Annotated in this window: 46 protein-coding genes (2 of these 46 cut by a window edge); 34 read left to right on the top strand and 12 right to left on the bottom strand. The window is 72.2% G+C overall.

Annotated elements, in window-relative coordinates; genetic code table 11:
* The 3 genes from M4486_RS17260 to M4486_RS17250 all read left to right on the top strand — a co-directional run.
* A protein-coding gene (locus M4486_RS17260; RefSeq protein WP_249478559.1) for an HAD-IIB family hydrolase crosses the window boundary here: on the top strand, positions 1–638 show its 3' portion. 184 nt of this gene lie to the left of the window's left edge; 638 of the gene's 822 nt are visible here — the last part of the coding sequence; its start codon lies off the left edge, out of view; its stop codon occupies positions 636–638.
* A gap of 116 nt (positions 639–754) precedes the next feature.
* A complete protein-coding gene (locus M4486_RS17255; RefSeq protein ID WP_249478558.1) occupies positions 755–1585 on the top strand; it encodes an SDR family NAD(P)-dependent oxidoreductase in 831 nt (276 codons plus the stop codon).
* Positions 1586–1694: 109 nt separating this feature from the next.
* Positions 1695–2891, top strand: coding sequence for a MerR family transcriptional regulator (locus M4486_RS17250; RefSeq protein ID WP_249478557.1), 1197 nt, complete (start codon positions 1695–1697; stop codon positions 2889–2891).
* A gap of 40 nt (positions 2892–2931) precedes the next feature.
* Here M4486_RS17250 and M4486_RS17245 read toward each other — a convergent pair whose 3' ends face one another.
* Positions 2932–4896, bottom strand: coding sequence for a penicillin-binding transpeptidase domain-containing protein (locus tag M4486_RS17245; RefSeq protein ID WP_249478556.1), 1965 nt, complete (start codon positions 4894–4896; stop codon positions 2932–2934).
* 80 nt (positions 4897–4976) lie between these two features.
* Here M4486_RS17245 and M4486_RS17240 point away from each other — a divergent pair, with 80 nt between their 5' ends.
* The 9 genes from M4486_RS17240 to M4486_RS17205 all read left to right on the top strand — a co-directional run bounded on the left by M4486_RS17240 (position 4977) and on the right by M4486_RS17205 (position 17622).
* Positions 4977–5606 carry a hypothetical protein gene (locus tag M4486_RS17240; RefSeq protein ID WP_249478555.1) on the top strand — a complete coding sequence of 210 codons (630 nt, stop codon included), beginning with the start codon at positions 4977–4979 and terminating at the stop codon, positions 5604–5606.
* Positions 5607–5629: 23 nt separating this feature from the next.
* Positions 5630–6541 (top strand): PfkB family carbohydrate kinase, encoded by a 912-nt coding sequence (locus M4486_RS17235; RefSeq protein WP_249478554.1) that lies wholly within the window; start codon positions 5630–5632, stop codon positions 6539–6541.
* Positions 6542–6952: 411 nt separating this feature from the next.
* Positions 6953–7480, top strand: a complete 528-nt coding sequence (locus M4486_RS17230; protein WP_249478553.1) for a glutathione peroxidase — start codon at positions 6953–6955, stop codon at positions 7478–7480.
* A 96-nt stretch (positions 7481–7576) separates the two neighbouring features.
* Positions 7577–8719 (top strand): SPFH domain-containing protein, encoded by a 1143-nt coding sequence (locus M4486_RS17225; protein ID WP_249478552.1) that lies wholly within the window; start codon positions 7577–7579, stop codon positions 8717–8719.
* A 153-nt stretch (positions 8720–8872) separates the two neighbouring features.
* The gene (locus tag M4486_RS19845) at positions 8873–9001 is read left to right on the top strand and encodes a hypothetical protein (RefSeq protein WP_283257943.1); all 129 of its coding nucleotides are present in this window, start codon (positions 8873–8875) and stop codon (positions 8999–9001) included.
* Entirely contained in the window at positions 8998–10530 is a 1533-nt protein-coding gene (locus M4486_RS17220) for an arylsulfatase (protein ID WP_249478551.1), read from the top strand. Before M4486_RS19845 ends, M4486_RS17220 begins: the two co-directional genes overlap by 4 nt.
* Before the next feature lie 123 nt (positions 10531–10653).
* Positions 10654–13569, top strand: a complete 2916-nt coding sequence (locus M4486_RS17215; RefSeq protein WP_249478550.1) for a PD-(D/E)XK nuclease family protein — start codon at positions 10654–10656, stop codon at positions 13567–13569.
* The gene (locus tag M4486_RS17210; protein WP_249478549.1) at positions 13569–16919 is read left to right on the top strand and encodes a UvrD-helicase domain-containing protein; all 3351 of its coding nucleotides are present in this window, start codon (positions 13569–13571) and stop codon (positions 16917–16919) included. Before M4486_RS17215 ends, M4486_RS17210 begins: the two co-directional genes overlap by 1 nt.
* A complete protein-coding gene (locus M4486_RS17205; protein WP_249478548.1) occupies positions 16912–17622 on the top strand; it encodes a nucleoside/nucleotide kinase family protein in 711 nt (236 codons plus the stop codon). Before M4486_RS17210 ends, M4486_RS17205 begins: the two co-directional genes overlap by 8 nt.
* A gap of 59 nt (positions 17623–17681) precedes the next feature.
* Here M4486_RS17205 and M4486_RS17200 read toward each other — a convergent pair whose 3' ends face one another.
* Positions 17682–18584, bottom strand: coding sequence for an aldo/keto reductase (locus M4486_RS17200; protein ID WP_249478547.1), 903 nt, complete (start codon positions 18582–18584; stop codon positions 17682–17684).
* A gap of 628 nt (positions 18585–19212) precedes the next feature.
* Here M4486_RS17200 and M4486_RS17195 point away from each other — a divergent pair.
* From M4486_RS17195 to M4486_RS17170, 6 genes are read left to right on the top strand one after another with little or no spacing between them, the layout of a single operon-like run.
* Positions 19213–19305, top strand: a complete 93-nt coding sequence (locus M4486_RS17195; RefSeq protein ID WP_249478546.1) for a potassium-transporting ATPase subunit F — start codon at positions 19213–19215, stop codon at positions 19303–19305.
* A 5-nt stretch (positions 19306–19310) separates the two neighbouring features.
* Complete coding sequence (kdpA, locus tag M4486_RS17190) at positions 19311–20987, top strand: potassium-transporting ATPase subunit KdpA (protein ID WP_249481167.1); 1677 nt, start codon at positions 19311–19313, stop codon at positions 20985–20987.
* 2 nt (positions 20988–20989) lie between these two features.
* Positions 20990–23149 carry a potassium-transporting ATPase subunit KdpB gene (gene kdpB, locus M4486_RS17185; protein WP_249478545.1) on the top strand — a complete coding sequence of 720 codons (2160 nt, stop codon included), beginning with the start codon at positions 20990–20992 and terminating at the stop codon, positions 23147–23149.
* Positions 23150–23161: 12 nt separating this feature from the next.
* A complete protein-coding gene (gene kdpC / locus M4486_RS17180; protein ID WP_249478544.1) occupies positions 23162–23785 on the top strand; it encodes a potassium-transporting ATPase subunit KdpC in 624 nt (207 codons plus the stop codon).
* Positions 23782–26430, top strand: coding sequence for an ATP-binding protein (locus M4486_RS17175; RefSeq protein ID WP_249478543.1), 2649 nt, complete (start codon positions 23782–23784; stop codon positions 26428–26430). The genes kdpC and M4486_RS17175 overlap by 4 nt, the downstream gene beginning before the upstream one ends.
* Positions 26427–27122, top strand: coding sequence for a response regulator (locus M4486_RS17170; RefSeq protein ID WP_249478542.1), 696 nt, complete (start codon positions 26427–26429; stop codon positions 27120–27122). The genes M4486_RS17175 and M4486_RS17170 overlap by 4 nt, the downstream gene beginning before the upstream one ends.
* Positions 27123–27138: 16 nt before the next feature.
* Here the strand turns inward: M4486_RS17170 and M4486_RS17165 are convergent, their stop codons facing one another.
* The 3 genes from M4486_RS17165 to M4486_RS17155 form a co-directional block, all read right to left on the bottom strand.
* Entirely contained in the window at positions 27139–28185 is a 1047-nt protein-coding gene (locus M4486_RS17165; RefSeq protein WP_249478541.1) for a LacI family DNA-binding transcriptional regulator, read from the bottom strand.
* 43 nt (positions 28186–28228) lie between these two features.
* Positions 28229–29902, bottom strand: coding sequence for a fucose isomerase (locus M4486_RS17160; RefSeq protein WP_249478540.1), 1674 nt, complete (start codon positions 29900–29902; stop codon positions 28229–28231).
* 82 nt (positions 29903–29984) lie between these two features.
* The gene (locus M4486_RS17155; RefSeq protein WP_249478539.1) at positions 29985–31166 is read right to left on the bottom strand and encodes a glycoside hydrolase family 172 protein; all 1182 of its coding nucleotides are present in this window, start codon (positions 31164–31166) and stop codon (positions 29985–29987) included.
* Positions 31167–31622: 456 nt separating this feature from the next.
* On the opposite strand from M4486_RS17155, the gene M4486_RS17150 reads away from it, so the two are divergent.
* The 6 genes from M4486_RS17150 to M4486_RS17125 all read left to right on the top strand — a co-directional run bounded on the left by M4486_RS17150 (position 31623) and on the right by M4486_RS17125 (position 38503).
* Positions 31623–33029 carry an ABC transporter substrate-binding protein gene (locus M4486_RS17150; protein WP_249478538.1) on the top strand — a complete coding sequence of 469 codons (1407 nt, stop codon included), beginning with the start codon at positions 31623–31625 and terminating at the stop codon, positions 33027–33029.
* The gene (locus M4486_RS17145) at positions 33026–34042 is read left to right on the top strand and encodes a carbohydrate ABC transporter permease (RefSeq protein ID WP_249478537.1); all 1017 of its coding nucleotides are present in this window, start codon (positions 33026–33028) and stop codon (positions 34040–34042) included. The genes M4486_RS17150 and M4486_RS17145 overlap by 4 nt, the downstream gene beginning before the upstream one ends.
* A complete protein-coding gene (locus M4486_RS17140) occupies positions 34032–34916 on the top strand; it encodes a carbohydrate ABC transporter permease (RefSeq protein ID WP_249478536.1) in 885 nt (294 codons plus the stop codon). Before M4486_RS17145 ends, M4486_RS17140 begins: the two co-directional genes overlap by 11 nt.
* Positions 34917–35272: 356 nt before the next feature.
* Complete coding sequence (locus M4486_RS17135) at positions 35273–36631, top strand: extracellular solute-binding protein (RefSeq protein ID WP_249478535.1); 1359 nt, start codon at positions 35273–35275, stop codon at positions 36629–36631.
* Between the two features lie 113 nt (positions 36632–36744).
* Positions 36745–37596, top strand: coding sequence for a carbohydrate ABC transporter permease (locus M4486_RS17130; protein WP_249478534.1), 852 nt, complete (start codon positions 36745–36747; stop codon positions 37594–37596).
* A 1-nt stretch (position 37597) separates the two neighbouring features.
* Positions 37598–38503, top strand: coding sequence for a carbohydrate ABC transporter permease (locus M4486_RS17125; protein WP_249478533.1), 906 nt, complete (start codon positions 37598–37600; stop codon positions 38501–38503).
* Here the strand turns inward: M4486_RS17125 and M4486_RS17120 are convergent.
* Together M4486_RS17120 and M4486_RS17115 are read right to left on the bottom strand one after the other, a co-directional pair.
* Positions 38481–39524, bottom strand: coding sequence for a glycoside hydrolase family protein (locus M4486_RS17120; protein WP_249478532.1), 1044 nt, complete (start codon positions 39522–39524; stop codon positions 38481–38483). The two genes, M4486_RS17125 and M4486_RS17120, sit on opposite strands and share 23 nt — an antisense overlap.
* Positions 39514–40701, bottom strand: coding sequence for a glycoside hydrolase family 172 protein (locus M4486_RS17115; protein WP_249478531.1), 1188 nt, complete (start codon positions 40699–40701; stop codon positions 39514–39516). Before M4486_RS17115 ends, M4486_RS17120 begins: the two co-directional genes overlap by 11 nt.
* Before the next feature lie 285 nt (positions 40702–40986).
* On the opposite strand from M4486_RS17115, the gene M4486_RS17110 reads away from it, so the two are divergent.
* Positions 40987–42174: a glycoside hydrolase family 183 protein gene (locus M4486_RS17110; protein WP_249478530.1), complete on the top strand. Its 1188-nt coding sequence runs from the start codon at positions 40987–40989 to the stop codon at positions 42172–42174.
* Positions 42175–42194: 20 nt separating this feature from the next.
* Here M4486_RS17110 and M4486_RS17105 read toward each other — a convergent pair whose 3' ends face one another.
* Positions 42195–42833, bottom strand: a complete 639-nt coding sequence (locus tag M4486_RS17105) for a TetR/AcrR family transcriptional regulator (RefSeq protein WP_249478529.1) — start codon at positions 42831–42833, stop codon at positions 42195–42197.
* Positions 42834–42951: 118 nt separating this feature from the next.
* On the opposite strand from M4486_RS17105, the gene M4486_RS17100 reads away from it, so the two are divergent.
* Positions 42952–44691 (top strand): CocE/NonD family hydrolase, encoded by a 1740-nt coding sequence (locus M4486_RS17100; protein WP_249478528.1) that lies wholly within the window; start codon positions 42952–42954, stop codon positions 44689–44691.
* A 23-nt stretch (positions 44692–44714) separates the two neighbouring features.
* On the opposite strand, the gene M4486_RS17095 is transcribed toward M4486_RS17100, so the two are convergent.
* From M4486_RS17095 to M4486_RS17085, 3 genes are all read right to left on the bottom strand, one after another.
* On the bottom strand, positions 44715–46088 hold the full coding sequence (locus M4486_RS17095) for an alpha/beta fold hydrolase (protein WP_249478527.1): 1374 nt from the start codon (positions 46086–46088) through the stop codon (positions 44715–44717).
* Positions 46089–46166: 78 nt separating this feature from the next.
* Complete coding sequence (locus M4486_RS17090; protein WP_249478526.1) at positions 46167–47225, bottom strand: LacI family DNA-binding transcriptional regulator; 1059 nt, start codon at positions 47223–47225, stop codon at positions 46167–46169.
* Complete coding sequence (locus M4486_RS17085) at positions 47222–48115, bottom strand: DeoR/GlpR family DNA-binding transcription regulator (protein ID WP_249478525.1); 894 nt, start codon at positions 48113–48115, stop codon at positions 47222–47224. Before M4486_RS17085 ends, M4486_RS17090 begins: the two co-directional genes overlap by 4 nt.
* A 327-nt stretch (positions 48116–48442) precedes the next feature.
* Between M4486_RS17085 and M4486_RS17080 the strand changes: the two genes are divergently transcribed.
* The 5 genes from M4486_RS17080 to M4486_RS17060 are packed head-to-tail and all read left to right on the top strand — an operon-like array spanning position 48443 to position 53773.
* Entirely contained in the window at positions 48443–49339 is an 897-nt protein-coding gene (locus M4486_RS17080) for an SIS domain-containing protein (protein ID WP_249478524.1), read from the top strand.
* 20 nt (positions 49340–49359) lie between these two features.
* Positions 49360–50328, top strand: coding sequence for an ROK family protein (locus M4486_RS17075; protein ID WP_249478523.1), 969 nt, complete (start codon positions 49360–49362; stop codon positions 50326–50328).
* The gene (locus M4486_RS17070; protein ID WP_249478522.1) at positions 50325–51347 is read left to right on the top strand and encodes a 1-phosphofructokinase family hexose kinase; all 1023 of its coding nucleotides are present in this window, start codon (positions 50325–50327) and stop codon (positions 51345–51347) included. The genes M4486_RS17075 and M4486_RS17070 overlap by 4 nt, the downstream gene beginning before the upstream one ends.
* Positions 51344–52201 carry a class II fructose-bisphosphate aldolase gene (locus tag M4486_RS17065; protein ID WP_249478521.1) on the top strand — a complete coding sequence of 286 codons (858 nt, stop codon included), beginning with the start codon at positions 51344–51346 and terminating at the stop codon, positions 52199–52201. Before M4486_RS17070 ends, M4486_RS17065 begins: the two co-directional genes overlap by 4 nt.
* A 42-nt stretch (positions 52202–52243) precedes the next feature.
* The gene (locus M4486_RS17060; protein WP_249478520.1) at positions 52244–53773 is read left to right on the top strand and encodes an FAD-dependent monooxygenase; all 1530 of its coding nucleotides are present in this window, start codon (positions 52244–52246) and stop codon (positions 53771–53773) included.
* Positions 53774–53817: 44 nt separating this feature from the next.
* Here M4486_RS17060 and M4486_RS17055 read toward each other — a convergent pair whose 3' ends face one another.
* Positions 53818–54990, bottom strand: a complete 1173-nt coding sequence (locus M4486_RS17055; protein ID WP_249478519.1) for a Gfo/Idh/MocA family protein — start codon at positions 54988–54990, stop codon at positions 53818–53820.
* A gap of 278 nt (positions 54991–55268) precedes the next feature.
* Between M4486_RS17055 and M4486_RS17050 the strand changes: the two genes are divergently transcribed.
* The 3 genes from M4486_RS17050 to M4486_RS17040 form a co-directional block, all read left to right on the top strand.
* Positions 55269–56318: an ABC transporter permease gene (locus M4486_RS17050; protein ID WP_429798307.1), complete on the top strand. Its 1050-nt coding sequence runs from the start codon at positions 55269–55271 to the stop codon at positions 56316–56318.
* Between the two features lie 80 nt (positions 56319–56398).
* Positions 56399–57331: a carbohydrate ABC transporter permease gene (locus tag M4486_RS17045; RefSeq protein ID WP_429798345.1), complete on the top strand. Its 933-nt coding sequence runs from the start codon at positions 56399–56401 to the stop codon at positions 57329–57331.
* Between the two features lie 92 nt (positions 57332–57423).
* Positions 57424–57671: the 5' portion of a type 2 periplasmic-binding domain-containing protein gene (locus tag M4486_RS17040; RefSeq protein ID WP_249478517.1), read on the top strand. It continues 1396 nt past the right edge of the window; the window shows 248 of its 1644 coding nt (coding positions 1–248); it begins with the start codon at positions 57424–57426; the stop codon falls past the right edge of the window.

Raw genomic sequence — 57671 nt, 5'->3', positions numbered from 1 at the left:
ACGGCGCGATCACGGGCGCCGGAGCGGTCGTCGAGATCGGCGGCGAGCGCCTGTGCGATCACCTGGTGCCCGAGGACGTCGGCCGGCGCGCGACCGAGGTGCTGCTGGACCACGGCGTCGGCTTCGCCCTCGAGGCCTCCGACGCGATCTTCACGACCCCGCACACCGCGGAGGTGATGCGGGCGCGGCTCTCCGACGGCGGACGCGCCGAGCGCAACGCCCGCGAGATCCTCGCCTCCGTGCAGACCCCGGACGATCTCACCGCCCACCGCTTCGCGAAGATCTCCGTGTGGGGCAGCCCGGTCCCCATGGAGGTGCTCGCGCGCGAGATCGGGCCCGCCCTGCGGCCGCTGCCGAACTCCGTGGCGACCGACGACTCCCACGCCGGGGAGCTGCAGCTGGTCGACGTCGACAAGGCCGACGGCATGCGGCTGCTCCTCGAGCACCTGGGGGCCGACGTCTCCGCCGCGATCGCCGTGGGCGACGGCATGAACGACCTGGGCATGCTCGATGCCGCCGGCACCGCGGTCGCGATCGACGGCGGCGCGTCGGCCCTGCTCGAGCATGCCGACCTCGTGGTCCCGCCGCCGAGCGGGAACGGCTTCGCCCTCGCCCTGGACCGGCTCGGACTGCTCTGACCGCTCGGGCCCGTCGGCCCCTTCATCTCCTTCACTCCCAGCTCCTCCACTCCCCCGCCCCTTCCTCGTCTCCGACTCCCCTCCTCCTCACCCCGTCCCACCGAAAGGACCGGCCCATGCGCCCGCTGCACCTCGAGAACGCGACCGTGATGGTGACCGGTGCGAGCTCCGGCCTGGGCGTCGAGTTCGCCCACCAGCTGGCCGCCCGCGGCGCCGACCTCGTGCTCGTCGCCCGCCGCGCCGACCGCCTCGCCGAGGTCGCCTCGCAGATCGGCTCCGCGCACGGCGTCACCGTCACGACGCTGACCATGGACCTCGCGCGCGAGGGCGCCGCGGCCGCGCTGCGCCGCGACCTCACCCAGCGCGGCATCACCCTCACCGGGCTCGTGAACAATGCGGGCTTCGGGTACTCCGGCGCCCTGCACCAGGTCGACGACGAGCGCACCCTCGAGATGGTGCGCCTGAACGTCGACGCGCTCGTGGACCTCACCGCGACGTTCCTCCCCGACCTGCGCGCGAGCGGGAACGGGATCCTCGTGAACCTCGCGAGCCTCGCCGCCTTCCAGCCGAACCCCGGCCTCGCCGTCTACGGCGCCTCCAAGGCCTTCGTCCTGAACTTCACCCAGGCGCTGTGGGAGGAGTCGCGCTCCGCCGGTCTGCGTGTGCTCGCCCTCTGCCCCGGCCCCGCGAAGACCGAGTTCTTCGAGGTCGCGGGCGAGGCGGCCGCGGCGGGCCTGCCGCGCATGGAGCCGGACGAGGTCGTCGAGGCCGCCCTCAAGGCGCTCTCGCGGCGCCACCCGCCGTCGACCGTGGTGCCCGGGATGGCGAACACCGCGATGGCGCAGCTGACGCGTCGCGTGCTGCCCACGCGTCTGGTGGCCTCCACGGTGGGCCGGATGATGCGGCGCGGCGAGGTGCTCGGAGAGGCGCACGGCCAGGAGCGTTGACCCTCCCCTCGGGGCAGGGACCAGCGTGCGGGGTGCGGGAGATCCCCGCACCGGAGAATCCGGGGCATCATGCCCGGGCGCACTGCCCGGCACGACGAGGAGCCGCACGATGGGAACCGACGGACAGGACGCTCGCAGACGCATCGCAGCCGAGGACGTCCTCGGCATCGGGGAGCTGGCCCGCCGCAGCGGGCTGAGCCCGAAGGCGCTGCGCCTGTACGACGCCTCCGACCTGCTGCCGCCGCGGCACGTGGACCCGTTCACGGGGTACCGACGCTACGGCGCCGACCAGGTGGGGCGCGCCCTGCTCATCGCCCGTCTGCGCGGACTCGGCATGGGGCTCGAGCGGATCCGCGTGATCTGCGACCTCCCCGAGGACGCCGCCGGCCAGGAGCTGCGCTCCTGGTGGCTGCAGGAGCAGGCCGACGCCCGCACCCGCAGCGCCGAGGTGGCCTCGCTGCTCACGGACCTCCGGACGCTCCCGAAGGAGGAGAGTCCCATGACCACCGACCACACCGAGCGCAGCGCGCTCACCGGGCACACCGCTGATCGCACGAACGCATCCGCCGCCGTCCGCGTCGCGCACGTCCTCGAGCAGGGCGCCGTGCGCGCGACGCAGCAGGACGCCGTGCACATCCAGGACCTGCCCGGCGAGCGCCTCCTGCTCGCGATCGCCGACGGCTTCGGGGCCGACGACGACCTCTCGGGCCGCCTGCTCGACGCCCTCGGCGAGGGCCTGCGCGCGGCACTCAGCGGCGCGGACCCCGTTGACGGCGCCGGCTCGGAGGCGACTTCCGACCCCGACGTCCTCACCGCTCTCGAGTCCGCGTGGGCAGCGCTGCCGGACCTGCTCCCGGCCGACGGCGCCTCCGGCGCAGCCCTCATCGCGGCGGTCATCGACGGCGAGCGCCTCGTGCTCGCCCACCTCGGCGACGGCCGGGCACTGCTGGTGCGCGAAGGGCACGTGGAGCCGCTGACCAGGGATCACACGCAGGTCGCGTCGCTGGTGGCGGCGGGGAGGCTCACCGAGGAGGAGGCCGCGGCGGATCCAGGGCGCGCCGTGCTGAACCGCGCGCTCGCGGCCGGTGCCCCCACCGCGCCGGACCTCATCGTGCGCACCCTCGTCGCGGGCGACCGGCTCGTGCTCATGAGCGACGGGATCCACGCGGTCCTGAGCCCGGAGGTGCTCGGCGAAGTGCTGCTCGCCGGTGCCGCGCCGGAGCGGACGGCCCAGGACCTTGCCCGTCGGACGCTCGAGGCGGGCGCGCCGGACAATCTCGCCGCGATCGTCGCCGACCTCGGCTGAACGGGCGCGGGGCCGGCGCCGGGCGCGCGCGGCCCCGCGCTCACCCCTCGCTCTGGGCGTCCTGCAGGACCTCCTTGGCGATGGGGCCGGCGGTGGTCGCGCCGTAGCCGCCGTCCTCGACGAAGGCCACCACGACCACGTCGCCCTGGGCGACGACGACCCACGAGTGGAGCTTGGCGTCCCCGTTCTCGTCGGTCCACTCGGCGGTGCCGGTCTTGCCGATGATCTGATCGCCCTTGACGTCCCCGAAGGTGCTCTTGAGCGTGCCCTCGGTGACCACGCCGTGGAGCATGTCCTGCAGCTGGGAGGTCTCGTCCTCCGTGAGCGGGTTGTCGGCCTCGGGGGCCTTCGAGTCGTCGTCCGCGAGGATGCGCGGCCGCACCGTCGAGCCGTTCTGGATGCTCGAGAGCACGGTCGCCATGCTCAGCGGCGAGGTGAGCACGCGGCCCTGGCCCATCATGTCCGCGGCATGCTCGACGCCCGAGTCGTCGGGGTCGACCTTCCCCATGAAGGCGCTGCTGAGCCCCTCGGGCGCGTCCTGGCCGATGCCCAGGGTGGTCGCGGCGTCGGCCAGCTTGTCCTGGGAGACCGTGTCGTACTGCAGCAGCATCGCGGTGTTGCAGGAGTGCGCGATCGCGGTGGCCAGGGACATCTTCCCGAACAGGCTCTTGTCCATCGAGTCGGCGTTCTTGAAGGAGCGGCCCTCGACGCTCGCGGTCGCGGGGCACTCGACGGTCGTGTCGGGGGTGTCGCCGGCGCGCAGCAGGGACAGCGCGGTCACTGTCTTGAAGGTCGAGCCGGGCGCGTACTGGCCGACGAGGCCCACCGGGTAGGACTGGCCCGTCGGTCCGAGCGCTGAGGCCAGGACGTCCCCGGTCGAGGGCTGCATGACGACGACGGCGCTCGCGGAGTCCTGGTCCGCGATGGCCTCGGTGGCCTTCTTCTGCAGGTCGGTGTCGAGCGTGGTCTCCACGTCCTTGCCCGCGGTCGCGTCCGTCGCGTGGAGCTTCCGCTCCTTGCCGGTCTTCGGGTCCGCCGCGACGACCTCGACGCCCGGGGTGCCGACGAGGGAGTCGCGCTCGGCCGCGGCGACCCCGCCGCTGCCCACCATGTCGCCCTCGACGATCTTGCCGTCGGACTCATCGATGTCCTCCTTCGTGGCCTCGCGCAGCGAGCCGAGGACGCCCGGGGCGAAGTCCTTGGTGACCGCGAGCGGCTGGGTCTCCTTCTCCTCGTGGTACCCGGGGACGTCGGCCGCCTTCCCCAGCGGGTAGTCGTCCACGGCGCTCTCGCGGATCGTGAGGGCGGGGACGAAGGCCTTCTCCCCCGCGCTCTTCACGGAGGCGGCGAAGGTGTCGGCGTCGATGCCGAGGAGATCGGCGAGCTTCTTCGCGGCGTCCTGCTGCTGGTCGGCGTCGACCTGGGTCTTGTCGATGCCGAGCACACGGACCTCGCGCGGGCCGTAGAGGTCGTCGCCGTCGCGGTCGGTGATCGAGCCGAGGTCGCCCTGGACGGTGCGCAGCGAGACGGTCTCGTCGGCCGTGAGGTCCGGGGCGAGCTCGGAGGGATCCAGGCTCGCGGCCCAGGTGTCCCCGTCCTCGGTGAGGGTCGCGGTGGTGGTGTAGTCCCAGGTCCCGGCGTCGTGCGGGAGGGTCCAGCTCCAGTCGAGGGTCGCCGTGCGCGTCCCGTCGTCCCCCTTCTCGACCTTCGAGACGTCGACGCTGGGCGCCTTCCCGGTGGCGTCCTGGAGGTCGCCGAGGGCCTTCTCCCGCTCCTTCTTCGCGCCGGAGGCATCGGTGCCCGTGAGCGTCACGCCGCTGAAGTCACCGCTCGCGAGGGCTGCGGCCAGCGCCTTCGCCTCCTTCGACCCGTCGCCCGCGCGGTCGCGGACGATGAAGAAGGCGGCGATCAGGGCGAGGACCACCACGGCGGAGATCCCCGCGATGATCGGCCCGCGACGACGGCGGGTGGGTGTGGGCTCGGAGGGGGAGGAAGCAGACGCCATGCGCTCCATCGTCCTGCACCCTGCTGGGATCCGTCCACAGATGCACAGGACCTGCACGGCGCGGCGGATAGGTTGGAGGGGTGAGCGACCCCCAGCCGCCCCTCCGGTCCGCCGCCCTCCGGGCGGCGGCGCCCGTGGCGGCGCGCGCGATCGTCGGGACCCGTCGGCTCGTGCTGGCCGACGCACTGGTCGGGATCGCGCTCACCCTCGTCCTCGCGGTGCCCCTGGCCTCGACCATCTCCATCGGTCTCTGGGGTGATCAGCTCGCCGGCGACCCCACCGGCAATCCCGACGACGGGGTCGGAGTGTTCCTCGCCTGGCTCGGGATGAGCCTGCTGGCCCTGGTCGTCGCTGCGCTCCTGGCGATCGCGGCGCTCGTGCTCGACATCCTGGTGCTGATCCGCTCCCTCGAGCTCACCACCGGGCGCCTCGGGGCGGTGGTGCGCGGAGGTCGCCGGCTGCTGTTCGCGCTGCTCGGCGCCTGCGGGATCGTCACGACCCCCGTCCTCGGCCTGCTCTGCCTGGTGCCCGCGCCGGTGCTCGGTCCCGGGACGGCGACCGACTCCGTGCTGCTCGTCCTGCTGGGGCTCGCGTTCGCCGCGCCGATCATGTGCCGCCTGCTCATGATCGCGTTCTCCCACGAACTGGCGATCATCGGCCTCGCGGCGCCGCCGCGGGCACGGCAGATCACCGCCGGCCCGCACCCGTAGACCCGCACCCCTAGACTCGGGCCATGCCCCGCGTGCTGCACACCGCCCAGGCTCTCGTGGACCTCGTCGTCGAGGTGCCCGCGCTGCCGCCGCGCGGCGGCAACGTGAACGCCGCCGACGCCCGTCGCTTCGCGGGCGGCGCGGTGAACATCCTGGTCGCCGCCGCCCGCGCCGGCGCCGAGGCCGTCCACGGCGGCGCCCACGGCACCGGGCCGAACGGGGACCTTGTGCGCGAGGCCCTCGCGGCCGACGGGGTCGCTCTCGCGACCCCGCCGATCCAGGACGAGGACACCGCCGAGTGCATCGTCCTGGTCGAGCCGAGCGCCGAGCGCACCTTCGTCACCGGCTACGGCGCCGAACGGCGCATCACCGCGGCCTCCCTCGCCCGGCTGGACCCGCAGTCCGGCGATCTGCTGTGCCTCTCGGGCTACAGCTTCTTCCCGCCCACCCGCGACCCGCTCCTGGAGTGGCTCGAGCAGATCCCACGCGGCGTCGAGGTCGTGCTGGACCCCGGCGCGCCCTTCGCCTCCTTCGACGAGGAGCTGCGCGAGCGCGTGCTGCGGCTCGTGACCGTGTGGACCTCGAACGCGGACGAGGCGCTCGCGCTCACCGACCGCGACGGCATCGAGGACACCCCGGAGGCCCTCCACCGGCGGATCCGCCCGGGAGGCGTCGTGATCGTGCGCGACGGCGAGCGCGGCTGCACCGTCTTCCACCACGGCCGCGGCACCGCGCTGCCCGGATTCCCGCAGACCCCCGTGGACACCAACGGCGCGGGCGACACCCACACCGGCGTGCTGCTCGCGGAGCGCGCCCTCGGCGCGGACTGGGAGACCGCGGCGACCCGCGCGAACGCGGCCGCGGCGATCAAGGTGACCCGGCGCGGGCCCGCGACCGCGCCCACGCGCGCCGAGGTCGACGCCTTCCTCGCGTGAGCGGTTGCGCTCCTCGCGTGAGCGGGCGCGCGGGCGGGCCGGCCGCCCGAGCGGGCCGGGCACGTGGGGCGGGACGGGTGCGCGAGTGGGCGGAGCGACCCCGGCTGAGCGCGTCGGCCGATCCGCGGTCCCGCCCGCCGGACGCACTCAGGATCTGTGGAGTGGGACACGTTACGATGGCGTAGCCCGATCGCGAACGCACGCATCGACAGCCCCCACCTTCGACTTCCTCCGCGGTGCCCTCGCGCCGTCGGCCCTCGCGCGCCGACGCGACGTCCGCTGCCGCGGACGCCCCATCGGCCCGCCCACCGCACGAACACCGCACCACGCCCCGCACGCCACCACGCCCCGTCGGTCGCCCCATCACGCGACCACGCCATCACGCCACCACGTCTTCGAGGAGGAGCATCCATGGCGGCCCAGCCCGACCTCCATGCGTCGTCCCCGCGCACCCTCACCCTGCACGACTTCACCGCCACCTCGATCACCGGCGAGGAGGTCCCGCTCGAGCGGTACCGCGGGCAGCTCGTGCTCGTGGTGAACACGGCCTCGCGCTGCCTGTTCACCCCTCAGCTGCGCGACCTCGAGGACCTTCACCGCAGGCACCACGACGAGGGCTTCTCCGTCCTCGGCTTCCCCTCCGACCAGTTCCACCAGGAGCTCGAGGAGGACGAGCAGATCGAGGTGTTCTGCTCCGACAACTTCGACGTCACCTTCCCGATGTTCTCGACGGTGAAGGTCAACGGCCCCGAGGCGCACCCGGTGTTCTCGTGGTTGCAGACGCAGAAGGGCGGTCTCATCGGCGGCCGCATCAGCTGGAACTTCACGAAGTTCCTCGTCTCGCCCGAGGGCCAGGTGCTGCGCCGCTACGCGCCGCCCGTGCCGCCATCGCGCATCGAGCGCCGGATCCGCGAGGAGCTCGGGGCCGGCGGAGCCTGACGCGACCTGGGCCGATCCCCTCCCCACTGGTAGCGTGACCTGAGTCCCATCCCGCGCGATCGCGCCGGATGCACATGCACAACGAGAGGGGATCCCATGGAGGGGGCCATTGCCGTCCTCATCGTGATCGTCGTCCTGGTGGTCGTCCTGGCCATCCTTGCGGCGCTTCTGTTCGGGGGCCTGCGCACCAGCATCATGTTCACGGTGCACACGCAGGAGAACGTGATCGTCGAGCGCTTCGGGAAGTTCAAGCGCGTCGCCACGCCCGGCCTGAACGTCAAGGCGCCGTTCGTCGACTCCACGACCCGGCCGATCTCGCTGCGCATCCAGCAGCTCGAGGTCAACATCGAGTCCAAGACCAAGGACAACGTGTTCGTGACGGTGCCGGTCGCGGTGCAGTACGTCATCAAGGAGGACCAGGTCGTCGACGCCTACTACCGGCTGTCGAACCCTGAGAACCAGATCCGGTCGTACGTCTTCGACACGGTGCGCTCGGCGCTGTCGGGCCTCGAGCTCGACGAGGCGTTCGAGTCGAAGGACGACATCGCCCGCAGCGTCGAGAACACGCTGAGCGAGCGCATGCGCGAGTTCGGCTTCAACATCGTGAACACCCTGGTGCAGGACATCTCGCCCGACCAGCGTGTGCGCGACTCGATGAACTCGATCAACGCCGCCCAGCGCGACCGCGTCGCCGCGCAGTCCCTCGCCGAGGCCGACAAGATCAAGCGCGTCACCCAGGCCGAGGCGGAGGCCGAGTCCAAGCGCCTGCAGGGCGAGGGCGTGGCCGCGCAGCGCAAGGCGATCGCCATGGGCATCGCCGAGCAGTACGAGATGCTGCGCAAGGTGGGCATCGAGTCCAGCGCGGAGCAGCTGCTGCTGATGACGCAGTACTTCGACACCATGCAGGACGTGGCCCGCAACGGCCGCTCCAACGTGCTGTTCCTGCCCTCGAATCCCGGCACCGTCGGGTCGATGGGCGATGAGATCCGCACCGCGATGCTCCAGGCGCAGGCCGCACAGGACGCCTCGGACGCCGGTGAAGGGCACGCGTCCGCGCAGGCCGACGCGGGTCGCCGCGAGCAGGCCGAGGCGGCCCGTCGCGCGGCCGCCTCGCGCGCTGCCGAGGCCAAGGCCGATGCGCAGCGCGCCGCCCAGAACGCCCAGCAGCAGGCCCAGGGCGGGAACGGCGGCAAGGGCGGCCAGCAGCCGCCGTGGGCGCACCCCGGCCAGCAGGGCTGACACCACAGGAGCGGGCCGGCGCCGCCCGCTCCCGCCCCGGTCGCGGATCCGGTATCGCACCGGGGCGAGCATTCGGCGTAGCAGGAGGTCGGGTCACGTGCCGGATGGCGCGCGACCCGACCTCCTGCTGCGTGAAGCGCACACCCCACCGGGATGGAGACCACTTCTCCGCGCAACCTCCCCTTCTACCGCCGACTCGGATACGAGATCGTCCACGAGGCGCCCTTCGCCGGCGGGACGACGACCATGACCCGCCTGGTGCGCGACACAATGGCTCCATGACACCGTCGTCCCCGGAGCCCTCCGCTTCTCCGTCCCGCCCGAACCTCATCCTGGTGTGCGTCGACCAGATGCGCGCCGACGCGCTGGGGATCGCCGGGAACGAGCACATCGACACCCCGTACCTCGATCAGCTCGCGCGCGGAGGCTTCCGCTTCACCAAGGCGTACTCGGCGACCCCCACGTGCGTTCCCGCGCGGGTCGCCCTGCTGACGGGCAAGAGCCAGGAGGCGCACGGCCGTTACGGGTACCGCGAGGGGATCGACTTCCCCGCCGCCTATCCCACGACCCTCCCCTCCACCCTGGGCGACGCGGGCTACCAGACCTTCGGCGTGGGCAAGATGCACGTCTTCCCCGACCGGGCGCGCTGCGGATTCGACGACGTCCTCCTGCACGACGGCTTCCTGCACACCTCGCGGAGGCTCTCGTCCGGCCCGTCGGGCGCGATCGACGACTACGTCGACTGGCTGCGTCGGGAGACCGGCGATCCTCGCGCCGACTACCAGGACACGGGGATCGGCTGCAACGCGATGACCGCGCGGCCGTGGGAGCGCGAGGAGCGGCTGCACCCCACCCGCTGGGTGGCCGACGAGTCCTTCCGCTTCCTCCGGCGCCGCGATCCGACGCGTCCGTTCTTCCTCTACATGGGGTTCCATCGGCCGCACGCGCCCTTCGACCCGCCCGGCTGGCTGTGGGAGAAGTACCGCTCGCGTCCGCAGTCGCGCCGGCCGATGGGCACATGGGTCTCCCGCTTCGACCGCTTCCGCCGCGACCACGAGGTGGAGGCCGAGTTCGGCGCGCGCAAGGAGTCGGTGCACCAGGACGTGCGCGCCGGATACTTCGGGAGCATCGAGTTCATCGACCTGCAGATCAACAGGCTCATGGAGAACCTCAGCGATCTGGGCCTGCTGGAGACCACGGCGATCGCCTTCGTCTCCGATCACGGCGAGATGCTCGGTGACCACGACATGTACCGCAAGTCCGTCGCCTACGAGGGATCCGCGCACATCCCCTTCCTGCTGCACGTGCCCGCCGCTCTGCGCGAGGACGGGGCTGCGCCGCGCGAGGTCGACGAGATCGTCGAGCTGAGGGATCTCATGCCCACGCTGCTCGACCTCGCCGGCGTCGCGATCCCCGAGGGCGTCGACGGGCAGAGCCTGCTGCCGGCGCTGCGTGGCGGGACCGACGCCGACTCCGACGCCGGCGAGACCGTGCGTGATCACCTGCACGGCGAGCACGTGATCGGCTCCCTCGGCCACCACTCCATGCAGTGGATCCGCACCCCGAGGTTCAAGTACATCTGGTTCTCCGGCGACGGCCACGAGCAGCTCTTCGACCTCGAGGCGGACCCTCACGAGCTCACCGACCTCGCGCCCGATCCCGCCCGCGGAGAAGAGCTGTCCCGGCATCGGGAACTGCTGGTCACGGCGCTCACGGGTCGTGAGGAGGGGTACGTCGAAGATGGCCGCCTGGTGCCCGGGCGCACCCCTCGCTCCGAGGCGAGCTGGGTGCGGGAGTTCGCGCGGCTGTGAGGACGCGGGGGCAGTCGCCGGCTCTGCGGACGGGCTCACCGGTCCTCCCCACGTCCCGTCCGTGCACATCGCGGCGCGGGATGTCGTCCTGCTCCCCTACTGTGTGAGCGGAAGGGGGCGCACATGGAGATCGAGTTCGGATGGACGGCAGACGGCGCGGACTGGGCGAGCGCATCCGCGCAACGCGCACGGAGCACGTCGACCGGCGGCCCGGCGGGTGGGGACGACGGCGCACCGGACGCGCGGCTGGGTCCGCGCGGGCTCGTCGCACTGCTGCAGGGTCGCCTCGCGCTCACGCACCCGCCCGTCGAACAGGCCGTGCGCATCGCGCAGACCATGCGCCTGGTCGGCGAGATCATCGCCGAGCGGAAGGGCGCAGGCGCTGGCGGAGACCAGCGCAGCGCCACCCGAGATGACACCGAGGAGTTCTGGCCGGAGCGCTCCTTCGCCGTCGACCCCTGGAGCACCGCCGCCCATCTCCTGCGGCTGCGCGACGCCAGCATCGAGGCCGGATGGAGAGCGCCGGATCCCGTCCACCAACTGCCCGCACGGCTCGCCGCGGTGATGGACCTCGAGCACCGTGCAGTGGTCGGCATGCCCGGGACCAGCGGCGACGGCGGCCGCCCGGCATCCCTCTCCCCCGGACCGGCCGACGATCTGCGGGACGTCATCATCACCCTCACCGAGCTCGACTCCCTGGGCGCCTCGTGGCCGCTCGGGATCGACACCATCACGCTCGCGGAGTACCCGACCGCGCTGCCCGGGCTGTGGCCGCGGCTGTTCGAGCTGCTCGACGCCGCGGGGGTGCGCCTGCGCCACGCGGGCACGGGCCCGCAGCAGGCCCCTGACCTCGAGGTCGTCCAGTGCCTGGACGAGTGGAGCGCGGCGGACGTCGCCGCCCGCTTCCTCTCCGCCTCCGCGGGCCCCGATCCGACCGAGTCCGACCAGGTCCCGCTGAGCGTCCTCGCGACCACCGACACCACCGTGCTGGACCGGGCACTGCACCGTCGGGGCATGCCCGCGCTCGGCGCCGTCGACCCGTCGACCGACCGCGCCCATCACCAGGTGCTCGGACTGTTCCTCGACGTCGCGACCGCCCCTGTCGACGTCCACCAGCTCGCGGCGCTGCTGGACCTGCGGGTGCTTCCGGGGATGCACCGGGACGACGAGCCGATCGGCCTCGTCCCCGCCTCCGTCCGCCGGGAGCTGCTGCGCGCCCTCACCCGTGAGCCCGGCATCGGGCCGGCGTGGCGGGACGCCCTCGCGCGTCTCGAGGAGAAGGCGGCGTCGGCCCCCGCGGAGACCCGCGACCGGGAGCGCCGGGCGCTCGAGGCCGCGCGCGGGATCGACCGCCTGGTGAGCGACCCGCTGCCCGCCGACGGTCTGCTCCCCGGCGCGGTCGCCGATCGCCTCGGACTGCTCACCGAGCGCCTGCGCGCCGTCGCCCGCGGCGAAGGGGACCTGCTCACGAGCCTCGGGCAGGTCACGGCGCTGCGCGAGGTCCTCGGGATGCTCGAGCCGGGCGTCCCGCTGACCCGCCGCACCCTGCAGCAGGTCATCGACGCCTGCGGCGGCGCGGGCCGTTCCCCGCTCGCCCGCGCCGAGGTCGCCCCGTGGGCGGTCACGACCCGGCCCGCGCAGCTGCACGCAGAGGGCGGCACCGTGCTGTGGTGGGGCCCTGCCGAGGACGCCCTGCCCTCCCCGATGCTCTGGGATCCCGACGAGGTGCAGACGCTCGAGGAGTTCGGCGCCCGCCTGCTGCCGCCCGCGCAGGAGTCCGCGCTGCACGTCGGCGCCGCACTGCGGGCGCTCCGCGGAGCGAGCCGCCTGATCGCCGTGCTCCCCGGCCGCCGTCTCGAGACGGCGCCGTCTCCCAGCGGTCTGCTCACCCATCTCGAGGCCGCGGCCGGACGATCGGCGAAGGACCGGCACTCCCCCGCGCAGCTCGTCCACGGGACCACCTGGTCCCTCGCCGGTCGCAGCCTGCCCGTGCGCGCACCCGAGCTGCAGGAGCTGACCACGCAGCAGCTCACGTCCCGCAGCGCCGGGCACCGCCTGGACCACCTCCTGCCGGAGCGCATGTCCTTCACCCAGGCCCAGGCGCTCCTGGAGTGCCCGCACCGTTGGGTGCTCGAGTACGCCCTGGGGATCCGCCCCGCGCAGGTCGCCTCCCTGCCCACCGGTCCCCGGATGATCGGCACCCTCGTCCACGCGGTCGTCGAGACCCTGGTGGACGAGCGCATGGAACCCGGACTCGGCGGCGCCTCCCTCGAACCGCCCGACCCCCGGCGCATCGGCGAGGTGTTCGACGCCCTGGTCCCGCAGCTCGCCTCCGAGCTCGACCTTCCCGGTCGCGCCTTCGAGCGCACCGAGGTCCGCGATCGGGCGGTGCGCAGCCTGCGCGAGCTCTTCGCCGGGCTCGCCGACGCCGGTCTCCGGGTCACGGGCACCGAGTCCGGTTTCTCCCGGCCGCTGACGCTCCAGCTTGCCGGCGGACCCCACGAGGTGGTGTTCGGCGGCAGCCGCGACCTCGACGCGCAGGACGCGGACGGCCACCCCACCGTCATCGACCTCAAGTGGTCCTTCTCCCGCACCCGCTACGGGGACCTCTTCGACACCGGCGAGGCCATCCAGCTCGCCTCCTACGCCTGGTCGCTCGCCGAGGCCCCGGACTCCCCCGCAGGCGCAGATCACCCGGCCGACGTCGGCTACTTCCTGCTGCGCAGCGGTGAGTTCGTCAGCGCGAACCCGTCCCTCGACACCCACCGCCGCGTCCCTATGGACGTGCCCGACGCCTGGCGCCGGCTCGTCGAGGGCGTGCAGATGCGGCTCGACGAGATCGCCGGCGGCACGGTCGCCCTGGGCTGCCGGCAGCTGCTCGAGGCCGCAGACATCCCCGCCGACGCCGAGTACAGGGCGCGGCAGAAGGCCGTGGCCACCCAGCGCGACCTCGCCCGGGCCGAGGGCGGAATCCTCGTCGAGGACCACTGCGCCCGCGGGGACTACGCCCAGCTCTGCCTGCTCACGGGAGGGAACTGATGAGCTTCACCCTGATCAACGCCTCCGCGGGCTCCGGGAAGACCCACACGCTCACCCAGGAGATCGCGGACCGGATGAGCGCGGGCCTCGAGCCCTCCCAGCTCATCGCGACCACCTTCACCGTCAAGGCGGCCGACGAGCTCTCCGATCGTGTGCGCCGCACGCTCCTCGAGCGCGGGCAGACCGAGGCCGCCCGCGGCATCGACAGCGCCCTGATCGGCACCGTCAACGCCGTGGCGGGCGAGCTCGTGCGCGAGTTCGCGCTCGATGCCGGGATCTCGCCCGACGTGCAGGTCCTCGACCAGGACCGAGCCTCCGCGGCCTTCGACGCCGCGATCGACGAGGCCGTCGCCCGCGCGGGCGACCGTGCGAGCGACCTGCTCGCGCGCACGGAGCACGACGGCGAGAAGAGCGCCGCCAACCCCTTCGCCCCCTCCTCGTTCTGGCGCGACCACGTCCAGGTTCTCGCCTCCCGCGCGCGCACCAACGACGTGGGCGCCGACCAGCTGCGCCGAAGCGCCGACGCCTCCTGGGACGACTTCCGCGCCGCGGCGCTGCCCGAGCCCGGCACCGACGACCGCCGCCGCGCCTGGCTCGGCCGCCTCGACACCGTGCTCGACGGACTCCAGGCGGAGGTCGACGGCGCCGCCGGCGGGACCCCGCAGGAGCAGAAGAGCGCCGGCGTCATCGCCAAGAGGCTCGAGACCCTGCGCCAGCTGCGCCGCACCCTCGGGCAGGGCGCGCGCACCCCCTGGTCGGCCTGGGCGAAGCTCGCCCGCGTCGCCGCCGGCAAGGCCGCAGATCCCGAGGGCGGCGGCAAGTACGTCTACAGCAAGGGCGTGGACACGGCCCTGATCGGCCTCGCCCTCGAGATCGCCGAGGAGCTGCCCGCGAACCCCGTGATGCAGCGCGACATCCGCGGGCTCATCGACCTGGTCGTCACCACCGCCGCGGACTCCCTCGAGGCCTACGCGCAGTACAAGAACGAGCTCGCCCTCATGGACTTCATCGACCAGGAGGTGCTCGCTCTGCACCTCCTGCGCACGAGCGAGCGCGCCCGCTACGCGATCGGCGCCCGCTTCCGCCTGCTCGCGGTCGACGAGTTCCAGGACACCTCCCCCATCCAGCTCGCCCTGTTCCTCGAGCTCGGCCGCCAGATCGAGGACCTGATCTGGGTCGGCGACCCCAAGCAGGCCATCTACGGCTTCCGCGACGCCGACCCCGACCTCATGCGCGGCGTGCTCGAGGCGGTGAGCGAGGGCGGCACCGAGCTCGGCGAGGGGACGATCCGCGATCTCGAGCACTCATGGCGCTCCCAGGAGCAGGTCCTCGATCTCGTCAGCGCCGTCTTCCCGCAGGTCTTCCCCGACCTTCCGCGCGAGCGCGTGGTGCTCACGGCCGCCCCAGAGGCGGCGGCCCGCCGGGCCTCGGCGGGTCGCACAGACGGCCGGATCGAGGCCTGGGTCCCCGCGTTCAGCAGCCGGCACAAGAGCGCCCCCGAGCACGCGGCCGCGATCGCCGACGGCGTGGTGCGCATGCTCGCCGAGGACGAGGCCGGCCCCGGCGACATGGCGGTGCTCGTGCGCAGCAACGCGCAGGCCGCCCAGGTGGTCTCCGCCCTGCAGGCGCGGGGCGTCCCCGCCTCCGGCCAGGGCGGCCGGATCCTCGGCACCCGGGAGGGACGACTGGTGCGGGCAGCGCTCGCGGTCACCCTGGACGTCTCCGACTCCCTCGCGCTCACCGAGCTCGTGGACCTGCTGCCCGACCATCCGGCGCACCGCAGCTGGTTCGCCGACCTCACGGCCCCGACGGACCGTGAGGGCCGCCGCGCCGTGCTGCAGTCCTGGTGGGAGGCCGATGTCCTCGCGGGGCTCCGCGCACTGCGCGAGGACTGCATCGCGCTCAGCCCCGTGGAGATGATCGCCGCAGTCATCGACGCCCTCGACCTGCCGGAGCGACTGCGGTCCTGGCCCCTTCCCGAGCAGCGCCTGCGCACCCTGGACGCGCTGCGCCGCCTCGCCTCCGACTACGCGGACCAGGCGCGCTCGGCCTCCGTGCCCATCACCCTCACCGGTCTGCGGGCCGTGCTCGACGAGACCGAGGCCGGCCCCGACCTCACCGGCATCCCCGACACCGTGTGGGTGGGCACCATCCACGGCGCGAAGGGGCTCGAGTGGTCGCGCGTGGTCGTGATGCTCCCGGCGAAGGCGACCGAGCGCGCCCACACCGGCGGCGTGTTCGTGGTCCCCGCTGCGGACCTCGACGCGCTGCGCCCCCTCGATGGCCGCTCCCTGCGCTACTGGCCGCGTGTGCTCGACGGCTACGCACCCCTGCAGGAGCAGCTCGCCGTGGCCGAGCATCCTCGGCGCGCGGCCCGCAAGGAGCGCGAGGAGGCCGGTCGCCTGCAGTACGTGGCGCTCACCCGCGCGGCCGACGTCACCGTGCTCAGCGGCGACGGCACCGGCTCCGCTCTCGACGTCCTCGTCGACGGCGACGCCCCTCTGCTCACCTGGGAGGCCGGGGCCGACACGGTCCACGTCTCCGGTCATGGCGACCTGCCCGCGCGCGTGCGCACCACCGCGATCGACGGAGCCGCCGAGAGCGACGGCGCCTCCTCCCGCAGCGGCCCGCGCAGTCCGCTCGCCGCGACCGACCTGCCCCTCGGCCCGCGCCCCGGGGACGACGGTCGGAACGCGGGCACGCCCGCCCGCTTCCAGGCCTCGGGGGTCAGCTCCGACGAGGCGCTGGGCACCGTGCACCCGCCGCGGAGCATCGGCGCCGCGCTGGTCAGCGGGGGCGGACGCGACTGGAACCGGGTGGGCGAGGCCGTCCACGCCTTCCTCGCCCTCCCGCTCGCGCAGCTCACGCCCGCCCTGCAGGAGCAGGCGGCGCTGCGGCTCGTCGAGCGCTGGGCCGTCTCGCGCGCCGTGGGCGCCGAGACCCTGCTGGCCGCCGGCCGCGCCTGGCAGGAGTTCCTCGCCGCCGAGTTCCCCGGCGCCCGCGTGCTCACCGAGCAGCCGATCGCCTGGTGGAACGAGGAGGAGCAGGTGATGGAGGGCTGGATCGACGCCCTCCTGGCGCTGCCCGACGGCTCCCGCGTGCTCGTGGACCACAAGACCTATCCCGGCTCTGACCCCGTGGGCCACGTGCGCGAGCACTACCTGGGCCAGATGGCGACGTACGCGGCCGCGCTCGAGGCCACGGGAGGCGCCCCGGCGCGCATCCTCATCCACCTGCCCCTGCGCGGCGAGGTGCTCGAGGTGACGCTGCGCGAGCAGTCCTCAAAGGCGGCGCCTGCTCTCGGGGCGGAGCCGGCCGCCGACCCCGCGCAGGGCGGGGCGCATGTCTGAGCCCGCGGCATCCACCGACGCGGCACCCGGCGCCCGAGGGGGACCGGTCCACGAGGCGCCCGTCGTCGTTCCCGAGGCGCAGGCGGTGCAGGCCGCACGCGTGCTGCTCGACGAGGCGCGACGCAGCGGCGGGCGCCGCCTCCTCGGCATCGCGGGTGCGCCCGGTGCCGGCAAGAGCACGCTCACCGCCCTGCTGGCCGAGGAGCTGCCCGCCGGCAGCTGCGTCGTGGTCCCAATGGACGGCTTCCACCTGGCGGACGCGGCCCTGCAGCGCCTGGGAAGGCTGGATCGCAAGGGCGCGCCGGACACCTTCGACGCCGCCGGGTACGTCGCCCTGCTGCAGCGGCTGCGCGCCGCCCGGCCCGAGGATCCGCCCGTGTGGGCGCCGATGTTCGAGCGCGACCTCGAGCAGCCGCTCGCGGGAGCGATCGAGGTTCCCGGCGAGATCCCGCTCGTGATCACCGAGGGCAACTACCTGCTGATGGCCGACGGCCCCTTCGCCCCGGTGGGCGCGATGCTCGACGCCCGCTGGTTCGTCGAGACCGACGAGGACGTGCGCCACGAGCGACTCATCGCCCGCCACGAGACCTTCGGGAAGTCGCCCGAGGCCGCGCGGGCCTGGTCTCTCGGGCCCGACGAGGCCAACGCGCGACTGGTCGCCGGGACGCGACCGCGCGCCGACCTCGTGATCCGCGTGAGCTGACGCGTCCGCCGTCGCCGCAGGGGCGGGCCCCGACCCGAGCCCGCGAGACGGCCCCGTGCTCAGCCCAGGATCGAGTTCAGGTCCTCGACCTCCGCCGTGGTCAGCTGCAGCGACGGCGCCTGCGCCGAGTCGATGACGGAGGCGGGGCGCGCCGCACCGGGGATCGGCACCACGTGCGGGCCCAGGCTCAGCTCCCAGGCGAGCACCACGCGCTGCGGACTCACGTCATGGGCCGCGGCGACGCGGGCGATCTGCGGGAACTTCTCGCCCACGGCCGCCGCGCCTCCGCCCGCACCTCCCAGCGGGCCCCAGGGCACGAACGCGGCGCCGATCTCCCGGCAGCGGCGCAGCTCGCCGAGGCTCGTGTGGAAGAACGTCGGGCTGAACTGGTTCTGCACCGCCGCGAGGTTCCCCTCGCCCAGCACGTCGAGGGCCACGTCGATCTCCTCGACGTTGGCGTTGGAGATGCCGACCTCCGTGATCAGCCCCTCCTGCTGCAGCGTCGCGAGGGCCTCGACGCCCTCCGCATAGCGGATGGAGCGATCGGGACGGTGCCAATAGTAGAGGTCCACGGAATCCTGACCGAGGTTCGCGAGAGTCCTCTCGAGCGCCGAGCGCAGGTAGGCGAGGGAGCCGTCGCGCCCCTTGGACTCCTCCTCGCCGTCCTTCCCCGGGCCGCGCACGATGCCGCCCTTGGAGGCGATGACGATCTTCTGCGCATCGCCGGACCAGGTGCGCACGCCCTCGGCGACGAGCTCCTCGTTGTGGCCCATCGTGTCCCAGCTGGGGGCGTACATGTCGGCGGTGTCGATCAGCGTGATGCCCGCGTCGAGCGCCGCATGGATCGTCGCGATCGCTTCGTCGCGCGAGGGCGGGTTCTGGCGGCCGTAGGACAGGGGCATCGCCCCGTAGCCGATGGCCGAGACGGACAGGGAGCCGATGCGTCGCGTGATCGCAGTCATAGGTCCAGGGTAACGCCGCAGGTGAGAGCGTGGTCGGCGCGTCCACCAGGCGAACTCCGACCACCTCGCAGAACTTTTCGCAACACAGGGCTTGCGAAACCCGAGACGGCCCGGATAACGTGGTGCTCGCACCGAACGGAGCGTGTCGCAGTCGCTCCCCAGGTGCCACGGATGTCGCTGACGCGGTGGGAACCCGCCAGCAGTCGCGACCTTCACGCGCCGCTGATCGGAACATGGGGCGAACAAGTTCCGATCGGCGGCGCGTTCCGTCTCCCGGGGACCTTCGTGCGCGCCGCTCGCAGAGCGCCGGCCGGCCTCTCCTCGTGGACCCGCCGCAAGTCCCCGCGAGTCCTGCTCCTCACATCGTCGTGAGCACTCCGTCAGGATCCGCCCCACCACCGTATGGATTCCGTGAGGATCGGCGCTGACCTGCACGATCGGGTGTTGCATCAGGGATCGCGCCCCGTCGAGGCGCTCGGTCGGCTTCCCGACCGGTCTCCACCGAACGGAGCAGTCCCGTGCCCCTCGCCCCTGCGGTCGGCGCCCTCGTGCCCGACCTCCTCGTCGCCCTCGGCGTGATCGCCGCCTTCGCCGGCATCGGCCTGCTGGGACGGGCGGTGGAGAAGCTGTGATCGTCTTCGAGCTCCTCGCCCTCGTGCTCGCCCTGGCGGCGATCGTGCTCCTCGTCGTCGCGCTCGTCGCACCGGAGCGCTTCCGGTGAGCGCCGTGCTCGCGGCCGCGCAGCACGCCCTGCCCGTGATCGCGGTCCTCGTCGTCCTCGCCCTCGTGCATCGTCCGCTCGGCGACTTCATGGCGCGCGCGTACTCCTCGTCCCGGCACCTTCGCATCGAGCGGGGCATCTATCGGCTGATCGGCGCCGCGCCCGACGCCGAGCAGACCTGGCCCGCCTACCTGCGTTCGGTGCTCATGTTCTCCGGTGCCGGCGTGCTGCTCGTGTATGCGCTCCAGCGAGCCCAGGCCGTGCTGCCCTACTCGCTCGGCCTCGGCGCGCCCTCTCCCGCTCTCTCCCTGAACACCGCCGTCTCCTTCGTGACCAACACGAACTGGCAGTCCTACTCGCCGGAGCTCACGCTGGGCTTCACGGTGCAGGCCCTCGGCCTCGCCGTGCAGAACTTCCTCTCGGCGGCCGTCGGACTCGCCGTGGCCATCGCGCTCGTGCGGGCCTTCGCAGCGCGCGCCACGGGCACGATCGGGAACTTCTGGATCGACCTGGTGCGCGGCACCCTGCGCATCCTGCTGCCGATCGCCCTGCTCGCAGGCCTCGTCCTCGCGATCGGCGGGGTGGTGCAGAACCTCGCTCCGCCCGTGGAGGCGACCACTCTCGCCGGGACCGCGCAGAGCATCCCCGGCGGGCCGGTCGCCTCGCAGGAGGCCATCAAGCTGCTGGGGACCAACGGCGGCGGATTCTTCAATGCGAACTCAGCACATCCCTTCGAGAACCCCAGCGCGTGGACGAGCACCTTCGAGGTGCTGCTGATGCTTCTCATCCCGTTCTCGCTGCCGCGCACCCTCGGTCGGCTGGTGGGCGACGTGCGCGAAGGGCGCACCGTCCTCGCGGTGATGGCGGTGCTGTCCGCCGGGTCGTTCGCCGCCCTCACGGCACTTGAGTCCGCCGGCCTGGGCACGGCGCCGCAGCTGGCGGGGGCCGCGATGGAGGGCAAGGAGCAGCGTTTCGGCGTCCTCGGCTCGACGCTCTTCTCCACCGCCTCGACGGGCACCTCCACGGGCGCGGTCAACGCGATGCACGACTCGTACACGGCGCTCGGCGGCATGGTGCCGATGCTGAACATGATGCTCGGCGAGGTCGCACCCGGAGGCGTCGGCTCGGGGCTGTACGGGATGCTCGTCCTGGCGATCCTCTCCGTGTTCGTGGGCGGGCTGCTCATCGGCCGCACCCCGGAGTACCTGGGCAAGCGCATCGGACCGCGGGAGGTCTCGCTCGCCGTGCTGTGCATCCTCGTCCCGCCATCGCTCGTGCTTGTCGGCACCAGCCTGAGCCTGGCGCTCCCGGGCGTGCGTCAGAACGTGGTCGGCGAGAGCCTGTCGAACCCGGGTTATCACGGCCTGAGCGAGCTGCTCTACGCCTTCACCTCCGCGGCGAACAACAACGGCTCCGCCTTCGGCGGTCTCACCGCAGACACTCCGTGGATGAATCTCGCGCTCGCGAGCGCGATGCTGCTGGGCCGCTTCGTGCCGATCGTGCTCGTCCTCGCCCTCGCCGGTTCGCTCGCCGCCCAGCGCAGGGTCCCGACCGCCCCCGGCACCCTTCCCACCCGCGGACCGCTGTTCGCGACCCTTCTGCTCGCAATCACGGTGCTGGTGACCGCGCTGACCTTCGTCCCCGTACTCGCGCTGGGTCCCCTGGCGGAAGGGCTGATGTGACCATGAGATCCCTCGATGCCGCGACCCTGCGGGCGGCCCTCCCGGGCGCCCTGCGCAAGCTCGACCCGCGCCGGCAGTGGCGCAGCCCCGTGATGCTGCTGGTCTGGGCGGGCGCGGTCCTCACCTCGGCTCTCGCCATCGCCGAGCCGTTCCTGGGCGGTCCGCGACCCTCCGGCGGAGCGCCCGTGCCCGTGGCCTTCACGGGGGCGATCGCGGTCTGGCTGTGGCTGACCGTGCTCTTCGCGAACCTCGCCGAGTCCGTCGCCGAGGGGCGTGGGAAGGCCCAGGCCGCGTCGCTGCGCCGCACCCGCACCCGGACGTCGGCCCGTCGACTCGTCGCCTACGCCCCTGGGGTCGACCCCTCGGCCGAGCACACGGAGATCGAGGAGATCCCTTCGGCAGAGCTCGCCCACGGCGACATCGTTCTCGTCGCCGCGGGCGAGACGATCCCGGGCGACGGGGACGTCGTGCACGGCATCGCGACGGTCGACGAGTCCGCGATCACCGGCGAGTCCGCACCCGTGGTCCGGGAGTCCGGCGGTGATCGCTCCGCCGTCACCGGCGGCACCCGCGTGCTCTCGGACAGGATCCTGGTGCGGATCACCTCGCGCCCCGGGGAGACATTCGTGGACCGCATGATCTCCCTCATCGAAGGCTCCGCACGGCAGCGCACCCCCAACGAGATCGCGCTGGGCATCCTGCTCGCGGGCCTCTCGATCGTGTTCGTGATCGTGGTGCTCACGCTCAATCCGATCGCCGCCCTGACCGCCGCCCCCGTGAGCATCCCGGTGCTCGTCGCGCTGCTGGTGTGCCTGGTCCCGACCACGATCGGGGCTCTGCTCTCCGCAATCGGCATCGCAGGCATGGACCGTCTGGTCCAGCACAACGTGCTGGCCATGTCCGGACGCGCCGTCGAGGCTGCGGGCGACGTCTCCACCCTGCTGCTCGACAAGACCGGCACCATCACCTACGGCGGCCGCCGTGCGACCGCGATCGTCCCCGCACCCGGAGTCTCCGAGCGCGAGCTGCTCGCCGCTGCGGCCCTCTCCTCCGCGGGGGATCCGACGCCGGAGGGCACCTCGATCCTCGATCTCGCGGCGGCGCGGGCAACGGCGCAGGCAGCGGAGCGCCCCGGTGATCCGCACGTGCACGCCGGATCGTCCGCCGCCCTCCCGGTGGACACGACCCTCGTCCCATTCACAGCGGTGACCCGCATGTCCGGGCTGGATCAGGCCGACGGCACGCGGATCCGCAAGGGCGCCGTGGCGACGGTGGTCGCCTGGCTGATCGCGGAGGGCAGCGCCCCGGATCAGTCCGTCCGCGCGGCCGTGGAGGCCGAGGCGGAGACCATCGCCCGCGCCGGCGGCACTCCCCTCGCCGTCGCCGTGCACGGTCCCGCGGGCACGCCCGCGAGCGACTCCGGCCGTCTCCTGGGCGTCGTCCATCTCAAGGACGTCGTCAAGGAGGGACTTCCGGAGAAGTTCGCACAGCTGCGGCAGATGGGCATCCGCACCGTGATGATCACGGGGGACAACCCGCTGACCGCCCGAGCCATCGCGGACGAGGCGGGAGTCGACGACGTGCTCGCCGAGGCGACCCCGGAGGACAAGCTCGCCCGGATCCGCGCCGAGCAGGAGGGAGGGCGCCTGGTCGCCATGACCGGCGACGGGACGAACGACGCTCCCGCCCTCGCCCAGGCCGACGTGGGCATGGCGATGAACTCCGGGACATCGGCCGCGAAGGAGGCGGGCAACATGGTCGACCTCGACTCCGACCCCTCGAAGCTCATCGACGTGGTCCGGATCGGCAAGCAGCTGCTCATGACCCGCGGCGCGCTGACCACGTTCTCGATCGCCAACGACATCGCGAAGTACTTCGCGATCGTGCCGGCCATGTTCCTGGGCGCTGTGCCGCAGCTGCAGGTGCTCAACGTGATGGGGCTGCACTCCCCCGCCTCGGCGGTGCTCTCGGCCATCATCTTCAACGCCCTCGTGATCCTCGCCCTGATCCCGCTCGCCCTGCGGGGCGTGCGCCATCGCCCCTCCAGCCCCTCTCGGGTGCTGGGACGGAACCTGCTGGTCTACGGGCTCGGCGGGGTCCTCACCCCGTTCGCGGGGATCTGGCTGATCGACCACCTCGTCCGGCTCCTGCCCGGCTTCTGAGAGGAACTCTCCATGCGCACCTCCGCCCGCTCCGCCCTCGGCACCCTCCGGGTCGCCCTGCGCACCCTCGCACTGGCGACCCTCGTGCTCGGCGTCGGATACACACTCGTCGTCACCGCACTCGCCCAGGTCCTCGCCCCCGCCAGGGCCGACGGTTCGCTGCTCGAGCGCGATGGCAGGGTCGTCGGCTCTGCACTGCTCGGGCAATCGTTCGCGGACTCCGACGGGAACGCCCTTCCCGGGTACTTCCAGTCGCGACCGTCGGCCGCGGGTGAGGGATATGACGCGGGCGCCTCGGGCGGCTCGAACCTGGGCCCGGAGAATCCTGAGCTCACGGCCCGGATCACCGAACGACGGGTCGAGATCGCGGCACGCGAGGGCGTCGCTCCCTCCGCCGTCCCCGCGGACGCGGTGACCGCCTCGGGGTCGGGGCTGGATCCCGACATCAGCCCTGCCTACGCCGCCCTCCAGGTGGACCGGGTGGCGCGTGAGCGCGGCCTCGCCCCGGAGACCGTGCGCCGGCTGGTCGCGCAGCACACCGACCACCCGGTGCTCGGACCGCCCGGCGTCCAGGTGCTGGCGCTTAATCTTGCCCTGGACGAGGCACGAGGGGCGGAGGGAGGAGCGGCGCGATGACTGCACGAGGGCATCTGCGGGTGCTTCTGGGCGCCGCACCCGGAGTCGGCAAGACCTGCACGATGCTCGCCGAGGGCTCTCGGCTCCTCGACGAGGGATGCGACGTGGTGATCGGCGTCGTCGAGGCGCACGGCCGCGCGGCGACGGCAAGGATGACTCGCGGGATCCCCTCTGTGCCCCTGCGTCGCGTGCGGCATCGCGGCGTCGAGCTGACGGAGTTGGACCTGGAGGGCGTGCTCTCCCGCACACCGCAGGTCGTCCTCGTCGACGAGCTCGCCCACACCCTCGCACGAGCCGACGGGACGGCCGCATCCGCTCCCGGACCGGCGGACGGGCCGCTCGTCGGCACGGGCGGGGGCGCCCGCGCGAGCACGGGCGCCGACACGAGCACGGGCGTCGGCGCGGACCAGGGCCTGACGAAGCGCTGGCAGCAGGTCGACGTGCTCCTGACCGCGGGGATCGACGTGATCACCACGCTGAACATCCAGCACATCGAGTCCCTGCACGACGTGGTCCAGCGCATCACCGGAATCCTGCAGCGTGAGCGGGTCCCGGACACGGTGGTGCGCGCGGCCGATCAGATCGAGGTCGTCGACCTCGCCCCTCAGGCGCTCCAGGGCCGCCTGCGGGACGGTCTCGTCTACCCCGCCGAGCGCATCGACGCCGCCCTCGCGCACTTCTTCCGCCTGGGCAATCTCACCGCGTTGCGCGAGCTCGCGCTGCTGTGGATCGCGGACGAGGTCGACCAGGCGCTCACCCGCTATCGCGACGAGAACGGCATAGAGAGCACGTGGGAGGCGCGCGAGCGCGTGGTGGTCGCCCTCACCGGCGGCGCCGAGGGCGAGACGCTGCTGCGCCGCGGGGCACGGATCGCGGCACGCTCGGCAGGGGGCGAACTGCTGGTCGTGCACGTGAGTGCGCAGGACGGGCTGCGCGCGGCGGACCCCCGTGCGCTCGCCCGCCAGCGCGCACTCACCGAGGATCTCGGAGGCGACTTCACGCAGATCGTCGGGGACGACGTGCCCTCGGCGCTCGTGGAGTTCGCGCGCTCTGTCAACGCCACGCAGCTCGTGCTCGGAGCCAGTCGACGGGGCCGCTGGACGGCCGCGCTCACCGGTCCCGGGATCGGCGCGAGCGTGGTCCGCGATGCGGGCGACATCGACGTGCACATGGTCCCCCACGCGGCCGCCGCTGCCTCTCCCCTGCTGCCGCCGCTGGGCGGCGCGCTGACCATGCGGCGCCGCCTGCTGGGCGCCGCGATCGCGCTGCTCGGCGGGCCGGCGCTCACCGCAGGGCTGAGCGCAGGTGCGAGCCCTGAATCCCTGACCAGCGATGTGCTCGCCTACCAGCTGCTGGTGGTTGTCGTGGCGCTCGCCGGCGGTCTCTGGCCGGCGCTGTTCGCCGCCGTGCTCTCGGGCCTGTCCCTGGACTTCTTCTTCATCGCGCCGCTGCGCACGATCAGCATCGCCGATCCTCTGCACCTGCTCGCCCTCGCTCTCTACGTGGTGATCGCGGTGCTCGTGAGCGTGGTGGTCGACCGGGCCGCGCGTCGGGCACGGGCGGCCCGACGCGCCGCCGCCGAGTCCGAGCTCATCCAGGACGTCGCCGGCAGCGTGCTGCGCGGGGACGATGCCGTGCAGGCTCTGACCTCCCGGGCACGGGACGCCTTCCGCCTGGACTCCGTGGAGCTGGTGGAGGCCGACGGCACGATCCTCGCGAGGGCGGGTGCGAGCGCAGGTGCGATCGCGGATGCCAGCGACGGGGCCCGCGCGCAGCGCGTCACGCGCATCGCCGTGAGCACCGACGCCGAGCTCGTGCTGTCCGGCAGGGACCTCGCGGGCTCCGAGCGCCGGCTCCTGCAGGTCCTCGCCCTCGAGCTCGCGACCGCGCTGGAGCACGGGAGGCTCCGGGAGACCGCGCAGGAGATCGCTCCTCTGGCAGCCTCGGACCGCACCCGCGGCGCCATCCTGTCGGCCCTGGGCCACGATCTGCGCCGACCTCTCGCCGCGGCCACCGCGGCCGTGGGCGGTCTGCGCGCAGCTGGCCCTTCGCTGTCCCCGAGCGGCACCGCCGCCCTGCTGGAGACGGCCGACGAGTCGCTCGGCGCGCTGTCGGCTCTCGTCGAGGACCTGCTGGACGTCAACCGGCTGCAGGCCGGGGCGTTGTCGCTGGCCCGTCGGCCCGTCGATCCGGCGGAGGCGATCGCGCCGGCTCTCGAGGAGCTCGGCCTGGGGCCGCAGGCCGTCTCCCTCGCCCTGGGACACGAGGACGCCGCGGTGCTCGCCGATGCCGTCCCCCTCCAGCGCGTCGTGGTGAACCTGCTGGCCAACGCCCGACGCCACAGCCCGGAGGGCATGAGCGTGCGGGTGGCGACCTCGACCTTCGACGGCAGGGGCGAGATCCGCGTCATCGACCATGGACCCGGCGTCGCTCCCGAGCGGATGGACGAGATCTTTCAGCCCTTCCAGCGCCTGGGCGACACCGACAACACGACCGGCCTGGGTCTCGGCCTCGCCCTCTCCCGCGGCCTGGTCGAGGCCATGGGCGGGGAGCTGACGCCCGAGGCCACCCCGGGCGGCGGACTCACCATGGTGGTGTCCCTGCCGTTGGCCGTCCCCCCACGCCCCCTGGAGGGAGGCGCATGAAGATCCTGATCGCCGACGACGACCCGCAGATCCTGCGCGCCCTGCGCATCACGCTGACGGCGGTCGGCCACGAGGTGACCACGGCGGAGGACGGCGCCTCCGCGATCCGCGCGGCCATCGGCACCCGGCCCGAGCTGCTGCTCGTGGACCTGGGCATGCCAGCGCCCGACGGTCTCGACGTCATCCACGCCGTACGGGGCTGGTCGAGCGCACCGATCCTCGTCGTCTCCGGGCGCGCCGACGCGGCCGACAAGGTCGAGGCGCTGGATGCCGGCGCCGACGACTACGTGACCAAGCCCTTCTCGATCGACGAGCTGATGGCCCGCATCCGCGCCGTGACCAGGAGGATCCCCCGCGCCGAGGAAGCCGGCCCGGTGGTGCGCCTGGGACGGGTGACGATCGACCTCGCGGCCCGCAGCGTCACCCGGGGCCCAGCAGGGTCGGAGCACCGCCAGATCCGGCTCACGCCCACCGAGTGGCAGGTCATCGACCTGCTCGCCCGCCACCCGGGCGCTCTCGTCACCCGTCGCACGCTGCTCGCGGAGATCTGGGGCACCGAGCACGTCGAGGACACGGGCTACCTGCGCCTGTACGTCTCGCAGCTGCGCAAGAAGCTCGAGGAGGACCCGGGCGCCCCGCGCCACCTGATCACCGAGCCGGGCATGGGCTATCGCCTCGAGGTCGACGGCTGAGTCCGGCGACGGGCTCTCAGCCCTCGCGGCGGCGCGTGGACTCCCGTTCGAGGATGCGCGGGTGCAGCAGGATCGTCGAAGGGTCCTCCCCCGGTTCCTGCATGCGCTGGCCGAGCAGTCGCGCGGCCGTGCGGCCTGTCGCGCGGATGGGCTGCTGGACCACCGAGACCGAGGGCGTGACCAGTCGGGTCCAGAGGTCGTCGTCGGTCGCGAGCAGACCCGGGATGCCCGGCCCGTCCGCCCCGTCCGCCGCGCCCGCGCGATCGAGCCCGCGCATCGCCTCGAAGGCCCCGGCCGACATCCGGTTGTTCGTCGCGTAGACGACGTCGGCCCAGCCCTCGGCGAGGACGGCCTGGGTGGCCTCGCGCCCGGAGTCGAGGTGCAGGTCGCCTCGGATCACGCGCGGCGCCTCGAGCGCATCACCACCACTCGCCCCGACCCGCGACCACTCGGCGAGGAAGCCGCGCACGCGGTCCTCCGTCGAGGTCAGCCCCTCGGGACCGGTGAGGACGACGGGTCGGCGGAATCCCTGCTCGGCGAGGTGCTGGGCGCCGCGGCGGCCGGCATCGAGGTTGTCGGTGACCACGAGGTCGACGTCGGCCCCGTGGACGCGGCGGTCCACGAGCACGAGCGGCGTCCCGGCCGCGAGCAGCGGCGTCACGTCCGAGAGGTTCTCGTCGACCACGGTGAGGATGACCCCGGCGATCTGGCGGCTGACCAGCTGCGGGAACACCTCGCGCTCGCGCTCCAGGTCGTCCTCGGTGTGGGCGACCATCACCGAGTAGCCCTGGCCGCGCGCCATCCTCTCGACCTCGCTGATGACCCGCGTGAAGTAGGGGTTCTCGGCGTCGGGCGTGACGACGGCGACCTGGGCGGAGGCGCCGCTGCGCAGGGAGCGTCCCGCGGCGTTGGGCACGTACCCGGTGGAGCGCACGGCCGAGCGCACGCGCCGCGAGAGCTCCTTGTCGACGTTCTGCGCGCCGTTGACGACGCGCGAGACGGTGGCCGTCGAGACCCCGGCCGCGCTCGCGACGTCGAGGATCGTCGGTCGGCGCACGTTCATCGCGGGGCTCATCTCGGTTCGGTCCGGCAGGAGGCGGGGCGGGTCAGCTCTGGAGGACGGTGGCGTCGCCGCAGAGGTGGACCTGCACGCCGAGGCGGTCGAACATGGCGGCCTTCGCGGTCAGCGCCCGGTCCGCCGCAGCGGCGCTGTCAGCGTAGACCAGCTGGGCGTGATTGGCCTTGTGGCGTGCCATGAACTGGTCGCGGGAGACGCCGTCCAGGACCACGCTCGCGATCGGCCACTCCGGGTTCGTGGACTCCTTGCGGCGCGTCACCTCGGCCTCCGGGAGCTCCACGACCCGGCCGCGGCCCACGTCCGCGTGCAGCGCCCCGCCCTCGATGTACACACGGGACCACACGATCTCCCCGGGCCGCGAGACCCCGTTGATCGTGGACCCACCGGCGGGGAAGAACGTCGGCCCCTGCCGCCAGCCCTCCGCGCCCGCATAGCCGCCGGGCAGGTGACTTGGCGGCACGGACCCGGAGATCTCGTAGACCCACACGTACTCGCCCTCGAAGTCCTCGCCCCAGCGCACGTCGTGCAGCGTGGTCGCCGGGTCCATGCCCATCGCCGACCACACCCGGTTGGTGATCAGGGCATCGACCGCGACGCCCTCGTCGACCTCGTTGAAGTTCGGCAGGGCCTTGCCCTCCCACAGCACCCGCTTCCCGTCGCGGCTGGTCACCTCGGGGCGCTCGAGGTTGTTCAGCAGCCCCTCGACCAGGTCCGAGGCCGGGCACACGTCCTTCAGCCCCTGCTGGTACTGGATGCCCACCGCATCCAGCCCGAAGTCGTCGCTGATCCGCAGCGCCGCGATGTACATCTTGTACTGCCAGCGCAGCTGGTTCTCCGTCAGCTCCGTCGCCTCGTCCGTGCCCAGGCGGAACGTCATCCCCGCATCAGTCAGCCAGCGCCCCACCGCATCGGCCTCCACGTCGGAGACCGTCTGCATCTCCGCCCACAGCGCCGACTGGGACAGACGCTCCTTATAGATGCCCAGCGGGTTCAGCAGCTCGTCGTCGATGATCGCGTTGTACATCCCCATGCAGCCCTCGTCGAAGATCCCGATGATGGCCTTGTCCTCGAGCAGCTGCTCCGCGAGCGCCGCCCCGAGCCGCGACTCCGGGGTGTCCGCGAGGGCGGGCAGGTCCTTCACGTGCGAGGCGTCGTGCTCGAGCGTGCCCGTGCGCGCCCACGTCGCGATGCCCTCGCGGAACCAGTCGTCGGTCCCGTCGACGGTCCAGATGCTCGAGTACTCCCGCCCCATCTTCGTGAGCCCGCCGTTGAGGTTCAGCAGCCCCACCAGCCCCGGCCACTCCGGCGCGAAGTTCGCGACCGTGAGGATCGACCCGCGGTGCGTGCGCAGGCCCGCCAGGACGTGGTGGCTGTACTGCCAGTTCGCCGTCGCCACCACCAGCGGCGCATCCGTCGGGATCGACCGGAACACCTCCATGCCCATGCGCTGCGAGCGGATGAACCCGTGCCCGAAGGCCGGATCCGCCTCGAACGCGCGACGCACCCTCACGCCCGCGGCCTCGAAGGCCTCGGTCACCTGCCGTTCGAGCTCCTGCTGCGCGCCCCACGACTCGGTGTTCGCGCTCTCGCGCAGGTCACCGCTCGGGATCAGCCACACCTCCCCCTCGGCGGCCGACGGGCGCTGCGCGCGCTCGGGCAGGGCGTAGGTGCGGGACTCGGTGGCGTCTGCGGTGGCGGTCATCTGAGGACTCCTTCGGAAGTGGAGGGTGCCGGGGTGGGTGCGGGGCAGGGTGCGGGGTGCGTGCGGGGCGGTGGCGGCGCGCTCAGTCCTGCGGGTCGCGGGGAGGGGTGGCGCCGATGTCGGGCACGGGGCCGGAGGCCAGGTGCACCTCCATGGCGTCGAAGTCGGGGGCCGGCGGACGGTGCGTCGTCGGCCGGTCCAGGTAGAACAGGGCGGTGGAGGCGATGTCGTCGCGCAGCGGCAGGTAGCGCCAGCCGGAGCGCCAGCCGAGGGCCTGGATGTCGACCTTGGGCAGGCCCGTCGCGAAGTGGATCGGGTCCGCCACGTGCCAGCGGTACATCCCGAAGCGCTGCTGGGAGGAGTAGAGGCCGTCGGGCCGGATCACCTGGGGCATGCCCAGGTAGGGCGTCGAGAACGCGGTGTACCCGCGGCCGGGGACGTCGAAGTTCCAGGCGCCGCCGAAGTAGTCCTCGGTGCCGGTGCCGCAGATGGTGGGGTGCTCGGTGTCGTCGTCCATATAGAACTTGATCTCGCCCTCGCCCCACCAGCCGTTGGAGTTCACGCCCCAGGCGAGGTAGGTGCCCACGTACTGCCCCTGCCCCTCGACGCCCTCGAGGAGCACGTGCGGGGTGCGGTCCGGGAGCGGGTTCGAGCGCCGCCACTGGGAGTGGAAGTAGCCGTCCCGGCTGTGGTCGCCGCCCACCTCATAGGTCACCTGGTAGTAGACGCGGGCGTCGACCCCGGAGGTGTTCTCGATGGTCAGGCGCGCGCCCTCCCGGAAGGGCATGGGCCAGTAGGAGTTGAAGCCGCCGTGGGGGTTCGCGGCGATCATCTGGGAGTCGACCTGGGCGAAGCTGCTCCAGCCGCTGCAGAAGAAGTCGCCGTAGGGGACCTCGACGGCGGGCTCCTCGGCCCCGTCCCAGTAGGCCCGCAGCACGAGCGTGCGCCAGTTGTCCGTGTGCGTGGTGATCCAGATGTGGGTGATGACGCCGGCGCCGTCGATGTCGGCGAGATCGAAGGTCTCCCCCGCCCTCACGTCGACGCTCGGCGAGACCTTCCAGCCCACGCCGAGGTCGCGGGCGTTCGCCGCCCCGGTCCCCTCGGTCGCGCGGGCGCCGCCGCCGGGGGCCCCGTCGAAGTTCTCCGGGCTGATGGAGCGGGTGAGCACGGGACGCAGGCGTGCGAGCCCCGACGATGCGGGGGCGGCGGGCGCGGCGGGGGTCGAGGGAGACGCAGCGGGGGAAGCACCAGCAGGGTCGGACACGGGGTCACTCCTTCGTGAGCCGGGGGCCGACGGACTCGCGAGCTCTCGGGTCCCGCGTGACCGCACGGCGGTGCGGACGGTGCGGGCCGACACCTCGGGTCGTCGGACGAAAAACGTTTACTCGGACTGTACGGAGGTGCGTCCGACGGGTCAAGGCGCCGACGCGATCCGAATCCGCAGAGGATCTGCAGGAGAACGACGGCGCGCGGCGCGCGCGGCGCACCCGGGACGAAAGGACGATTGACGCGACCCGGACACATTCGTACGGTGTCCGGTAATCGTTTCCTCGTGAAGTCGGTCCGACGGCGCCAGGCGCCTCGCGGCCCCTCGCGCGGCGCACCAGGAGCACGCAGGTGCCCGCGCATCACCGGTGCCGGCCCCCGCCGGCGCTCCGAGGAGCACACGTCGGCGGACCCGTCTCCGCCGCACCATCGACGCGGTTCGAGGAGGAACCCCGTGCCACCTGCCCTTCCCCACCGCCGATCTTCGCCCCGCCGTCGGCCCGAGGCCTCGCCCACCGGACGCCCGCAGCGATCCGCCGGGCGGATCCCCCGGCGCTCCCTGCTGGCGGGAGGCGCCGCCGCGGCGGCGAGCGTGCCGCTGCTCGGCGCGTGCGGCCGCGCGGACGCGGACCGACCGCTGACCTTCTGGAACTTCTACAGCCCGGCGCCCCAGCAGGATCCGAACCTCGTCGCGCAGTCGGACTGGTTCCAGAAGGCGATCGACCGCTGGAACGACGCGGGCGAGCACGAGATCACCTCCGTGTACATGACGAGCGACCAGATGAACCAGCGCATGCCGGTCGCCTTCGCCTCGGGCGACGGCCCGGACATCTTCCTCATCTCCCCCGGCGACTACCTGCGCTACGCCAACGGAGGGGTGCTCGTGGACCTCGCCCCGTACATGGAGGAGGAGGCGATCGCGGACTACTTCCCCGAGGCCCTCACCACGCGGCGGGACGGGGACAGGATCTTCGGACTGCCCATGGAGCAGGAGCCCCTGGCCCTCTTCTACGACCCGGACCTGCTCGAGAAGAACGGGGTCTCCGAGGGCGACCTGCCGAAGGACTGGGACGAGCTGCTCGAGCTCTCCGCGTCCCTCAGCACGGGCTCCACGACCGGTCTGGTGCTCGACGTCGACCCCGGCTACTACCAGAACTTCACCTTCTACCCGTGGGTGTGGCAGACCGGCGGGGACGTCATCGACCCGAAGACGCAGAGCCCCGTCTTCGACGCCGACGGCCCCCGCGCCGCGCTCGACCTCTGGGGACGTGCCGTCTCCACGGGCGCCACGCCCCGCACCCGCCCCGCCAACGGCGACATCGTCTCGGCCTTCACCTCGGGCTACGCGGCGTTCTGGGAGTCGGGCGTCTGGGAGGTCATGAACCTGACGCAGAACGCGCCGGACAAGACCTTCGGCGTGATGCCTCTGCCCCCGCCGCCGGGCAAGGAGTCGAGCACGATCCTGGGCGGCTGGGCATGGTGCGTGAACGCGCGCGGCGCCGACCCGGAGGCCGCCGCCCGCTTCGTCGTGCAGACCCTGGGCTCCATGGACGAGCAGTCCATCGACCACATCGCCACCTGGAACGGTCCCGCCAAGGGGAACATGCCCGCACGGCGCTCGGTCGACGCGAAGCTGCAGGCCGACGACGCCTACGCGGAGGAGCACCAGAAGATCTTCCACGACGAGATCCTGCCGACAGGCCGCGGCGAGCCCCGCTTCCCGCCCGTCGTCTACAAGGCGGTGTCCGACGCCCTGCAGTCCGTCGAGCTGGGAGGCGGGGACCCCGGCGAGGAGTCCGCCCGCGCCCAGCAGACCATCGAGAGCTACCTCGAGACCTATGAAGGAGGCAGCCTCGTATGAGCGCCGCCGCAGACGTGAACGCAGCCGCCGGCACGGGCGCCGGCCAGGGAGCCGATCCCTCCGCGTCCGCCGCGCACGGCAAGGGAACCGGCGGGAGCGGTCGACGACGCCGCGGCCGCGGCCGCGCCCCCAGCCTCGCGCAGCGGGAGACCCGCGCCGCCCTCTTCTTCCTCGCGCCCGACGCCATCGGCCTGCTCGTGTTCGTCGCGATCCCGATGGCGCTCTCGGTGGTGCTGGGCTTCTTCTGGATCGACGGGTTCGGGAACTTCCAGTTCATCGGGATCGACAACTACGTGCGCATGGTGAAGGACCCGCAGTTCTGGAACAGCGCCCGCGTGACGCTGCTGTACCTGGTGGTGCTGGTGCCGCTGATCTACGTCGTCGGCCTGGGGCTCGCACTGCTGGTCCAGCAGAAGTTCCCGGCCGTCGGCGTCATCCGCTCCGCCCTGTTCCTGCCGTACGTGATCAGCATCGTCGTGGTCGCGATGGTCTGGCAGTTCATGCTCACCGACCGCACGGGCGTGATCGCCTCGCTGCTCTCGATCGTCGGCCTCGACGGGATCTCGTTCCTGGGCGACCCGAAGTTCGCCCTGGGAACGGTGATCGCGGTGACCGTGTGGCTGCAGATGGGCTACTACATGATCATCTTCCTCGCCGGACTCCAGGACATCCCCGGCGAGCTCTACGAGGCCGCGCGCATCGACGGCGCGAACGCCTGGCAGCGCCTCCGGCGCATCACCCTGCCGCTGCTCGCCCCCACGAGCTTCTTCGTGCTGCTGACCTCGATGGTCGCGGTCGTCACGGGCGGGCTCGACATGATCTTCGTGCTCACCAGCGGCGGCCCCGCGAACTCGACCTCCCTGCTGATCTTCTTTATCTACCAGCAGGCGTTCCTCTTCGGGGACCTGGGGTACGCGGCGGCCGTCGGCTCGGTCCTCGTCGCGTTCCTGCTGCTCTTCTCCGGCGCGATGTTCCTGCTGACCCGAGGAGGCCGGTTCTCCCATGACGACTGACACCCGCACCCAGGCCGCCCCCGTCGGCCGTCAGGGACCGCGCTCGGGGCCGCGCCGCGGCTCCCGGAGCAGCCGTCTGCGCTGGCTGCTCTTCGCGATCGGCCTGGTCCTCGCGCTCGCGACCGTGTTCCCGCTGCTGTGGATGGTGCTGGGATCCTTCAAGACCGCCGAGGAGGTCAACTCCCCGCAGCTGATCCCGAGCACCTTCACCCTGGACAACTACGTCTACGTGTTCTCGCAGGTGCCCTTCGCGCGCTACCTCTTCAACAGCTTCTTCGTCTCCGCGGCGGTCACGGTGATCGCGCTGTGGTTCCACTCGATGGCGGCGTACGCGCTGGCGCGCCTGCGCTTCCCCGGACGCGAGAAGATCTTCCTGGGGATCTTCGCGACGATGCTGGTGAGCGCCCCGGTCACCATCATCCCGACCTTCATCATCGTGCGCACGCTGGGCATGGTGGACAGCTACGCGGGCCTCATCGTCCCCGCGATCTTCAACGCCTTCGGCATCTTCCTGCTGCGCCAGTTCTACGTCTCCCTGCCCGACGAGCTCGAGGAGGCCGCACTGGTCGATGGCGCGAGCTACTGGAAGATCTACTGGTCGATCGTGCTGCCGCTCTCCCGGCCCATCCTCGCGGCCCTCGCGGTCTTCTTCTTCCTCGCGAACTGGAACTCGTTCGTGTGGCCGATGACCGTGACCTCCGATCCGCACCTGCGCGTGGTCCAGCTGGGGATCCAGAGCTTCCAGCAGCAGTACGCGGCCGACTGGAACTACATCCTGGCCGCCGCGACGGTCGCGGCCCTGCCCACCCTGGGGATCTTCTTCGTCTTCCAGAAGCAGATCGTCGCCTCCATCAAGACCTCCGGCCTGAAGTGAGAGCCAGGGCGGGTGCGTCGTCATGGGCCGGGCGATGCACCCGCCCACTGGGTCACGATGAGGAAACGATTACCATCTGATCGTCCCGTGCGAGGCCTCATCGAACGGGCAGGTCGCCGGTCCCCTGCGCACCACGGGAACGGATTCGCACCGCACGGCGCCGCACGCGACTGTTGACCGGGCACCCACCCCTCTCTACACTCGGCGTAAACGATTTCTCCCGTCCGGGAGAGCGCCGCGGATGTCCGTCGGACCCGATGGAGGGATCCGACATGACGGGCACGGCGGATTCGGGCACACGGTGCAGGGACGCACCGGAAGAACGGTGCAGCGACGCACCGGGAGAGAGGCATCCGATGCGCAGAAGGACACTCCTCACCACCGCGGCGGCCGGCGCGGCAGCCGTCTCCCTGGCGGCATGCGGCAGCGGCGCGCCCGGCGAGAAGGCCAAGGACTCGAGGGCGAAGAACCGCACGAACGTCGAGTTCTGGGGCTCGGTGTTCACGACCCCCGAGAACGCCTGGTACAAGAAGGTCGTCGAGGACTTCAACGACGCGCAGGAGGACGTGTTCGTCAACTACCAGGTGATCCCCGCGGACGCCTGGGACCAGAAGCTCAAGGCCGCGCAGGCCGCCGGCAACGCCCCGGACATGTACATCCAGGCGGGCCGACTCGACACCGGGGCGCGCACCGGGCTCCTCCACCCACTGGACGACCTCATCGACGCCTCCGTCTTCGACGAGATCACCGACCAGGCCAAGGAGATCTCCCAGTACCAGGGCCAGTGGTACGGCTTCCCGCTGCTGCTCGAGCCGCAGATGACGCTGCTGTGGAACAAGGACCTCTTCGAGAAGGCCGGCCTGGACCCGGAGAAGCCGCCGACGACCTGGGACGAGATGTACGACGCGTGCGAGAAGATCGCGCCGCTCATGAAGAACGGGCAGTTCTGCGTCGGCACCGCCGCGGACCCGGGCACCTTCGGCTGGACCACGGTCGCCTCGCAGGAGCACGTCGCCGGGCACCTGCCGATCTCCGACGACTGGTCGAAGGCCGACGCGGAGGACCCCAAGTACGAGGACCTCATCGGCTTCTACAAGACCCTGCAGGAGAACAAGTGGATGCCGCGTCAGCCCCTGGGCGCGGGCAACTCCGCGCAGCCCTTCGGCGAGGCCAAGGTCGCGATGCTCTCCCAGGGCTCGTGGGCGATGTCGGAGATCGCCGCCGACTATCCCGACATGGTCGAGAAGACGGGGATGGCGCCCTGGGTCCAGAACGACGGCGACCTGGAGAAGTCCATCTCCACGATCGGCAACATGAAGTGGCTGATCGACGCGAAGGCGAAGGAGCCCGAGGCCACGGCGACGTTCTTCAGCTGGGCGCTCGGCGGCGACCCCGAGGTCCTCAAGCCCTTCTTCGTGGACACACAGTTCACGAAGGCGCCCGCCCGGCAGAAGGTGGCCGACGCGGTCGACGCGGACCCGAAGTCGAAGGACGCGCCGTGGTCCACGGTGGTCTTCGAGGACATCGTCCCCCACTGCGTCCCGGAGTCGCAGTACCCCGTCGACATCAACGAGGCCATGGGCGACGCGATCCAGGCGGGCATGACCGGCGAGTCCTCGGCGAAGGACGCCCTGAAGAAGGCGAACACCGAGATCCAGAAGGTCATCGACCGCGAGGACCTCGCGAAGGTGCGCAAGGAGATGGACAAGAAGTGAGCGTCGCCGACGAGACGTCGGCGCCGGCCCGTCCGACCCCGCCGACCCCGCGAACTCCGGCGGCCTCGCCGTCGGAGCGTCTGCGGTCCACGCCCCCGCGCAGGGACTCGCTGATGGCCTACATCATGCTGGCACCGGTGCTGGTGCTGCTGTCGATCTTCGTGCTGTGGCCCGCGGTCCAGGCCGTCTACCTGAGCTTCTTCGACTGGAGCTTCTACACGTCGTCCCAGTTCGTGGCGTGGAAGAACTACGCGAACGTGCTCGGCGACGACAGGTTCTGGCAGGCGATCCTGCGGGGACTCGAGTTCGTGCTGATGACGGTGCCCGTCTCGCTCGTGCTCTCGTTCCTCATCGCCTCGCTCGCCGTCTCGGTCTCCCAGAAGGTGTCCACCCTCCTGAAGATCAGCATCTACATCCCCTCGGTGATCTCCGGCGTGATCGCCTCGATCACCTTCGTGATGATCTACGACTACTCCGGGGGCATCCTCAACGCGCTCATCAACATCGTGGGCCTGCCCAACCAGGCCTGGCTGGGCGACCCGCGCTGGGCGCTCGGGGCGATCGCCCTGCCCGCCGTCTGGCTGGGCCTGGGCATCTCGACGCTGATCATGATCGCTGCCCTGCTCGACGTCCCGCAGAGCTTCTACGAGGCGGCGGAGCTCGAGGGCGCCTCGTGGTGGCAGCGCACCCGGTACATCACGCTCCCGCAGATCAAGAACGTGCTGCTGTTCCTGCTGGTCACGGGATTCGTGGGCTCGATCCAGCAGTACGAGCTGCCGCTGGTGATGACGGCTGGCGGACCCCAGCACGCCACCGAGCTGCCGAACCTCTTCATCTTCAACCACTTCCGGCAGGACACGTACGTCGGCTACTCGATCGCGGCGGCGCTGCTGCTGTTCGTGGTGCTCGGGTCGATCTCCTCGATCATCTTCCGGATCGTCAACTCCGAGAAGCTGGTGGACTGACATGGCGATCGCACCGACCATCCCCGCCATCGAGCCCGCCGCAGAGACCCGGGTCCCGACGCGAAGCAGGCATCGCCGCAGGCTCACCCCCGCCCGCGCCGCGATCCTCGCCCTGAAGTTCGTCGCGGGCGCGATCATCGTGGGTCTCGCCCTGTTCCCGCTGGCCTGGATGGTGATCTCCGGGTTCAAGCTGCGCACCGAGGTGGTGCGCACGCCCTTCCAGTTCTTCCCGGACGTCTGGGAGGTGCAGAACTACGTCCAGATCCTCAGCGATCCGTCGTTCGTGCGCACGCTGGCGATCACGGGGCTCGGCGCGGTCATCTTCACGACCGGCTCCATCATGATCAACTCCATGGCCGCCTACGCGTTCGCGCGGCTGGAGTTCGTGGGCAAGCGGATCGTCTGGCCGCTGGTGCTGATGACCATGTTCATCCCCGGCATGACGATCCTGCTCACGAGCTTCATCGTGGTCACGAAGCTGTACATGCTCGACACCCTCGCGGTGCTGATCCTGCCGGGACTGGCCTCCGCGGCACACGTGTTCTTCGTGCGCCAGTTCTACCTGAACATCCCCTCGAGCCTCGAGGAGGCGGCGCGCGTGGACGGCTGCGGGCGCTGGGGCGTGTACTTCCGCGTGTTCCTGCCGCTGTCCAAGGCGCCGTTCGTGGTGGTGGGCATCGGCTCGTTCATGGCCTACTGGAACAGCTTCGTCTGGCCGGTCCTCACCATCACGAACCCCGACCTGTTCCAGGTCCAGCAGTACCTCGCGAACTTCCGCGGGGAGCGCTCGAGCGAGCTCGGCCTGCTCATGGCGGGCTCCGCGCTCGCGGCCGCGCCGATCATCATCCTGTTCCTGATCTTCCAGCGCCAGATCATCGCGAACATCAAGATGGCCGGGTTGAAGTGATCGTCAGCGGGCGGATGCTGAGCCCACCCCTCCCCCAGCCCCCGCCGGTGACCCACAGACGCGAGGGGTCCTCGGGATCGACGACGATCTCCGCGCAGTGCTCGTCGAGGTCGACGTCCAGGGCTCCCGCGTCCTCGAAGTGCTCGGGGTCGCGCGAGAAATAGGCGAGGGTCCGGTCGTACTGACCGGACTCGCAGACGAACAGGATCCAGCCGAGCGGCTCGTCGGCCTCGCTCGACCCGATCACCCCGCCGGCCCCGTCTGCACCGTCGACCCCACCGGCCCCGTCGGCTGCCGCGCTCCCGACGAGCCCGATCGAACCGTCCGGGAGCACCGGCACCACGAACGGGGATTCCGTCGGGCCGCCGACGGTTCCGCTCTGCGCGGACCGGTAGGCCACGCGCGGCTCCGACCAGGCGACGAGATCGCTGCTCTCGCGCACGGAGACCTCGTGGAAGCCGCCGTCCGGCCGCGAGGTGCGCGTGCAGTACATGAGCCAGCGCTCGCCCTCGCGCAGCACCATCGGGTCGCGGGCGTCGAAGCCGTCCTCGCAGAGAGGCCCGCCCGCGCGGTGCTCCCAGGCGAACAGGTCGGTGCTGGTGGCGAGCTCGATCCGGTAGCGCGTGTGGTCCGCGGTGCCGCCGCAGTAGAACATCCAGAAGCGGCCGTCGTGGCGGATCACGTGCGGCGCCCAGACATGGGTCTCCCCCAGGTCCGTGCGGGCGTGCATCACGGGGTCGTGGATGCTCCATTCCGGCGCCTCGAGCGAGGGCGTCGAGGCGTGGAGGAAGAACGTCTCGTCCAGCGGGGCGGCGGGCTCGGGATGCCAGATGCCGAAGACGTGCCAGCTGCCGTGCGCGTCGCGCACGAGCGTGTGGTCGTTGATGTACCAGGGCGTGCCCGGCGTCGGGGAGGCGTCGAGCAGATGGCGCTTGCGGCCGGGGCGCAGGACGACGGGTGGGTAATCGGCCGGGCCCTCGAGCGGGGCGCGGCTCCCCTCGGTCCGGGGCTCAGGTGACATCCATGCCGTCCCAGGTCGGGGTCTGCCAGTGCGGGTCCTCGGCGAAGGGTGCGTGCGGCTCCGTCTGGTACCAGAACGCGGTGGTCGCGACGTCCTCGCGCAGCGGGCGGTAGCGGACCTTCCCGTCGACGGGCCGGGCGAAGCCGAGAGCCTGGACGGTGACGCGGATCCGCTCGCGGAAGCGGATCGGATCCGGCACGTGCCAGCGGTACAGGCCGAAGCGGGTGAGGGAGTCGCCGAAGCCGTCGGGCCGGATCACCTGCGGCATCCCGAGGTACGGCGTCGAGTACTCGGCGTAGGCGCCGGCGGGATGCTCGAAGGCCCAGGCGCCGCCCACGTAGTCCTCGGTGCCGGTGCCGCAGATCGTCGGGAAGATGCTCGGCGCCTCGAGGCCCTCGCCCCCCTCGCCGTGCCGTGCTTCCTCGAGGTCGTCGTCGATGTAGACCTTCACCTCGCCCTCGCCCCACCAGGCGGTGCGGTGGGTCTCCCACGCCAGGTAGGTGCCGACGTAGTGCCCGGCGCCGCGCACGCCGTCGAGGACGACGTGCGGTGACTGGGCGTCCACGGGGTCGGAACGACGCCACTGCGCATGCAGGCGCAGATCGCGGCCGGTGACGTTCTCGAAGGAGCCTGTGACCTGGTAGAAGAAGCCCTCGACCGGTTCGGTGGAGAGGTTCTCGATCTCCATGCGCGCCCGGCGCGAGAACGGCATCGGCCAGTAGCAGTTCAGCCCGCCGGCGGGGGCGACGGTCACCATCTGCGAGGTCACGGGCGCGTACCGGGCCCAGCCCTGGCAGAAGAAGTCGCCGAGCGGCACCTCGATCGACGGCTCGTCCTCGTCGTCCCAGAACACGCGCAGCACGAGGGACCGCAGGTGCTCGGGCAGCACGGTGATCCACATGTGCTGGATGATCCCGGGCCCTTCGACGTCGACGAAGGCGCGCGTGCTGCGCCCGGGCAGGTCGATGCACGGGGACTTCTTCCAGCCGATGGGCAGCTCGCGCGACGCCCAGGCGGTCTCGTGCTCGCCGTGCTCGGCGCGTCCGCCCTGCCCGGGCTCACCGGTGGGGTTCTCGGCGCTGATCGAGAAGGTGCGCGCCTCGGAGAGCACCGTGAGATCGGGGGCCGACGGTCCCTGTGGCGGGGGTCCGGAGTGCGGCGGTGGGGTCGCGTGCATCGGCAGCCCGTTCTCCGCGGGTGCGCGCTCCGACGCTGGGGCGCGGCCTCGCGGGTCGCTAAACGTTTTCGCGGATTCCGGCCACTCTAGAGGCGCCCGCGCGGGAAGTAAACGTCGGTCGGGCGGCCGACGCGGGAAACTCGCGCTCAGTGTCGCGCTCGCGTATCGCCGATGGGGACTTCTCGTCCAGTCCTTGTCGCGAGTAAACGATTGCCAGGGTGCGCTGCTCTCGGTACAGTGCGGGGCGCATGCGACGGCGCATGCGCACCGACGAAGGGGTCCACCGTGCACCACGCACCCGACGACCGGAACTCTCCCGACGACGCCTCGATCCCCCGCTCCTCCGTGCTGCGCGGCGGGGCCCTCGCGATCGGCGCCGGCACCCTCGGCGCTGCGGCGCTCGCGCAGACGGCGAGCGCGCCCGCCGCCGACGCCGCCCCCAGGCCGCGCCCGAACCCGAGATACCGTCGCCCGCGCGTGACCCGCACGGCGACCCTCACCGGCCCCGGCATCACCACGGAGTACGGCTTCGAGGCGACAGACCTGGGCGTCCCCTGCCGCACACCGGACGGTCGCCTCCTCGTGGTCTTCGGCGACACCTTCGAGGGCGCGAAGGTGGGATCGGGCCGCTGGACCTCACCCGTCGCCCTGTACGCGAAGGACCGGCGCCGACCCGCCGTGGGCGGCCTGCACTGGACGGGCGCGGTGGGTGGGGAGCGCGCCGAGCAGCTCATCGACTACGACCACGGCGGCGAGATCAGCACATACCTGCCCGGGGACGTGATCACCCTGGGCGACACCATGCACCTGTGGGTGCTGGCCAACGCCGGTTTCGGGAACGTGGTGCGCACGGAGATCTGGTCCTCCCAGGACTCCGGGGAGACCTGGGAGCGCGGCGCGGAGATGTTCCCCGGCGACCACCTGGGCGGCCTCTCCCAGCAGGCGACCTGGTGCAAGGACCCGGCCAGCGACTGGGTGTACCTGCTGACCACGGGCTTCCAGCGCGACAAGGGCGCGATCCTGCAGCGGGTGAAGGACTCGAAGATCCTCGACGCCTCGGCGTACGAGACCTTCGGGCCGACCGACGAGGCGAAGACGACCTGGGAGTGGGGCGCGGACCCGGAGCCCGTGGTCGGCGGCTCCGTGGGCGAGATGTGCCTGCGCACGGTCGAGGACCGCTTCGTGCTCACCTTCTTCAACGCAGGGCTCTACCGGATCGACCTCCTCGCCGCGACATCCGTGACCGGTCTGCGCGAAGAACCGTTCTCCGAGACCCTGCTGTGGGGCTGCAACTGGGGACACGAGGACGATGAGCGCGTGGCGCAGCTCTACGGCGGGTACATCGTGCCCGGCTCGACCCTCGACGACCTCCACCTCACCGTCTCGCAGTGGCGCACGGGACCGGACTGGCCGTACCACGTGCAGCAGTTCCGGGTGCAGGGCCTGGCCGAGGGCATCCGCGCAGAGGGCTGAGCGCGGCCGCGGCATCGGCGCTAGGTCCCCGCGAGGATCTCCTGCACCGCGGGGGCGAGCACTTCGACGACCTGCTCCGTGTCGGCCTCGGCGAGCGCGGGCACACCGATCACGCGCCGCCCCATCACCACTCCCACGAGCATCGCGGAGACCAGACCCGCGCGCATCGCGAGCTCGGGGCCGTCTCCCGTCGCGCGACCGCGCACCCCCTCGAGCAGCCGGGCCTGGATGAAGTCCCGCAGCTGTGCGCGCGCGCCCTCATGGGCGATCGCACCGCGCAGCATCGCCATCAGGGGCTCGGAGACCTGCGCGGATCCCTCCCAGGCGGCGAGGAAGGCGCGCACCACTCGCTCCCCGAGCCCCGCATCCGGCCCGTCGAAGGCGGTCGAGAACTGCGCGAGCGCGGAGTCCGGGAGCTCCATCACCGCCGCGAACAGCCCTTCCTTCGAGCCGAAGAACTGCATGACCTGCGAGGGGTCCACACCGGCATCGCCCGCGACCCCGCGGATCGTGGTGGACGCGAAGCCATCGGCCGCGAAGCGGGCGCGGGCGGCCTCGAGCACCTGCCCGCGCGTGCTCGCAGCGCCCGGCCGACGCCCAGCCCTTCCCGCCGACCGATCCGCGCCCGTGGGCCGCTCCGTGCCGTTCCCCGTCGTCATGCCTCGAACCTATCGCGGGCAACACACCCTTCTCAACGCCTGTTGAGTTATTCGCGGGACGGGCATACGCTCGCCGCGTCCTCGCATCGGAGCCGAGGACCCGTCGAGAGGAGCCGCCATGAGCGACGTCCAGAGGATCTTCACCCCGTCCTCCCCGCTGCCGGAGGGCCGGACCGGCCTGCTCACACCGTACGAGCCGGGCACCCGCACGCTCCCGGCAGGCTTCCGCGCGGGGCCCGGGTTCGCCGAGCTGCCCGTGGACGTGGTGCTCGAGAAGGACGCCCCCGTGACCCTGCGCGACGGCACGGTCATCCACGTCGACGTCTTCCGACCGGCCGGCGCGGAGAAGGTGCCGGCGATCGTCGCCTGGAGCCCGTACGGCAAGGGCCAGGGCACCTCCGACAGCGTGCGCGGCGTGTTCGCGATGGTCGGCCTGGACGACGGCATCGTCTCGGGCCTGGAGAAGTTCGAAGGGCCCGACCCCGCCTACTGGTGCGCGCGCGGATACGCGATCTGCCACCCGGATCCGCGCGGCGTCGTCGACTCCGAGGGCGACAGCGTGCTGTGGGACCGCCAGGAGGGCCGCGACTGCCACGACGTGATCGAGTGGCTCGCCGAGCAGCCCTGGTGCACCGGGAAGGTGGGCATGAGCGGCACCTCCTACCTCGCCGTCTCGCAGTGGTTCACCGCCGCCGAGCAGCCCCCGCACCTGGCCGCGATCAACCCCTGGGAGGGCGTGAGCGACGTCTACCGGGACCTCGTGATGCGCGGCGGCATGCCCGACACCGGCTTCGCCGGCCAGCTGCAGCACGGCAGCTTCTTCGGCCGCGGCCGCAAGGAGGACGTGCTGGCCGAGGCGGAGGCGCACCCCCTCATGGACGCGCTGTGGGAGGAGAAGATCCCCGACTTCTCGCGGATCGAGGTGCCCGCGTACGTCGTCGCGAGCTACTCGAACACCCTGCACACCGCCGGCACGTTCCGGGCCTGGCACCGTATGGCCTCGTCGCAGAAGTGGCTGCGGATCCACGCCTCCCAGGAGTGGCCCGACTACTACGCGCGCGAGAACGTCGAGGACCTGCGCCGCTTCTTCGACCGCTTCCTGCGCGGCGAGGACAACGACTGGGAGTCGACGCCCAGGGTGCGGTACTCGGTGCTCGACCTCGAGGGCGGTGACCGCACTGGCATCCCCGCCGAGGCGTTCCCGCCCGACGGCAGCGCCTCGACCCCGTTCTACCTCGACGCCCGCACCCGCCGGCTGACGCCCGAGGCTCCTGTCGAGGAGGCGAGCGCCTCCTACGCCGTGGACGCGAACCCCGACCAGGTCTCCTTCCTGCTGCCCTTCGAGCAGGACACCGAGCTCGTCGGGCACCCCTCGGCCCATCTGTTCGTCGAGGCGGACGGCGCCGAGGACATGGACCTGTTCGTGCTGGTCCAGAAGCTCGACGCGCAGGGGACGCCGCTCGCGGAGTTCACCGTGCCGAACCATTCGGCCATCGCCCAGGACGTCACCGAGCGCGGCGCGAGCATCCTGCGCTACCGCGGGTCCGACGGACGCCTTCGCGTGTCCCTGCGCCACGAGGACGACGCGCTGTCGAACCCGGAGAACCCCGTCCACACCTTCGATCGCCCGCAGCACCTCGCGGCGGGCGAGGTGGTCGAGGTCGCCATCGACCTGCTGCCCATCGGGCTGTCCTTCCGCACAGGCCAGCAGCTGCGCCTCGTGATCAGCTCCCGGAACCTGCTCGGCACGATGATGCCGGGCATCCGCGAGTACGTCGGGGCGAACCAGGGCCGCCACGTCATCCACACCGGCGGCGACCATCCTTCGCACCTGCTGCTGCCGGTGATGGGCGGCTGACGGGCACGCGCGCCCCGCCGGCATCACGCCACGCGAGTTCCCTGCACGATCCCGATCAGGTGGTCGAGCACGCCCTCGCCGCTCGCCCGCAGGCCGTTGTGCTGGTACTCGCTGGTGACCCAGCAGGTCGCATCCGGCAGCAGAGAGGCCGTGGCGAGGGAGAACTCCCGGGGGACGTAGGCGTCGTCGTAGTAGACGGCCGCGGCGACGGGCACGTCGGCCGCGCGCAGCGCCTCGGGGTCGTAGAGGGCGGGCCACTCGCGCGCGGCAAGCAGGCCGGCGGCCTGCGCCCAGGGGGCCAGCTCGGGATCCTCGCTGATCGCCTCGCGGTGCATGTGCTCGCCCGCGAGCAGGGTCGCGTCGGCGCGCACCGCCTCGGGCATGGTGCGCTCGGCCGCCCAGTCCATGGCCACGCCGTCGGCCCAGCAGGACTCGTGCAGGACCGCGTAGATCGGGTTGCGGCCGCTGAACGGGAGCGCGGCGGCGAGGTCGTGGCGCAGCACGGAGCTGTCGGGCTCGTTCTCGAGCAGGTAGTGCAGCTTCTCGGAGCCGCCCGAGGCGCCGAGAAGGTGGCCGAGGCGCCGCAGCCGCTCCACGCCCACCAGCTCGCCGTCGCCGAGGACGAGCCTGCCGGCCGCGGCCAGCTCGGCGAGGCGGCGCATGCGGTCGCGGTCGCCCGGGAAGCGCGCGTAGTGGGCCTCGCTGCGGCGGATCATGCCCTGCCACGTGGTCTCGTAGACGACATCCAGATCGGGGCCGAGCGCGGGCAGGCCGCCGGTGAACATCGCCGCGTCCAGCGTTGACGCGTGGGCGCTGAGGTAGCGCAGGGCCGTGAAGCCGCCGAAGGACTGGCCCAGCAGGCTCCAGGTGCGGGCACCGAGGGCCTCGCGGACCAGCTCCGCGTCCTCGACGATCGCGTCGGCGCGGAAGTGGGAGAGGTAGTCAGCCTGCTGGCTGGGGCTCGCCTCGCGCAGGGTCGCGGGGGCCGAGTGGTCCGCTCCCGGGGGCGCGACGACGTCGATCGCGCCCTCGGGCAGCGCGGTGTCGAGGCCGACGGGGGTCGAGCGCCCGGTGCCGCGCTGGTCGAGCATGACCACGCGATAGTCCTGGAGGGCGCGGGAGAGCCACGGCGGGTTGGCCGGATGCGCGCTGGGCCGCGGCGCCTCCGAACCGGGGCCGCCCTGCAGGTAGACGAGCAGGGGACGGTCCTCGCCGCCGGGGGCGGTCGCCACGCGGGCGAAGACCTCGATGTGCGGGCCCGACGGATCCGTGTGGTCCAGGGGCGCGGGCACGCGCACGTCGGTGAGCGCGAGCCCCGGCAGGGACCAGGTGGTGAGGGAGGGGGAGGCCAGGGAGGGTGCGACCGTCGAGCTCGCGGAGCTGGAGGATGTGGGCATGGCGTCCAGCGTAGAGGCCGGAGGGTCGGCCGAGGGACGCGTCACGCGGGTGAGGGTCGAGCAGTTCCGCCTCAGGAGTCAGGCGCCGTCGACCCCGCTGCCGGCCGCGCCGTCGGCCCCGTCGATCGTGGTGCCGCCCGGGAAGAACTCCCAGTCGAAGCGGTGCAGGCGTCCGGGGGCGCCCTCGCGGTCGAGAGCGCGCTCGAGGATGATGTCGGCCATCCGCGTGAACACGTCCTGGACGCCGTAGAAGCTGATCGGGCCCAGCATCTGGGCGTCGGAGGGGACGTCTCCGATGGAGATGATCTCGAGGTCCTCGGGGACCGAGATGCCCGCGTGCATGGCTGCGACCTGCAGCGCCAGCGCCTGGTAGCCCGTCGAGCAGATGACGGCCGTCGGACGGTCCGGCCCCTCGAGCCACCGCTGGGAGTACTCGAAGCTCTGCTGCCGATCCGTGCCGCTGGCATGCACGAGGTCGAGTCCCGGCCCGTCGCCGGCCTCGGAGACCGCGTCGAGGAAGACGTGCGCGCGGGAGAGGAAGTACGGGCGCTGCTCGGGATCGATCGTCCTCCCGGTCATGAAGGCGACGGAGTCGTGCCGTGCGCGCAGTCGCCGGTAGGCGGCGTGCACGGCCGGCCGGGGCGAGGAGGAGATGACGTCGAAGCGCTCGGGTTCGATGTGCTCGCTGAAGGCGACGATCCCGCACTGCCCCCTCGCCAGATGGCGGACCTGCTCGGGCCCTTCGGGCGTGACGTCGACGCTGGTCACGAAGGAGCAGTCGAAGGTCGAGCCGGAGAGGAACTCGAACCAGCGCTCATCTCCCAGGATCAGGGTCGAGAGCTCCTGCGGGAGGGCGCGGTCCCGGACCGCGCCGGCGAGGCTCAGACCCCACGGGTCCTCGACCGTGCCCAGGGCCAGCACGATGCCGCCGTTGCGGCCGGTGCGCAGGGACCGGGCATTGCGGTTGGGCACGTAGCCGAGCTCCTCGGCCGCGCCGCGCACCTTCGCCTTGGTCTCCGGCGAGCCCGAGGAGCGCGCGCCCCCGCGCCCCGAGAGCACGAACGAGGCGGTCGCCACGGAGACCCCCGCCTTCTTCGCGACGTCGGCGAGGGTCGCCGGGCGGCCGGTGCTGTTCATCGGGAGCCTCCATCTGCGATGACGATCTCGACGCCCGCCTCGCGCAGGGCGGCGAGCGCATCGGGGTCGGCGTCCGGGTCGGTGACCACGGCGTCGAGGTCCGTCGTCGAGCGTATCCGCGCGAAGGCGCCGGCACCGATCTTCGAGGAGTCGGCGAGGACGACGACCTTCTCCGCGCGCTCGGCGAGCCGCGCGGAGATCAGCGCCTCGGCCTCGTCATGGGTGCGGGCGCCGTCGCGCGCGCTGATCCCGTCGACGCCGAGGAACAGCAGGTCGATGCGGATCTGCTCGAGCATGTGCTCCGCCCAGCCGCCCACCAGCTCGAAGCTCCCTCCGCGCACGATGCCACCGGTGACGACGAGCTGCAGGTGCCGGCGCACCGCGAGCTCCTGGGCGATGTTCAGGGCGTTCGTGACCAGGGTCGTGGGGCGGGCGGCCTCGCGGATCGAGTCGCGCGAGGCGAGCTCGTGCGCGAGGGCGGTGGTGGTGGTGCCGCCGTTCAGTCCGACGACGGTGCCGGGGACCAGCATGTCCACGGCGGCGCGGGCGATCGCGTCCTTCGCGTCGGCGTGACGGGTCGAGCGGTAGCGCATGGGCAGCGCGCTCGCGTCGGGATGCGCGGAGGCGCCGCCGTGGCTGCGGATCACCAGCTGCTGCGCGGCGAGGCTGTCGAGGTCGCGGCGCACGGTCGCGGGCGAGGTGCCGAGATTGCCCGCGAGCTCGTCCACGCGCACGTGCCCGCGTTCGATGACGAGGTCGAGGATGCGGTCCAGGCGCTGGCGCCGGCCGCGGGCGGGTGCCGTCGACGCGGCGTCGGGGTCGGCCGCGGAGTGGGCGGGGCCGCGGCCGTCGGACCCCCTGGGGGTGCTCGGCACTGCGTCGCTGGGCACCGTGCGCCTCCTCGTCCTGCGGTCTGCGATGGGTGTGCGGTCTGGGATCGCTGCATCGAGGGTAAGCGACCCGGGCGGCCCGCCGGGGGCCGGTCCGCAGGAAGGGTGCTCTGAGCGGGTGCGGCGGCCGGGAGACGGGCGGCGGGACAAGAAGGCCGACAAGCGGGTCGGCGATCGGTTGCACGACCATGGACCCCGCTCCACGGTCTGCGTGACATTGCTCGTTCGGTTCGGATATGCTCAGAAACAATCATCCAGTGATGCATGACAGCCCGTGCCGAGCATCTCGTCGGCCCCACGAGCACCGCCCCACCCGAAGGAGACGCGATGATCAGCGCGACCGAGAACGAGCTCCGCACCCAGCCCGAGACCTGGCAGCAGGCGATCGACCTGCTGCCCGAGGTGCGCGACCTGCTGCCGACGCCCGGCGAGCGCGTGCTCATCGTGGGCGCCGGGACCTCGTGGTTCATGGCGATCGCCTATGCGAAGCTCCGCGAGGCCGCAGGCCAGGGCGTCACCGACGCCCTCACCCCCACCGAGGTCTCCCCCGCCCGCAGCTACGACCGCGTCATCGCGCTCTCCCGCAGCGGCACCACCACCGAGATCATCGACGTGCTGAAGAACGTCTCGGGGGCCCCGGGGGGCCCGGGCACGCCGAGCGTCCTGCCCACCGCGGTCGCGGACGGCCCCGCGAGCGAGCACGCCGATGCCGAGATCGTCCTCGGCTTCGCCGACGAGACGTCCGTCGTCCAGACCCGATTCGCCACCAGCGCCCTCGCCCTCCTGCGCGCCTCCCTCGGCGAGGACCTGAGCGGCGCCGTCGCCGACGCGAGGACCGTGCTGGACCGTGAGATCGAGCAGTCCTGGATCGACGCCGACCAGATCACGTTCCTGGGCACCGGATGGACCAAGGGCCTCGCGGACGAGGCCGGCCTGAAGATGCGCGAGGCCTCGCAGTCCTGGACCGAGTCCTACTACGCGATGGAGTACCGGCACGGGCCGATCGCGATCGCCCAGCCCGGCCGCATCACCTACCAGTTCGGCCCCGCGCCGGAAGGGCTGGCGGCGCAGACCGAGCAGGCCGGATCCGCCTTCGTCGCCTCCGACCTGGATCCGCTGGCCCAGCTCGTCGCCGTCCACCTGTGGGCCGTGCGCCGCGCCGAGGCGAAGGGCCTGGACCCCGACGCCCCGCGTCACCTCACCCGCGCCGTCCACCTGGGCTGAGAGCACCGATGACGAGCACGATGCCCCCTGCCCCGGCGCGCCCCGCGATCGGGGTCGACGTCGGCGGCACCCGCACGAAGATCGGTGCGGTCGCGCCCGACGGCGCCCTCACCGTCCCCTATTCGCTGCCCACGCCGCACGAGCCGGCCGAGCTGGCCGCGATGATCGCCGAGCAGGCGGCGCGGCTGCGCGGGCTGGCCCACCTCGATGCCGACGCCCCCGTGGGCGTCGCGGTGCCGGGGATCATCGACGAGGAGCGCGAGGTCGTCGAGCTCGCCGTCAACCTCGGCTGGAAGGAGGTCGCGCTCGGGCAGCTGCTGCGCGAGCGCCTCGACGCGCCGCTCGCCCTCGCGCACGACGTGCGGGCGGGCGGGATGGCCGAGGCGGCCTGGGGCGCGGGACGCCTGTTCCCCCAGCTCCCCGCCGCGGGCGGCGCGGGCGCCCCGCCGCTCGCCGACCTCATCTTCGTCCCCATCGGCACCGGGATCGCCGCGGCCGTGGTGCACGACGGCGCCGTCTTCGGCGACCGCTTCACCGGCGAGATCGGACAGGTGCGCGTCGAGGAGCCGTTCACGGGGCGGACGATGCGCCTCGAGGAGGTCGCCTCGGCCTCCGCCATCGGCCGCCGCTTCGCCGAGCAGATCGACCCCGACGCCCACTCCCTCGTCACCACCGACGGCGGGCGCCCCGCCGCCCGCGCCGTCGTGGATCGCGCCCGTGCGGGCGACGCGGACGCCGAGAAGATCCTGTTCAGCGCCCTGGACACCCTGGGTCAGGCGCTCGCGACGATCATCTCGAGCGTGGGCACGCTGCCCGTCGTCATCGGCGGCGGTCTGGCCGAAGGGGGGCCGATCGTGCTGGACACCCTCGAGGCGTCGATCTCCGGACGCCTGGGCGTGGTGCCCACTCCCCCGGTGCTCCCCTCGTCGCTGGGCATGTGGGCCGGCTGCCAGGGCGCCGGGCTGGCGGGGATGGTGCGCGCGTCATGATCCTGGTCCTCACCCCGAACCCCGCGCTCGACGTCACCTACGAGGTCGCCGATCCCGTCTCCGTGCACGGCGAGCAGCGCGTGCAGCGGGTGCGGACCATCGCCGGAGGGAAGGGCGTGAACGTCGCCCGCGTGCTCGCCGCGCTCGGCGAGCGCTCGGTGCTCGTCGGCCCCGTCGGCGGCGCCTCCGGCGAGGAGCTCGTGGGGCTGCTCGACGGGGGCGACGGGTCCGACGCGCGCGGCGCCGCCCCGCACAGGCTCGTCGAGCAGGCGTGGACCCGCGTCGCGGGGGCGACCCGCCGCACCGTGACCGTCGTCGACCCCGAGGGAGCGACCGGCTTCTACGAGCCCGGCCCGCTGCTCTCCCCCGACGAGCGCGACCGCGTCCTCGCGGTCGCCCGGGAGCACGCGCGGGGAGCCGACGTCGTCGTCATCGGCGGATCCCTCGCTCCGGGCATGACCGGCGAGGACGTGAGCGCCCTGGTCGCCGAGCTGCGCAGCACGGGACTGCCGGTCGTCGTCGACACCTCGGGGTCGGCCCTGCTGGACGCCGCACGCGCGGGCTCCTCGCTTCTCAAGCCGAACCTCGGCGAGGTGCGCGCGGCCACCGGCATCGACGACCCGATCGCCGCCTGCCGCTCGCTCATCGCGCTCGGCGCGGGCGCGGTGCTGTGCTCCCTCGGAGCCGACGGCATGCTCGCCGTCACCGCCGACGCCGCCCTCCGCGCGCAGCCGCCGCGCACTCTCAGCGGCAACCCGACGGGCGCGGGCGATGCCTCCGTCGCCGCCGCCGCCCGCGCCCTCGCCCGTGGCGTCCTGCTCCCCGACCTGCTGCGCAGCGCCGTCGCCGTGAGCGCGAGCGCCGTGACGCGGCCCGTCGCCGGCGAGATCGACCGGGCGCTCGCGCAGGACCTGTGCGGCGCGATCGCCGTCGAGCAGGTCCCGTCCGCACCGGCCGTGCCGTCGGCCCCGGGTTCCGCGGCCCCCGTGCCTCCCTCTCACCCCCTGGAGCAGTCATGACCCTCAGCGCCCTCGCGCCGCTGGCCGAGCAGGCCCGCGCCGCCCACCGCGGCCTCGCCGCCTTCAACGTCGTCCACCTCGAGAACGCCGAGGCCTTCGCCGCCGCAGCGGAGACGACCGGCCTGCCGATCGTCATGCAGATCAGCCAGAACGCCGCGACGTACCACGGCGCACTCGCTCCGATCGCGCTCGCGACCCTCGACATCGGCCGGCGCTGCACCCAGGACGTCGTCGTCCACCTCGACCACGCCGACGACCTCGACCTCGTGGACGAGGCGCTCGAGCTGGGCTTCACCTCGATCATGTACGACGGCTCGAAGCTGCCCGACGCAGAGAACCGTGCCCGCACCCGGGAGGTCGCCGCGAAGACGCACGCGCGCGGCGTGAGCGTCGAGGCCGAGCTCGGCGAGGTGGGCGGCAAGGACGGCGTGCACGACCCCTCGGCCCGCACGGACCCGGGCGACGCCGCGCAGTTCGTCGCGGACACGGGGGTGGACCTGCTCGCCGTCGCCGTCGGCTCCTCGCACGCGATGACCACCCGCGACGCGTCCCTGGATCTCGACCTCATCCGCGCGATCGCCGACCGGGTCGAGGTGCCGCTCGTGCTGCACGGCTCCTCGGGTGTGAGCGACCAGGGGATCCGCGACGCGGTCGCCGCCGGGATGACCAAGATCAACGTCTCCACGCACCTGAACAAGGTCACCACCGCCGCCGTCCGCGAGATCCTCACGGCCGCGGCGCCGCCGGCTGACACCCGCCGCTGGTTCGGGCCCGGCCGCGACGCCGGCCGCGACGAGGCCGCGCGCCTGCTCGAGGTGATCAACGGGCGGCAGGCCGTGCACGGGCGGAACTAGGCTGGTGCCCGGACCCGGGTCCGGCCCGAGGAGGCGCCCGTCATGTCACCGCAGAACCCCAGTCGCCCGTACGACGTCCTCGTCGTCGGCGCCGGCCCGACCGGCCTGATGGCGGGCCTCGTCGCCCACCGGCGCGGACTGCGCACCCTCGTGATCGACGCGAAGGACGGCCCCACGCGGGAGTCGCGAGCGCTCGTCGTGCAGGCGCGCAGCCTCGAGATCCTCGACCAGCTCGGACTCTCCGGGCCCGTGCTCGCCGCCGACGCCCTCGCCACCGGCATCCAGATCGGCGACGCGGCCTCACCCGTGCGCCTCGACATCACGTCCCTGCAGGAGGGATGGACGCCGTTCCCCGGCGTCCACATCTTCGAGCAGTCCCGCACCGAGCACCTGCTCTCCACAGCGCTCGAGGAGGAGGGGTGCCCGGTCCGGTACGGGCACGAACTGCGCTCGTTCCTCGTCGGCGCTCCCGACGCACCCGACGGCGTCGAGGCGATCGTGGACGGGCCGACGGGGCCGCAGCGCATCCGTGCGCGCTGGCTGATCGGGGCCGACGGAGCGAGCTCGCCCGTGCGCCATCAGCTGGGCCTCGCCTTCGAGGGCGTCACGGACGACGCGACCTTCTGCGTCGCGGACCTGCGCGGCGTGGAGGGGGTGCCCGAGTCGGCGCTCTCGGCGCGCTTCGGCGAGCGCCGCTTCGCGGTGCTCTTCCCCATGGGCTCGGACGGCCACGCCCGTCTGATCTGGCTGCACGGCGCGGCGCACCCCACCGCACAGGAGGCGCTGGCGGGGGCACAGGAGGACCTGGGGATCACGTTCGCGCACCTGGACTGGTTCTCCTCCTACCGCGTGCACCATCGCGTGGCCGAGCGCTTCCGGGTCGGCCCCGTGCTGCTGGCGGGGGACGCCGCGCATGTGCACTCGCCCGTCGGCGGTCAGGGCATGAACACCGGACTGCAGGACGCCCACGGCCTCGCCCACCTGCTCGCGGACATCGCCGCGGGGCATCTGGCGCCGCGCGCGATCGAGCACTTCGAGGCCGAGCGCCGCCCCGTCGCGCTCACCCTCATCCGCGCGACGGACAGCGCGTTCGGGGTCATCGCACGCACCGGCCCGGTGCACGCCTTCGCGCGGCGGAGGCTGCGGGACCTCGCCGGAGCGCTCGCGCCGCGCCTTCTCGCCTCCTCGCAGGGCCCGCGCATCGCGGGATGGCTCGGCCAGTACCGCATCCGCTACCGCCCGGTGGCGAAGGGCGTCCCCCTCCCCCGCTGGGCGCGCGACCGGATCGTCGGCGTGCGCCTGGCACCGACACCCCACAACGCCGAGCACCTGCGCGCGATGGGCTGGCGGCTGCTTGTCCACGGCGCCCGCGCCGAGCGTCCGCCCGCCGTGCCGGACTGGATCGAGGGCCCCTTCACGCTCCCGGCCGATCCCACGGGCAGCGCCCGACCCGACCGGCTGCTGCTGGTGCGGCCCGACGGGTTCGTCGCGGCCGCCTGGCCGCTGCACGCCGGGGCGAGCGCGGACGCCGACGTTCGCGAGGCCCTCGCCGCCCTCGGCGTGGTCGGGTGAGGTGAGAGGTCAGCCCTCTGGTCTCAGGTCTCCGGCCTCGGGCCTCAGGCCTGGCCGCCGTCGAAGTAGGCGCGCACCTCGGCGGGCACCTCCGGCACGTCGTACGGAACCCCGCCGTGGCGGATGGACTCCGCGCCGAAAACGCCGGTGGCGACGGCCTCGCGCGCGGCGATCACGGAGACGTCGGTCGCGCCGCCCTCGCGCACGAAGCGCAGGAACTCGCCCACCAGGTTCGGGTCGGCGCCGCCGTGGCCGCCGTCCCCGCGGTCGATGACCTCGACGGCGTCCGGGTGGCCGGGGCCGCTCCTGCGGGACTCCCAGATGTGGATCTGGTCGCCGCCGCCGTCGCCCATGTTCTCGATCCGGCCGGCGTCGCCGATCACCGTGTAGTTCCGCCAGTAGTCGGGCGTGAAGTGGCACTGCTCGTAGGAGGCGAGCACGCCGTTGTCGAGCGTCATGCTGAGCATCGAGATGTCCTCGACGTCGATCGTGGGGTTGAGGTCCTTCTGCGCGGTCGGGGGCCAGATCGCGGTGTCGTACCAGTCCCCCATCCGGCGGTCGGAGTTGTCCCGTCGGTCGGTGATGTCGCCGTAGACGGCGAGGTCGCCGATGCCGGAGACGCGGCGGGTGTAGCCGCCGGCGAGCCAGTGGATGACGTCGATGTCGTGGGCGCCCTTCTGCAGCAGCAGGCTGGTGGCCCGCTCCCGCTCGGCGTGCCAGTCCTTGAAGTAGAAGTCGCCGCCGGCGCCCACGAAGTGGCGGCACCAGATGGCTCGCACCCGCCCGATCCGCCCGGAGTCGACGATCGCCTTGAGCTGGCGGATCACGGGCATGTGGCGCATGTTGTGGCCGACGAAGAGGCGGGTGCGCTTCTCCATCGCGAGCTGCAGCATGGCGTCGGTGTCCTCGACGCGGATCGCCATCGGCTTCTCGGTGAAGGTGGGGATGCCGGCGCCGAGGGTCTGCAGGGCGATCCCGGCATGGGCGAAGTCGGGGGCCAGGACCATCACCGCATCGACCTCGTGCTCGGCCAGCAGCTCGTCGACGGACGCGACGTAGGCGACCTCGTCGCCGTAGCGCGCGCGGGCGTCCTGGCGGCCCCGCTCCGAGGGATCGGCGACGACGGTGACCCGCGACCCCTCCCCGGGCCTGTGCGCATGGCGGGAGAGCCCGCCGCGGGCGCCGTAGCCGATGATGCCGATCCGCAGGTCCTCCATGGGGACCACACTCCTTCGCGATGGTGGGGGTCGCCGCCCGGTCCGGGGGTCGACGCTCGCGCGTCCTCCCATCCCCAGTCGGTCATCGGACCGCACGAGGACCCTATGGCCTGCGGCGTTCGAGCAGATGGAGAGTTCCATCAGGCGTCTCGGATGATCACGATTCGGTGAATGGATTTACACAGCGACCAAGATCATTTACGGTCATGCACAGCCTGTCAAGCAGCGAGGCCTGGCAGGGAGGCCGACCGGCCGTCGCATGAACTGCGAGGAGAGCCATGATCCAGACGATGCCGGCCGCAGCCGCGGAGGAGGAGGCGATCGCCCTGCAGGCGCAGGGAGGGAGCAGCCCGAGCCGCAGCGGAGAGAAGAGCCGTCGCAGCAGGAGGGGTCGCACTCCGCGGAAGCCCAAGGACTCGTTCGGGGTGCGCCTGCGCCGCGACTGGCAGATGCTCGTCCTGATGGTCCCCGGGGCACTGTGCCTGCTGCTGTTCTTCTACATCCCGATCCTCGGCAACGTGATCGCCTTCCAGGATTACCAGCCCTACCTCAAGATCACCGAGGCGCCGTACATGGCGATGCAGAACTTCATCGACCTGTTCGACGACAGCCGCTTCTTCCTCGCCCTGAAGAACACGCTGATCCTCGCGGTCGTCCAGCTCGTGCTCTTCTTCCCGGTGCCGATCGTCCTCGCCCTCGTCGTCGACTCGATGGTCACCCCGCGCCTGCGCAGGGCCTTCCAGTCGATCGTCTACCTCCCCCACTTCCTCTCGTGGGTGCTGGTGATCGCCCTGTTCCAGCAGATGCTGGGCGGCGCGGGCTTCATCAACAAGTTCCTGCTCACCCACGGCATGGAGGCGATCCCCTTCATGACCAACCCCAGTACGTTCCCGCTGCTCATCGCCCTCGAGAACGTCTGGAAGGACGCCGGCTGGGGAATGATCATCTTCCTCGCGGCGCTCGCGAGCATCGATCCCTCGCTCTACGAGTCGGCCGCGGCCGACGGCGCCGGCCGGTTCCGCCGGACCTGGCACATCACGCTGCCGGGCATGCGCCCCGTGATCGTGCTGCTGCTGATCCTGAACCTGGGCTCGATCCTCACCGTCGGCTTCGAGCAGTTCATCCTCCAGCGCGACGCCGTGGGGGCCGACGCCTCGGAGGTCCTGGACACGTACGCCTACTACACGGGCGTGATCGGCGGCGACTGGTCGATGGGCGCGGCCGCCGGACTCGCGAAGGGCGTGGTCGGCACGATCCTCGTCCTGCTGGCCAACAAGTTCGCCCACATGCTCGGCGAGGACGGCATCTACCGAGGGAGCGCACGATGAGCGAGCACACGACCATCCCGGCCCCCGAGATCGACGAGAACGACGCCGCCGCCCCGTCGGCCCGCCCGTCGACCCGAGCCATGAGGGACGACCGTTCCCTGCACGAGCGCATCTGGTCTCGCGCCCTCGGCCGCAGCGAGCGCGCCGCATGGATGGAGAAGCCCTCTCCCGGCCTGTCGATCCTCAAGGGCCTCCTGATCGCGGTGGTCACGATCTCGATCGTGGTGCCGATGCTCGTGGTCGTCTCGACCTCCTTCGCCTCGAGCGACCAGATCCGCGACGCGGGCGGGTACGTCCTGTTCCCGACCGACCCGACGCTCGAGGCCTACCGCACGATCTTCAAGAGCCCGCTGGTCTTTCGCGCGATCGGCGTGAGCGCGTTCATCACCCTCGTGGGGACGCTGCTCGCGCTGTTCGTGACGATCACGATGGCCTACGCGCTCAGCCGCCCGGTGCTCTTCGGCAAGCCGATGCTCATGGCGATCATCGTGACCCTGTTCTTCAGCCCCGGCCTGATCCCGATGTACCTGATGGTCAAGGAGCTGCACCTGCTGGACACGATCTGGTCGCTGATCCTGCCGGGCCTGTTCGCGGGCTTCAACTTCATCGTCATGCGCTCGTTCTTCATGGGCATCCCGAAGGAGCTGCTCGAGTCGGCCAAGATCGACGGCGCCAGCGATTTCACGATCCTGCTGCGGATCGTGCTGCCCCTGTCCAAAGCGGTCATCGCCGTGATCGGCCTGTTCTACGCGGTGGGGTTCTGGAACTCGTTCTTCAACGCCCTGCTGTACATCAACGACCAGTCGCTCTGGCCCATCCAGATGATCCTGCGCAGCTACGTCATCCAGGGCTCCTCGATGACCGCGGACACCCTCGGCGTCTCGCAGGCGCCGCCTCCGCAGTCGATCAAGATGGGCGTCGTCGTCGTGGCCCTCGCGCCCATCGTGGTCGTCTACCCGTTCCTCCAGAAGTACTTCTCCAAGGGCGTCATCACCGGCGCCATCAAGGGCTGATCAGCGCAGACGCCCTCTGCGCAGCTCGACACTCCCTCCCCTCCCCCACGCTCCGCGACGGCTCCGCCGCGGTCATGACGAAAGGACACACCATGAGCTTCGAGATCGGACGTCGTCAGCTCCTCGCCGCAGGAGGCGCCGCCGCCGTCGCCATCGGCGCGGGCGCCTGCACCGCGAGCTCCAGCCGGTCCGGCGGTGCGAAGAAGTCGGCCGAGGTCGAGCTTCCGACCTACAAGGCGCTCGAGGGCCTCACCCCGGATCTGAAGGGCGACGAGAAGGGCCTGCACAACGTCTTCCTCAAGGCGCCCCAGAAGCTCCTGAGGACCACCGAGAAGAAGCC

Source organism: Brachybacterium kimchii (assembly GCF_023373525.1).
GTDB classification, from domain to species: Bacteria; Actinomycetota; Actinomycetes; order Actinomycetales; family Dermabacteraceae; genus Brachybacterium; species Brachybacterium kimchii.
Note: the sequence above shows the minus strand (reverse complement) of the source record. Positions and strands in the feature narration are given on the sequence as shown.

What these genes read in the sequence shown, in the direction of transcription:
- M4486_RS17255 (WP_249478558.1), top strand. Translation starts at nt 755, where the DNA reads ATGCGCCCGCTGCACCTCGAGAACGCGACCGTGATGGTGACCGGTGCG.
- M4486_RS17250 (WP_249478557.1), top strand. Translation starts at nt 1,695, where the DNA reads ATGGGAACCGACGGACAGGACGCTCGCAGACGCATCGCAGCCGAGGAC.
- M4486_RS17245 (WP_249478556.1), bottom strand. Translation starts at nt 4,896, where the DNA reads ATGGCGTCTGCTTCCTCCCCCTCCGAGCCCACACCCACCCGCCGTCGT.
- M4486_RS17235 (WP_249478554.1), top strand. Translation starts at nt 5,630, where the DNA reads ATGCCCCGCGTGCTGCACACCGCCCAGGCTCTCGTGGACCTCGTCGTC.
- M4486_RS17230 (WP_249478553.1), top strand. Translation starts at nt 6,953, where the DNA reads ATGGCGGCCCAGCCCGACCTCCATGCGTCGTCCCCGCGCACCCTCACC.
- M4486_RS17225 (WP_249478552.1), top strand. Translation starts at nt 7,577, where the DNA reads ATGGAGGGGGCCATTGCCGTCCTCATCGTGATCGTCGTCCTGGTGGTC.
- M4486_RS19845 (WP_283257943.1), top strand. Translation starts at nt 8,873, where the DNA reads ATGGAGACCACTTCTCCGCGCAACCTCCCCTTCTACCGCCGACTCGGA.
- M4486_RS17220 (WP_249478551.1), top strand. Translation starts at nt 8,998, where the DNA reads ATGACACCGTCGTCCCCGGAGCCCTCCGCTTCTCCGTCCCGCCCGAAC.
- M4486_RS17215 (WP_249478550.1), top strand. Translation starts at nt 10,654, where the DNA reads ATGGAGATCGAGTTCGGATGGACGGCAGACGGCGCGGACTGGGCGAGC.
- M4486_RS17210 (WP_249478549.1), top strand. Translation starts at nt 13,569, where the DNA reads ATGAGCTTCACCCTGATCAACGCCTCCGCGGGCTCCGGGAAGACCCAC.
- M4486_RS17205 (WP_249478548.1), top strand. Translation starts at nt 16,912, where the DNA reads ATGTCTGAGCCCGCGGCATCCACCGACGCGGCACCCGGCGCCCGAGGG.
- M4486_RS17200 (WP_249478547.1), bottom strand. Translation starts at nt 18,584, where the DNA reads ATGACTGCGATCACGCGACGCATCGGCTCCCTGTCCGTCTCGGCCATC.
- kdpB (WP_249478545.1), top strand. Translation starts at nt 20,990, where the DNA reads ATGAGATCCCTCGATGCCGCGACCCTGCGGGCGGCCCTCCCGGGCGCC.
- kdpC (WP_249478544.1), top strand. Translation starts at nt 23,162, where the DNA reads ATGCGCACCTCCGCCCGCTCCGCCCTCGGCACCCTCCGGGTCGCCCTG.
- M4486_RS17175 (WP_249478543.1), top strand. Translation starts at nt 23,782, where the DNA reads ATGACTGCACGAGGGCATCTGCGGGTGCTTCTGGGCGCCGCACCCGGA.
- M4486_RS17170 (WP_249478542.1), top strand. Translation starts at nt 26,427, where the DNA reads ATGAAGATCCTGATCGCCGACGACGACCCGCAGATCCTGCGCGCCCTG.
- M4486_RS17165 (WP_249478541.1), bottom strand. Translation starts at nt 28,185, where the DNA reads ATGAACGTGCGCCGACCGACGATCCTCGACGTCGCGAGCGCGGCCGGG.
- M4486_RS17160 (WP_249478540.1), bottom strand. Translation starts at nt 29,902, where the DNA reads ATGACCGCCACCGCAGACGCCACCGAGTCCCGCACCTACGCCCTGCCC.
- M4486_RS17145 (WP_249478537.1), top strand. Translation starts at nt 33,026, where the DNA reads ATGAGCGCCGCCGCAGACGTGAACGCAGCCGCCGGCACGGGCGCCGGC.
- M4486_RS17140 (WP_249478536.1), top strand. Translation starts at nt 34,032, where the DNA reads ATGACGACTGACACCCGCACCCAGGCCGCCCCCGTCGGCCGTCAGGGA.
- M4486_RS17135 (WP_249478535.1), top strand. Translation starts at nt 35,273, where the DNA reads ATGCGCAGAAGGACACTCCTCACCACCGCGGCGGCCGGCGCGGCAGCC.
- M4486_RS17130 (WP_249478534.1), top strand. Translation starts at nt 36,745, where the DNA reads ATGGCCTACATCATGCTGGCACCGGTGCTGGTGCTGCTGTCGATCTTC.
- M4486_RS17125 (WP_249478533.1), top strand. Translation starts at nt 37,598, where the DNA reads ATGGCGATCGCACCGACCATCCCCGCCATCGAGCCCGCCGCAGAGACC.
- M4486_RS17120 (WP_249478532.1), bottom strand. Translation starts at nt 39,524, where the DNA reads ATGTCACCTGAGCCCCGGACCGAGGGGAGCCGCGCCCCGCTCGAGGGC.
- M4486_RS17115 (WP_249478531.1), bottom strand. Translation starts at nt 40,701, where the DNA reads ATGCACGCGACCCCACCGCCGCACTCCGGACCCCCGCCACAGGGACCG.
- M4486_RS17105 (WP_249478529.1), bottom strand. Translation starts at nt 42,833, where the DNA reads ATGACGACGGGGAACGGCACGGAGCGGCCCACGGGCGCGGATCGGTCG.
- M4486_RS17100 (WP_249478528.1), top strand. Translation starts at nt 42,952, where the DNA reads ATGAGCGACGTCCAGAGGATCTTCACCCCGTCCTCCCCGCTGCCGGAG.
- M4486_RS17095 (WP_249478527.1), bottom strand. Translation starts at nt 46,088, where the DNA reads ATGCCCACATCCTCCAGCTCCGCGAGCTCGACGGTCGCACCCTCCCTG.
- M4486_RS17090 (WP_249478526.1), bottom strand. Translation starts at nt 47,225, where the DNA reads ATGAACAGCACCGGCCGCCCGGCGACCCTCGCCGACGTCGCGAAGAAG.
- M4486_RS17080 (WP_249478524.1), top strand. Translation starts at nt 48,443, where the DNA reads ATGATCAGCGCGACCGAGAACGAGCTCCGCACCCAGCCCGAGACCTGG.
- M4486_RS17075 (WP_249478523.1), top strand. Translation starts at nt 49,360, where the DNA reads ATGCCCCCTGCCCCGGCGCGCCCCGCGATCGGGGTCGACGTCGGCGGC.
- M4486_RS17070 (WP_249478522.1), top strand. Translation starts at nt 50,325, where the DNA reads ATGATCCTGGTCCTCACCCCGAACCCCGCGCTCGACGTCACCTACGAG.
- M4486_RS17065 (WP_249478521.1), top strand. Translation starts at nt 51,344, where the DNA reads ATGACCCTCAGCGCCCTCGCGCCGCTGGCCGAGCAGGCCCGCGCCGCC.
- M4486_RS17060 (WP_249478520.1), top strand. Translation starts at nt 52,244, where the DNA reads ATGTCACCGCAGAACCCCAGTCGCCCGTACGACGTCCTCGTCGTCGGC.
- M4486_RS17055 (WP_249478519.1), bottom strand. Translation starts at nt 54,990, where the DNA reads ATGGAGGACCTGCGGATCGGCATCATCGGCTACGGCGCCCGCGGCGGG.
- M4486_RS17050 (WP_429798307.1), top strand. Translation starts at nt 55,269, where the DNA reads ATGATCCAGACGATGCCGGCCGCAGCCGCGGAGGAGGAGGCGATCGCC.
- M4486_RS17045 (WP_429798345.1), top strand. Translation starts at nt 56,399, where the DNA reads ATGAGGGACGACCGTTCCCTGCACGAGCGCATCTGGTCTCGCGCCCTC.